This window comes from Kiloniella majae (genome assembly GCF_002118315.1).
In the GTDB taxonomy this organism is placed as follows: Bacteria; Pseudomonadota; Alphaproteobacteria; order Kiloniellales; family Kiloniellaceae; genus Kiloniella; species Kiloniella majae.
The window spans coordinates 518147-575226 of sequence record NZ_MTSZ01000001.1; the positions used below are offsets into that span (position 1 = coordinate 518147).

At 46.2% G+C, this 57080-nt stretch carries 59 protein-coding genes (2 of these 59 running past the window's edge); 23 read left to right on the forward strand and 36 right to left on the reverse strand.

Annotated elements, in window-relative coordinates; translation table 11 throughout:
* The 5 genes from BKB51_RS02450 to BKB51_RS02470 all read right to left on the reverse strand — a co-directional run.
* Window positions 1–362, reverse strand: partial view of a class I SAM-dependent DNA methyltransferase gene (locus BKB51_RS02450; protein WP_085899504.1) — the start only. Its footprint begins 1090 nt before the window's first position; 362 of the gene's 1452 nt are visible here — the first part of the coding sequence; it begins with the start codon at window positions 360–362; its stop codon lies off the left edge, out of view.
* Window positions 363–708: 346 nt separating this feature from the next.
* The gene (locus BKB51_RS02460) at window positions 709–3165 is read right to left on the reverse strand and encodes a zinc metalloprotease (protein ID WP_198946605.1); all 2457 of its coding nucleotides are present in this window, start codon (window positions 3163–3165) and stop codon (window positions 709–711) included.
* 92 nt (window positions 3166–3257) lie between these two features.
* Complete coding sequence (locus BKB51_RS20700; RefSeq protein ID WP_158090121.1) at window positions 3258–3401, reverse strand: hypothetical protein; 144 nt, start codon at window positions 3399–3401, stop codon at window positions 3258–3260.
* Window positions 3402–3988: 587 nt separating this feature from the next.
* Window positions 3989–5323 (reverse strand): MFS transporter, encoded by a 1335-nt coding sequence (locus BKB51_RS02465; RefSeq protein WP_085899506.1) that lies wholly within the window; start codon window positions 5321–5323, stop codon window positions 3989–3991.
* Between the two features lie 51 nt (window positions 5324–5374).
* A complete protein-coding gene (locus tag BKB51_RS02470) occupies window positions 5375–6139 on the reverse strand; it encodes a DeoR/GlpR family DNA-binding transcription regulator (protein WP_085899507.1) in 765 nt (254 codons plus the stop codon).
* Window positions 6140–6353: 214 nt separating this feature from the next.
* On the opposite strand from BKB51_RS02470, the gene BKB51_RS02475 reads away from it, so the two are divergent.
* Window positions 6354–8498, forward strand: coding sequence for a PAS-domain containing protein (locus BKB51_RS02475; RefSeq protein ID WP_085899508.1), 2145 nt, complete (start codon window positions 6354–6356; stop codon window positions 8496–8498).
* An 18-nt stretch (window positions 8499–8516) separates the two neighbouring features.
* On the opposite strand, the gene BKB51_RS02480 is transcribed toward BKB51_RS02475, so the two are convergent.
* Window positions 8517–9218 carry a class I SAM-dependent methyltransferase gene (locus tag BKB51_RS02480; protein ID WP_085899509.1) on the reverse strand — a complete coding sequence of 234 codons (702 nt, stop codon included), beginning with the start codon at window positions 9216–9218 and terminating at the stop codon, window positions 8517–8519.
* A 151-nt stretch (window positions 9219–9369) separates the two neighbouring features.
* Entirely contained in the window at window positions 9370–9822 is a 453-nt protein-coding gene (locus tag BKB51_RS02485) for a tellurite resistance TerB family protein (protein ID WP_085899510.1), read from the reverse strand.
* Between the two features lie 176 nt (window positions 9823–9998).
* On the opposite strand from BKB51_RS02485, the gene BKB51_RS02490 reads away from it, so the two are divergent.
* The 3 genes from BKB51_RS02490 (at window position 9999) to BKB51_RS02500 (ending at window position 12264) form a co-directional block, all read left to right on the forward strand.
* On the forward strand, window positions 9999–10466 hold the full coding sequence (locus BKB51_RS02490) for an arsenate reductase/protein-tyrosine-phosphatase family protein (RefSeq protein WP_158090122.1): 468 nt from the start codon (window positions 9999–10001) through the stop codon (window positions 10464–10466).
* A 293-nt stretch (window positions 10467–10759) separates the two neighbouring features.
* The gene (locus BKB51_RS02495) at window positions 10760–11692 is read left to right on the forward strand and encodes a TraB/GumN family protein (protein WP_085899512.1); all 933 of its coding nucleotides are present in this window, start codon (window positions 10760–10762) and stop codon (window positions 11690–11692) included.
* Between the two features lie 188 nt (window positions 11693–11880).
* Window positions 11881–12264, forward strand: coding sequence for a hypothetical protein (locus tag BKB51_RS02500; protein ID WP_085899513.1), 384 nt, complete (start codon window positions 11881–11883; stop codon window positions 12262–12264).
* Window positions 12265–12523: 259 nt separating this feature from the next.
* Here the strand turns inward: BKB51_RS02500 and BKB51_RS02505 are convergent, their stop codons facing one another.
* The 4 genes from BKB51_RS02505 to BKB51_RS02520 all read right to left on the reverse strand — a co-directional run bounded on the left by BKB51_RS02505 (window position 12524) and on the right by BKB51_RS02520 (window position 16232).
* Window positions 12524–13129, reverse strand: a complete 606-nt coding sequence (locus BKB51_RS02505; protein WP_085899514.1) for a M23 family metallopeptidase — start codon at window positions 13127–13129, stop codon at window positions 12524–12526.
* A gap of 65 nt (window positions 13130–13194) precedes the next feature.
* A complete protein-coding gene (locus tag BKB51_RS02510; RefSeq protein WP_085899515.1) occupies window positions 13195–14706 on the reverse strand; it encodes an SEL1-like repeat protein in 1512 nt (503 codons plus the stop codon).
* Between the two features lie 161 nt (window positions 14707–14867).
* Entirely contained in the window at window positions 14868–15278 is a 411-nt protein-coding gene (locus BKB51_RS02515) for a tetratricopeptide repeat protein (protein ID WP_085899516.1), read from the reverse strand.
* 66 nt (window positions 15279–15344) lie between these two features.
* Window positions 15345–16232, reverse strand: coding sequence for a LysR family transcriptional regulator (locus tag BKB51_RS02520; RefSeq protein ID WP_085899517.1), 888 nt, complete (start codon window positions 16230–16232; stop codon window positions 15345–15347).
* Window positions 16233–16419: 187 nt separating this feature from the next.
* On the opposite strand from BKB51_RS02520, the gene BKB51_RS02525 reads away from it, so the two are divergent.
* The gene (locus BKB51_RS02525; RefSeq protein ID WP_198946606.1) at window positions 16420–16848 is read left to right on the forward strand and encodes a carboxymuconolactone decarboxylase family protein; all 429 of its coding nucleotides are present in this window, start codon (window positions 16420–16422) and stop codon (window positions 16846–16848) included.
* Window positions 16849–16921: 73 nt separating this feature from the next.
* On the forward strand, window positions 16922–17392 hold the full coding sequence (locus BKB51_RS02530; RefSeq protein WP_085899519.1) for a cupin domain-containing protein: 471 nt from the start codon (window positions 16922–16924) through the stop codon (window positions 17390–17392).
* Between the two features lie 51 nt (window positions 17393–17443).
* Here BKB51_RS02530 and BKB51_RS02535 read toward each other — a convergent pair whose 3' ends face one another.
* The 3 genes from BKB51_RS02535 to BKB51_RS02545 all read right to left on the reverse strand — a co-directional run bounded on the left by BKB51_RS02535 (window position 17444) and on the right by BKB51_RS02545 (window position 21196).
* Entirely contained in the window at window positions 17444–17920 is a 477-nt protein-coding gene (locus BKB51_RS02535; RefSeq protein ID WP_158090123.1) for a tetratricopeptide repeat protein, read from the reverse strand.
* Window positions 17898–20138 (reverse strand): tetratricopeptide repeat protein, encoded by a 2241-nt coding sequence (locus tag BKB51_RS02540; protein WP_085899521.1) that lies wholly within the window; start codon window positions 20136–20138, stop codon window positions 17898–17900. Before BKB51_RS02540 ends, BKB51_RS02535 begins: the two co-directional genes overlap by 23 nt.
* A 104-nt stretch (window positions 20139–20242) precedes the next feature.
* Window positions 20243–21196 carry a tetratricopeptide repeat protein gene (locus BKB51_RS02545; protein WP_085899522.1) on the reverse strand — a complete coding sequence of 318 codons (954 nt, stop codon included), beginning with the start codon at window positions 21194–21196 and terminating at the stop codon, window positions 20243–20245.
* 292 nt (window positions 21197–21488) lie between these two features.
* Between BKB51_RS02545 and BKB51_RS02550 the strand changes: the two genes are divergently transcribed.
* Window positions 21489–22358, forward strand: a complete 870-nt coding sequence (locus BKB51_RS02550) for a hypothetical protein (RefSeq protein WP_085899523.1) — start codon at window positions 21489–21491, stop codon at window positions 22356–22358.
* A 72-nt stretch (window positions 22359–22430) separates the two neighbouring features.
* Here BKB51_RS02550 and BKB51_RS02555 read toward each other — a convergent pair whose 3' ends face one another.
* From BKB51_RS02555 to BKB51_RS02575, 5 genes are all read right to left on the reverse strand, one after another.
* Complete coding sequence (locus tag BKB51_RS02555) at window positions 22431–22982, reverse strand: hypothetical protein (protein WP_125911766.1); 552 nt, start codon at window positions 22980–22982, stop codon at window positions 22431–22433.
* Window positions 22983–23138: 156 nt separating this feature from the next.
* The gene (locus tag BKB51_RS02560) at window positions 23139–23549 is read right to left on the reverse strand and encodes a hypothetical protein (RefSeq protein ID WP_085899525.1); all 411 of its coding nucleotides are present in this window, start codon (window positions 23547–23549) and stop codon (window positions 23139–23141) included.
* Window positions 23533–24633 carry a hypothetical protein gene (locus tag BKB51_RS02565; protein WP_085899526.1) on the reverse strand — a complete coding sequence of 367 codons (1101 nt, stop codon included), beginning with the start codon at window positions 24631–24633 and terminating at the stop codon, window positions 23533–23535. The genes BKB51_RS02560 and BKB51_RS02565 overlap by 17 nt, the downstream gene beginning before the upstream one ends.
* Window positions 24634–24658: 25 nt before the next feature.
* A complete protein-coding gene (locus tag BKB51_RS02570) occupies window positions 24659–25270 on the reverse strand; it encodes a hypothetical protein (RefSeq protein WP_085899527.1) in 612 nt (203 codons plus the stop codon).
* Window positions 25271–25315: 45 nt separating this feature from the next.
* Window positions 25316–25789: a hypothetical protein gene (locus BKB51_RS02575; protein ID WP_085899528.1), complete on the reverse strand. Its 474-nt coding sequence runs from the start codon at window positions 25787–25789 to the stop codon at window positions 25316–25318.
* A gap of 327 nt (window positions 25790–26116) precedes the next feature.
* Between BKB51_RS02575 and BKB51_RS02580 the strand changes: the two genes are divergently transcribed.
* The 6 genes from BKB51_RS02580 (at window position 26117) to BKB51_RS02605 (ending at window position 31789) form a co-directional block, all read left to right on the forward strand.
* Window positions 26117–26920 (forward strand): XRE family transcriptional regulator, encoded by an 804-nt coding sequence (locus tag BKB51_RS02580; protein WP_085899529.1) that lies wholly within the window; start codon window positions 26117–26119, stop codon window positions 26918–26920.
* Window positions 26921–27156: 236 nt separating this feature from the next.
* On the forward strand, window positions 27157–27654 hold the full coding sequence (locus BKB51_RS02585; RefSeq protein ID WP_085899530.1) for a hypothetical protein: 498 nt from the start codon (window positions 27157–27159) through the stop codon (window positions 27652–27654).
* Window positions 27655–27684: 30 nt separating this feature from the next.
* On the forward strand, window positions 27685–28158 hold the full coding sequence (locus BKB51_RS02590; protein WP_085899531.1) for a hypothetical protein: 474 nt from the start codon (window positions 27685–27687) through the stop codon (window positions 28156–28158).
* 126 nt (window positions 28159–28284) lie between these two features.
* On the forward strand, window positions 28285–28713 hold the full coding sequence (locus tag BKB51_RS02595; RefSeq protein ID WP_085899532.1) for a hypothetical protein: 429 nt from the start codon (window positions 28285–28287) through the stop codon (window positions 28711–28713).
* A gap of 94 nt (window positions 28714–28807) precedes the next feature.
* Window positions 28808–29581, forward strand: a complete 774-nt coding sequence (locus BKB51_RS02600; protein WP_085899533.1) for a substrate-binding periplasmic protein — start codon at window positions 28808–28810, stop codon at window positions 29579–29581.
* Between the two features lie 237 nt (window positions 29582–29818).
* Entirely contained in the window at window positions 29819–31789 is a 1971-nt protein-coding gene (locus BKB51_RS02605; protein ID WP_085899534.1) for a methyl-accepting chemotaxis protein, read from the forward strand.
* Between the two features lie 113 nt (window positions 31790–31902).
* Here the strand turns inward: BKB51_RS02605 and BKB51_RS02610 are convergent, their stop codons facing one another.
* From BKB51_RS02610 to BKB51_RS02620, 3 genes are all read right to left on the reverse strand, one after another.
* A complete protein-coding gene (locus BKB51_RS02610) occupies window positions 31903–32997 on the reverse strand; it encodes a hypothetical protein (RefSeq protein ID WP_085899535.1) in 1095 nt (364 codons plus the stop codon).
* Entirely contained in the window at window positions 32982–34121 is a 1140-nt protein-coding gene (locus tag BKB51_RS02615) for an ABC transporter permease (protein WP_085899536.1), read from the reverse strand. The genes BKB51_RS02610 and BKB51_RS02615 overlap by 16 nt, the downstream gene beginning before the upstream one ends.
* A gap of 341 nt (window positions 34122–34462) precedes the next feature.
* The gene (locus tag BKB51_RS02620; protein ID WP_085899537.1) at window positions 34463–35050 is read right to left on the reverse strand and encodes a hypothetical protein; all 588 of its coding nucleotides are present in this window, start codon (window positions 35048–35050) and stop codon (window positions 34463–34465) included.
* 175 nt (window positions 35051–35225) lie between these two features.
* Between BKB51_RS02620 and BKB51_RS02625 the strand changes: the two genes are divergently transcribed.
* A complete protein-coding gene (locus BKB51_RS02625) occupies window positions 35226–35795 on the forward strand; it encodes a hypothetical protein (RefSeq protein WP_125911767.1) in 570 nt (189 codons plus the stop codon).
* 3 nt (window positions 35796–35798) lie between these two features.
* Here the strand turns inward: BKB51_RS02625 and BKB51_RS02630 are convergent, their stop codons facing one another.
* Entirely contained in the window at window positions 35799–36662 is an 864-nt protein-coding gene (locus BKB51_RS02630) for a LysR family transcriptional regulator (RefSeq protein ID WP_085899539.1), read from the reverse strand.
* A gap of 176 nt (window positions 36663–36838) precedes the next feature.
* Between BKB51_RS02630 and BKB51_RS02635 the strand changes: the two genes are divergently transcribed.
* Complete coding sequence (locus BKB51_RS02635) at window positions 36839–37606, forward strand: class II aldolase/adducin family protein (RefSeq protein ID WP_085899540.1); 768 nt, start codon at window positions 36839–36841, stop codon at window positions 37604–37606.
* Between the two features lie 70 nt (window positions 37607–37676).
* On the opposite strand, the gene BKB51_RS02640 is transcribed toward BKB51_RS02635, so the two are convergent.
* From BKB51_RS02640 to BKB51_RS02660, 5 genes are all read right to left on the reverse strand, one after another.
* Window positions 37677–38123: a methyltransferase family protein gene (locus BKB51_RS02640; RefSeq protein ID WP_085899541.1), complete on the reverse strand. Its 447-nt coding sequence runs from the start codon at window positions 38121–38123 to the stop codon at window positions 37677–37679.
* 130 nt (window positions 38124–38253) lie between these two features.
* Window positions 38254–38829 (reverse strand): Crp/Fnr family transcriptional regulator, encoded by a 576-nt coding sequence (locus tag BKB51_RS02645; RefSeq protein WP_085899542.1) that lies wholly within the window; start codon window positions 38827–38829, stop codon window positions 38254–38256.
* Between the two features lie 112 nt (window positions 38830–38941).
* Window positions 38942–39805 (reverse strand): substrate-binding periplasmic protein, encoded by an 864-nt coding sequence (locus tag BKB51_RS02650; protein WP_085899543.1) that lies wholly within the window; start codon window positions 39803–39805, stop codon window positions 38942–38944.
* A gap of 114 nt (window positions 39806–39919) precedes the next feature.
* Entirely contained in the window at window positions 39920–40801 is an 882-nt protein-coding gene (locus tag BKB51_RS02655; protein WP_125911768.1) for a hypothetical protein, read from the reverse strand.
* A 126-nt stretch (window positions 40802–40927) separates the two neighbouring features.
* A complete protein-coding gene (locus tag BKB51_RS02660; protein ID WP_085899545.1) occupies window positions 40928–41818 on the reverse strand; it encodes an AraC family transcriptional regulator in 891 nt (296 codons plus the stop codon).
* Between the two features lie 183 nt (window positions 41819–42001).
* On the opposite strand from BKB51_RS02660, the gene BKB51_RS02665 reads away from it, so the two are divergent.
* Window positions 42002–42454: a VOC family protein gene (locus tag BKB51_RS02665; protein WP_085899546.1), complete on the forward strand. Its 453-nt coding sequence runs from the start codon at window positions 42002–42004 to the stop codon at window positions 42452–42454.
* Window positions 42455–42524: 70 nt separating this feature from the next.
* Here BKB51_RS02665 and BKB51_RS02670 read toward each other — a convergent pair whose 3' ends face one another.
* Together BKB51_RS02670 and BKB51_RS02675 are read right to left on the reverse strand one after the other, a co-directional pair.
* A complete protein-coding gene (locus tag BKB51_RS02670) occupies window positions 42525–43553 on the reverse strand; it encodes an L-dopachrome tautomerase-related protein (RefSeq protein WP_085899547.1) in 1029 nt (342 codons plus the stop codon).
* A gap of 26 nt (window positions 43554–43579) precedes the next feature.
* A complete protein-coding gene (locus BKB51_RS02675; RefSeq protein ID WP_085899548.1) occupies window positions 43580–44128 on the reverse strand; it encodes a carboxymuconolactone decarboxylase family protein in 549 nt (182 codons plus the stop codon).
* A 118-nt stretch (window positions 44129–44246) separates the two neighbouring features.
* On the opposite strand from BKB51_RS02675, the gene BKB51_RS02680 reads away from it, so the two are divergent.
* A complete protein-coding gene (locus tag BKB51_RS02680) occupies window positions 44247–45143 on the forward strand; it encodes a LysR family transcriptional regulator (protein WP_085899549.1) in 897 nt (298 codons plus the stop codon).
* 76 nt (window positions 45144–45219) lie between these two features.
* On the opposite strand, the gene BKB51_RS02685 is transcribed toward BKB51_RS02680, so the two are convergent.
* The 3 genes from BKB51_RS02685 to BKB51_RS02695 all read right to left on the reverse strand — a co-directional run bounded on the left by BKB51_RS02685 (window position 45220) and on the right by BKB51_RS02695 (window position 48604).
* Entirely contained in the window at window positions 45220–46455 is a 1236-nt protein-coding gene (locus tag BKB51_RS02685; RefSeq protein ID WP_198946607.1) for a glycoside hydrolase family 5 protein, read from the reverse strand.
* A 239-nt stretch (window positions 46456–46694) separates the two neighbouring features.
* Window positions 46695–47771 carry an NADH:flavin oxidoreductase gene (locus tag BKB51_RS02690; RefSeq protein WP_085899550.1) on the reverse strand — a complete coding sequence of 359 codons (1077 nt, stop codon included), beginning with the start codon at window positions 47769–47771 and terminating at the stop codon, window positions 46695–46697.
* A gap of 152 nt (window positions 47772–47923) precedes the next feature.
* Window positions 47924–48604: a type 1 glutamine amidotransferase domain-containing protein gene (locus tag BKB51_RS02695; RefSeq protein ID WP_085899551.1), complete on the reverse strand. Its 681-nt coding sequence runs from the start codon at window positions 48602–48604 to the stop codon at window positions 47924–47926.
* A gap of 201 nt (window positions 48605–48805) precedes the next feature.
* Here BKB51_RS02695 and BKB51_RS02700 point away from each other — a divergent pair, with 201 nt between their 5' ends.
* A complete protein-coding gene (locus tag BKB51_RS02700; protein WP_085899552.1) occupies window positions 48806–49717 on the forward strand; it encodes a LysR family transcriptional regulator in 912 nt (303 codons plus the stop codon).
* A 10-nt stretch (window positions 49718–49727) separates the two neighbouring features.
* Here the strand turns inward: BKB51_RS02700 and BKB51_RS02705 are convergent, their stop codons facing one another.
* Entirely contained in the window at window positions 49728–50762 is a 1035-nt protein-coding gene (locus tag BKB51_RS02705) for a sterol desaturase family protein (RefSeq protein ID WP_085899553.1), read from the reverse strand.
* A gap of 360 nt (window positions 50763–51122) precedes the next feature.
* Window positions 51123–51530, reverse strand: a complete 408-nt coding sequence (locus BKB51_RS02710; RefSeq protein ID WP_085899554.1) for a hypothetical protein — start codon at window positions 51528–51530, stop codon at window positions 51123–51125.
* Between the two features lie 634 nt (window positions 51531–52164).
* Here BKB51_RS02710 and BKB51_RS02715 point away from each other — a divergent pair.
* The 5 genes from BKB51_RS02715 (at window position 52165) to BKB51_RS02735 (ending at window position 56795) form a co-directional block, all read left to right on the forward strand.
* Window positions 52165–53046 (forward strand): FAD binding domain-containing protein, encoded by an 882-nt coding sequence (locus BKB51_RS02715; RefSeq protein ID WP_085899555.1) that lies wholly within the window; start codon window positions 52165–52167, stop codon window positions 53044–53046.
* A gap of 2 nt (window positions 53047–53048) precedes the next feature.
* Window positions 53049–53525 carry a (2Fe-2S)-binding protein gene (locus BKB51_RS02720; protein ID WP_085899556.1) on the forward strand — a complete coding sequence of 159 codons (477 nt, stop codon included), beginning with the start codon at window positions 53049–53051 and terminating at the stop codon, window positions 53523–53525.
* A gap of 1 nt (window position 53526) precedes the next feature.
* Window positions 53527–55842, forward strand: coding sequence for a xanthine dehydrogenase family protein molybdopterin-binding subunit (locus BKB51_RS02725; protein ID WP_085899557.1), 2316 nt, complete (start codon window positions 53527–53529; stop codon window positions 55840–55842).
* A gap of 102 nt (window positions 55843–55944) precedes the next feature.
* Window positions 55945–56190: a MoaD/ThiS family protein gene (locus tag BKB51_RS02730; protein WP_085899558.1), complete on the forward strand. Its 246-nt coding sequence runs from the start codon at window positions 55945–55947 to the stop codon at window positions 56188–56190.
* 236 nt (window positions 56191–56426) lie between these two features.
* The gene (locus tag BKB51_RS02735) at window positions 56427–56795 is read left to right on the forward strand and encodes a hypothetical protein (protein WP_085899559.1); all 369 of its coding nucleotides are present in this window, start codon (window positions 56427–56429) and stop codon (window positions 56793–56795) included.
* A gap of 46 nt (window positions 56796–56841) precedes the next feature.
* Here BKB51_RS02735 and BKB51_RS02740 read toward each other — a convergent pair whose 3' ends face one another.
* Window positions 56842–57080: the 3' end of a cytochrome P450 gene (locus BKB51_RS02740; protein ID WP_085899560.1), read on the reverse strand. 1123 nt of this gene lie beyond the right edge of the window; only the last 239 of its 1362 coding nucleotides appear in the window; the start codon falls outside the window, past its right edge; its stop codon occupies window positions 56842–56844.

Consider the following 57080-nt stretch of genomic DNA (forward strand, 5'->3'; position numbering starts at 1 on the left):
TCGCCAATTTTATATTCGATGGTATCTGCGTCTGTGGTGCGCTGTTTAAAGCCTTTGAGATAGGGAAAAAGATCACCATCCACATAGTCGATCAGATCATCCCCCGTCAGGGCATTATCCAGATCAATGCTGCCGTCGGCCTTTTTCGGCGCGGCCCAAACACCCCAGCTATGTTTATGGTCGATAATACGGGTATAGTCTTCGCCCATGAGTTCGGCCTGCATGGCGCGGTCAACTTCCAGCGCATCCAGATACTTTAAAAACAACAGCCACGATGTCTGTTCGGTATAGTCCAGTTCCGACGCGCAGCCCGCTTCTTTGCGCAGAATATCGTCAATGTTTTTAAAGCGTTGTTCGAACATGTAATTTTTACCAGACTTCACTAATACTTAAATTGTTTCAGGGGTATATGGAACACAACACTGCCTCGGCAGATAAGAAGCCGCCGAGCATTGTACCCAATCCGGGTCACTTATATCGTAAAGAGATTGAACCCCAAAGACTTATTCCCCCAAACAGTTCAAGAACTGTAATCATATTTTGCAACCACATCAATAAGGTTGTAAAAGTAAAGACAAAATCCCCCAATAAGAAAGAGGCCCTGTCCTTCTCACCACGAGATACACAGGGCCTCTTTTCTATGCACCCGATCAAACCGGGTTCAGTAAACCGTCACAAAACAGTCCCAATAAAACAACCTCGCTGAGGTTATTTTAGTTTCTTTTCGGTTTCTTTGATCACGCTGTCGAGAACCTGACGTTTTTTCATGGTGCTGACGGCTGATTTAAGGACGTTGATCGCGCCTTTGTCATCGCCCTTGTCTTCCAGTGCGGTGGCAAGTTGGTTCAGCATACCGAAATAGCGGATATGGCCCAGAGTATCTGCGGCGCTATCGGGATCATCAATCAAGGCAGCGGTTTGTGCCTTTGCGCCCTGATCGATTTTGGCGTTGATGGATTTGATTTCCAGCTCTGCCTTGTCATCAGTACCGCTCAGCACCTTAAAGTCCCGAAGCATCGGGGCGCTCAGGGCCAGATTTGCGTGACGAGCCGCAGGGTTCTTGGCACAACGGGCCGCAACATCGCGCAGCACATCATTGGCACCATCCAGCGACGGCGCACCCGCGAAGGAAATGGTGCGGGCAACGTCTTCGGTGAAGTAATCCGGTGCCAGTTTGCTTTCCTCTATGGATGACGGTGGGTTCACATAAACCCGAAGCACGTTGGAACTGATGATTTCATCATTCACATCAATCACGGCCTGAATGTTATAGAAGCCGGGTTCATCAATGGTCCAGCCATCGGTAGAGGCACTCACCATGTGCGATCCGTAAATGGCCTGTCCCGGTTTCAGGTTGGTGGTGTGCTCATGATGGCAATGGGTGGAAAGTGACCGCCACTTGCGGGTTTTCCCCTCACTGCGCTGAACAAAGAGCGTGATGTGACGTCCGTCTTCCAACAGGTCTTCTTCGATCTCGACAGCCTGATCCGATACATTCTTGAGCTTGAGTTCAAGGGTTACCGGCTCCAGGAACTGATAGCTGTTTTCAGATTTGTTCGGTCTGATTTCCAGATCAAAGTTACCGCTTTGCAGGCTGCCGTCCTGTTCCAGATTGTGGTTAGAGAACCAGTCTTCATTGCCCATCTGCACAAAACGGCGGGGGGCATGGCGCATATACACCAGCTCTTCATCCATAAAGCGGAAACGGAAGTCAGAGAAGAAAGCATTTTCACCACCGGAGACCCGGAAAGGGTAGCTCATAAAGGTACGCGCTTCGTTGTTATTGGTCAGCGGTATCCACGGATCACCGCCGTTGTAGCTGAGCGATTTCTGCCATGAATGCGCCAGATTAAAGGCATGGCCCATTTCATGAATTGCGGTCCAGAACACCATGCGTCGACGCCATGCTGCCGCGTTGGGGTCACCCGCCGGGGCATCCTGAATAAAGCTGTCGGTGAAGATCGCTGTACCCTGACGATGGTTTGGCCCGATATCATCGAACATGATACCGCCAAGGCCACGCCCGCGATCATGCCGACGGGCAAAGAGCACCCACATGGCCCATTTGGGTCGACTTTGGAACCGTGACCAATAGGTCACCATGGCATTGTGCATTTCAGCATCGCTCCACGTGCCATTGGCCCCGGCTCCACTTGTGGGGATCACCGATCTGTTCGGCGACATGGAAACATCAAAACCCGCACGACGATAGACCGTATCCATCGAAATATTTTCCGCGGGCAAATTTGCCGGACGGTTCGGGTGAGAGCCAATATCATAAGTGGTTGTTGGCGCATTTGCATTAGATACGCGATCAACCTCGAACTCAACCTCGTCAAACTGCTGACTTTCGAAATTCAGGCGATAGACACGACGCGTTCTGCCCGGACCAATCAGCGTTAGTTTGTATGACCCGTAGCTAAAGCCACGACCTCTGGATGCTTCAAAGATCACTCTGTTTCCCGGGATCAGGCTGTTGAGGCCATCACGATAGGTGATGTTCGCTTCAACCCGGCGTCGGTTCCACCCCAGACAGCGGTCTGATGTGACTTCGGCAATGGCGTGCGCCCGAGAGAATGGGAAACGTCGATTGACCTCAATAGAAATGCGGTTTTGTGGAAAGAAACGATCCACATCCACACGCACCTTAATGCTGATCAGAGATAGCGGAATAAAGGGACCGACAGGGCGCGCTGGCCGTGCCGGCACAGACGGAGCGGGCAGAGGAAACGGACCACGCGGTATCGGAAACGGGCGCGGGGTTGGTCTGAACGGTGATGAATAGCTGTAGGTGCCACTCAGCGCCGAGCAGAAATTAAGGGGGACACTTGGTCCCGGAATACGGCCCGGTATTCTGCCGGGTATTCGGCCCGGAATACGTCCAGGAATACCGGGAATACCCGGGATAGGACCACCTGGCACAGGCGTAAAATTCTCCAAGTCGCCATCTTCACCCTCATCATCGAAAGCTTGGAGATCATCAAGATCTCCTTCGTCGATGTCAGACGGATCACTATAGATACCGGGCAGATAATCAGGATGTTCCTCGTCCTGAATAAGAACTTCTTCGTTGGTAAAGTCGTCTGTGTCCAGCTTGGACTTTCCCGAAGACTTGACCTCACCAGATTTTGTTTTACCGGAACTCTCTTTTGTTTTTACAGCCATTGTAAACTCCTTCCAAATTCTTCAATTCAAAAAGGAGGACCTGAAATCAACGACACCCTGAAACAACTTCCAATCACTATAACTTTGGATCATCATAACTCTGGATCACCAAATTTTGGACCATCCGGGAAAGCGTCCTGCTCCGGCTTCCGAATGACTGTATCGGGGGTGGTACAATTCTGAATATTGAGTGTGTTATTTTCTCCAGATTTTATCTTCTTGATTTGATCTGGCACATCTCTTTCCCACCGAGATGTCTTTTAATGTCAGTATGTTAATGCAGTTCCTACAAAGCTTTTATCTGATACCCTTATTTTTTCATCAGTATCCAACGATACAGAAAAACCGGAGATCAAAATGGATGCACAGTTTCCATTATCAAAGCCTTGTTAAAATGCAATTCTAGCACCCTTTTTTGGCTGGTATTCCTTCGCCAGTTATCCTTCTGATAAAGGTTTTACCAAAAACACAATTCAATCAGGGGTGCGAGATATTTCTCTGATCCGATAGTTGGTTGTGTGATCTATTCAAAAGAGAACAATTCCACCATTTTTGCCGAACGATCAACGACCGAATAACAAGCCCAACTACGGAATAGCAAGCAAAGAGAAAGAATAAACAAGTTACAAACTGACGCTTTACACTTCTTGTCAGAAACCTATCTCTATTCAGATACCTCTTGCTAAGTTGATGGCTTCCCAAGTCCATCGAAGATAAGTAAACCATAGCTTGCGTTTCGTATGTTGTGAATAAAAAGTGAATAAAGCGTCCTTTTGTTACTCTCTATTAATTATCAAATACTTATATTAATTCTCCGCGTGATTTAACTTGCTTCTTGAACCTCTTCATTCTGCCTGAACGCCACAGATCCGATGACGACAACGAAGGCGAGCAGGACAAAAAGGCCAAAGGCAAAGCGCAGAGATGAGATTTCGGCAATAAAGCCTATCAGGGGTGGCCCCAATAACAGACCGCCGTAGCTGAAGGTTGCGACAGAGGCAATTGCCACACCGGGGCTGAGTTGCTTGCTGTTTGCCGCACGGGAAAAGACCAACGGGAAAACAATGGAATAGCCCACACCCATCAGGGCAAGCCCCAGATAGGTCATCAACAAACTGGAAGATGTCGCAGTGATCGAGCTGCCGATTAGCGCAGCAACCCCGCAAAAGCGCAGGATATTTACCGGACCAAACCGGATAATCAGACGATCCCCGATAAAGCGCATGGCAACCATGGTAATAGAGAAAACCGTATAGCCCAGCGCGGCCTGTCCCTCACCAACAAGAATAACAGAAGTCAGAAAGACCGCCGACCAGTCGGCCATGGCCCCCTCGCCCACTGCGCAGGAAAAAGCCACCAAAGCAACCACCAACAGCGCCCCCCGAGGAAGAGCAAGCCGTGGGCCTTTGGATTTCTTAGCCTCGTGTTCCTGCCCGGTCGTTTCTTTATGGGATGCCTTGTCTTGTTGAGATACATTGTCTTTCTGGGTAGTCCTGTCGTTGTCGAGTGCCCCTGACTTCAGGGTTTGCGGTAACGCAGAAAACCAGATCAGAGGCGACAGCATCAAAGCAAAGATAACGAACTGATGATCATACCTTATTTCTTCCCAGGCAGCTATTGCGCCAAGCCCAGCGCCAACGCCGGCTCCTACAGAAAAAAAAGCATGAAAACTGGACATAATTGATCGACCATAATCGCGTTCAACCTCAGCCGCCCATGCATTCATGGCAACATCCATGGCCCCCAGTCCTGCCCCGAACAGGACAACAGCAATGCACAGCATGACAATAACCGGGCTATAACCAACAAGCACCACAGACATGCAACAAACCAACGCACATATCAGGGTCACCTTTGCCGCCCCAAAACGATCAGACAGCCCCCCGGCAACAGGAAAGGCCGAAATAGCCCCACCCGACATGAGCAAAAGCAACAAACCAAGGTCCCCCGGAGACAGCTCAAAGCTTTGCTGGATAGAGGGGATACGTGCCGCCCATGTACCATAAAGGGCGCCGTTGAGGATAAACATCGCTGTGACAGCCCACCGCGGAGAACGTAATTCCAGATGTTGGTACTGTGTTTTCTTCTCTGACGGACGTCCAGAATAATCCCGAGACTGATCCTGCACCTGTTCTTGTGTTTCTTTTTCCACGGTCATTACGCTACCACTAAGCCCATCAAGCTCTCCCAAAACCCCATTAGACCTTGCCTAAACATGGAGAACCTCTATTTCAAAAGCCTTATAAACGGCTGTCATTTCTTTAATGCCCGACGTAACCAGGGTATCAATATCCGTGCAAGGAACAACCTGATGTGCCGATCTGATATTGAGTTTTTCTGCGGACGCCAAAACCACAACGCGGCCCGCATTCTCTGCCATGATCTGCTTAACTGCGGCTTCCTCAGTATCATCTGCAGACAAACCAAAATCAGGGTCCAGCCCACATGTTCCCAACACCGCAATATCGGTTAAAGACTTTGAAAGACTTCTGATTGCCTCTGCTCCCGTGGCAATTCCCCCCAAAGGACGTAATGTGCCCCCGATCAAAATCACCTCTATTCGTTTTTCCAGCAAAGCTGTCGCGATCAGAGGTGACGGTGTGATGATCTGCCCCTTGTAACCCATTGGAATTTGGCGTGCAAAAAAAAGGACCGACGTGCCACCATCCAGAAACATACTTGGGGAGTTCGCCAAAAGTTCGGTAAAAACACCCTCGGATTTAGCCAACCAGTCCGGCATTTCTTTCAGGCGTTCAACCATTGGCAAAAGTTTTTTATCTGCTCGGATCGCACCGCCCTTAACCCGCTTGAGAGCTCCTTGTTTTTCCAACGCGATAAGGTCTCTACGAATAGTATCAATGGAGACCTGCAATTCATCGCTGATTTCACATGCAACGAGATTCTTTCCGGCTTCAATCCTTTCGAGTAAAAGGGCCTGCCGGGTATCAGGGTTGTTTAAATCAAGCTTTTGCATAGAGGACACAAACTCTCAGAAGGATATAACAGAGAAACATCATGCATGATAGTGCATAATAATGCAAAAAATTGCAACAATATGTTTTAAAGTAAGTATATCTACGGATGTTTCTGTTGATTCAAAAAGCCGAAACTTATTATTAATTTTATTTTTTGATAATGGGGAAGCCGGGTTTTGAAGGACCATATCAATTAATGCGTTTACTAGCGGCATGACACGTCAAGAACCCGTTCGGGACATCATAAATATTCTCTACGCGGAAGAAAGCGTAGCCAGTTGTGATGTCTTTAAGAATTTTATCGAGAATACTGAAGCCGCCAGAAAAGAGCTCGGCCCCTGTAGCGTTATAACAATTTCATCTGGGCAGGATATCCTGAATGCAGTCGATCAAAACGATTTTGATATAGTTCTGATTGATTGTCATCGGACGGATGTATCGGGCCTTGAGATAGCACAGAAACTCTTATCGAAACGACCGGAATGCCCTCTGTTGTTTATGGCACAAAAGGGATCAGAACACCGTGCATTAGAGGCTATTTCTCTGGAAGTCACAGATTACCTTATACGTGACGAAGACCAGGCATATCTGCAATTTGCACCAATCCTGATTAGAAAACTTCTGGCCCGGGCAAAGGCAAAGCAGAACCAAATCAAAGCCGAACAACAAATAATACAGGCAAAAGAAGAACTTGAACAACGGGTCGAAAGACGCACTTGGGAACTGGAGGCACAGTCCCGGCTTCTGGAAAGATCGCTAAACTCACTGCATCACGGTTTTGTTGTTTGGGATCCAAATGACCACATGGTGATTTGCAACAACAGATTTCATACACTTTTCGGTATTCCCGAAGGCACTTTTAAACCCGGAATCTCTCTATTTGATCTATTACATTATCTGGCCAAAAACGGATATTACGGCAAGGGGGATCCGGAAAAGCTGGCTCGACAAAGATATGAAGAAGTTTTGGTCGAACGCGAGCAATCGAAAAAAATCCGTATAACTGAAAGCGGGCGTATTCTGGAGGTTCTGGAATATAAAGATGATGACCTTGGGCGTATCGCAACCTTTACGGACATTACAGAAATACACACCAGAGAACGCGAAGCCGCGATGCTGCAAGAGGCACTGGATAACTTTACCGACAGCGTTATCCTTTATGATCATGAAGAACGGGTTGTCTTTACCAACAAGCGTTATCATGAAATATACCCCAACTCTCCAGCACAGGACAAAATTGTCGGTTACACGATGACTGAGCTTCTGCAAAGAAGCCTCAGAGCAGGGCAGATAAATCACCCCTTGGCAAAATCAGATCCTGATACATGGTTGGCCATGCGTTTAAAAGAACGCCGGGAAAATATGCACACGGAAGGTGAGACCGTTCATGCCAACGGCCGGACTTACTTCTACAAAGTGAGTAAATCATCCAAAGGAGGTCATATTCACATTCAAACAGAAATTACAGAACGGAAAGAAGCCGAAGAAGCACTGCGTATCAGCGAAGAACGCCTGCAGGCACAAGTGAACGAGTTCCGGGAGAACGAAGTGCGTATGGAAGCACAGGCGGCTGACCTGGTCCTATTGGCAGAAAATTTGTCGGAAGCTCATGACAAGCTCGCTCGATTAAACGAACAAAAGGACAAATTCTTTTCCATTATCGCCCATGACCTCAAAGGTCCCTTTAATGCACTACTTGGCTTTTCAAGCCTGCTTTCGGATCAAAGCGAAACACTAACACCAGAAAAAACCAAAGAATACGGCATCTTGGTTCATCAATCAGCCGAACAGGTCTTCAAACTGCTGGAAAACCTTCTGGAATGGTCACTGCTGCAAATGGGACGTATGAAATATGAACCTGGTCCTGTTGATTTAAACGAAGCCATCAAGATCAACAAAATTCTTTTTACTCCCGCTGCTCAAAAGAAAAAAATCACACTGCATTGCAAGTCAACGGAATACATCGTTCTTGCGGACTTTAACATGATCGACACGATTATCCGCAACCTCTTGAATAATGCGATCAAGTTTACACCCGAAGGCGGATCAGTGACAATTGATACCCGCTGCAACGGGGACTTTGTCGAGCTTGAAGTCACAGATACCGGTGTTGGCATCTCCCCCGATCAGGCGTCACGACTTTTCCGGCTGGATGAAAACATGACAACAACAGGCACTGATGGCGAGGTTGGAACCGGACTTGGTCTGCACCTTTGTAAAGATCTTATTGAACATCAGGGTGGAAAAATTCACGTCCTGAGCGATAGAAACAAAGGGACAACCTTTCGCATCACCATCCCAGTCTATCCGGCAGAATTACTTTCCGATCAACTTATAAAAAGATCTCCCAAAATATAATCATCATTGGTTAAGCTATTAGTTCTTTCGGGCAACCACCCATAACCAGACTGTTGGCTTTCCATCACTGCCCTGACCTTCGCCTTTTTCTATCGACACAAGCTCAAGGCCACTATTTATGACTAACTCATCCAGATGACTTTCCGTCATGGCACAGAAGTATCGCCCAAGATCATCAACCCAGTCATGATCGCTTTCTTTAAAACTTGCGACAAAAACACCATTGCGTTGCAAGCCCCGTTCAACGGATTGAAGTACGCCCGGCAGCTGGTCAGAAGGGACATGAAGCAATGAAGCTGCCGCCCAGATCCCCTCAAATTCTCCTGAAAATTCGGCCTCGAAATCCAGATCAGCAAAATCCATCACCAGAACGTTCTGTCCCGTTCTTTCCTTTGCAATTTTGGCGAGCTCTGCAGAGCCATCAACAAGGGTTACGTCAAACCCATGCGTCAAAAAAACCTGGGCATCTCGCCCACTACCAGATCCTAATTCCAGAATTTTAGGCTTAGCCAATACTTGATTTTTAGGAGGCACCTGATGCTCAGGAGGTATCGGGTTTTCTGATTTTAAGTTTTCAGGTGTACGCTTTTTAGAGAATTCCTCTTTAACCCTCGCAATAAAAAGCTCTCGGTACTCCCCAAAAGTTCCCAAAAAATCCCGGGCTGCATAAGCAGTCGCATGTTTTTCATAATACGCCAGGGTAGAATTTAGCTTCTTCATAAAATTTATAATCCAGAAAAAGGCCCCGTTAATTAGGTAAACCCGTTAATTGGATAAAACTGTGTGGCCGCAGCGTTGACCAAACCCTCAATACAAATGCATTTTACGCTAAAGTGCTTTCTGAGTTACGCTAAAGTGCTTTCTGGTTACGCTAAAGTGCTTTCTGGTTTTCGATCTGCCGCCACAGTTTATTTGCTTCCAGCCCCAAAAGGTTACAAAGCATTGTAAACTCTTTTTGTTCACGAGGATCAACGTCACGATCGGCACAAATAATCAAGTGTGCGACACGTAACAGCGTTCGCGATCTTTTGTAGTTTCCCTCAAAAACTTTGATTTTTTTATAGAGCTCAGCCTTCGCGCCCTCGGCACCACTTTTGAGCAGATAGATATAATCATCCAGAATCTCGATCGCCCGAGCAGGATCAAAAGTTTGCAAAGCTTCTATATTATCAATGGCATAGTCGATGGAATAACGTTCTTCTATCGAAACTTCCCCATCAGAATAAGCCGTAATGGCACAGACCGCCATGGCAGCATGCAGGAAGTCTTTATTTTGATACCGACGCACCTCGGTGACGAGCTTTTCCAATAACAAACTGGACATTGTGCCTGAGCTCCCTCTTATTTAATTTTCCCCATTACCCTGCTTTTATAGGTAGAACCTTTCGTTACTAACTTCCAGTAAAGAAATGAAAAAACTCACAATAACCAGTTTGTATCGCTGCTTAATAGTCGTTTATGATGGGCCGTTCCTTTTCAAAAGAGGATGATCTTTTACCAATGACCAATATTATTTTTATATGTACAGGTAATATATTCAGAAGTTTGACGGCAGAGTTTTCTCTGAGGCGATATTTGGGCCCCAATTCTGATGTTCACATATCATCCGCCGGTACAGCGGATCTCCCTGATTTATCCGTTAGAGATGATGTGTCAGAATATCTGTTATCTAAAGGCCTTAATGTTAGCCAGCACCAACGAAGAACATTAACAGACAAGATGATTGCACAAGCAAATATCATTATCCCCATGAATAATGATCACCAAGCTTATCTGAACAAAAAATATGCTTCTTATTTTCCTCTTTTTACGCAAAGATCCGGCCAAAATCCAAAAGCATTGCCCGATGTCGATGATCTATTTGCGCCGGAAGATTATTACTCATCAGAAGCACAAAATCATATTTATAAAACAATCGACACTATTATCGGATTGACGCCCGATCTCGCGAAAAACCTAGATCTTTGATAGCCGAAAAGACAATCTTGTCTCCTTTTCACATCCCTGCCCATATAGGTAATCATTAAATGCTACAGGCTTGTTTGAACTTCCAAACGGAAAACAAGCTCAATCAAATTCAGAAATCGTGCGCACAGCAAAAGCGCTCCAGAGCAGATAGATCAATACCGAACATATTTTCGCCAAATAATCAGGATACAAATTTCTGATAATAAATTGTTTTCAATATTGCAATTAGCTTTTTGAAAACAAATACTGGCAATCATTTCTTAGAAAATATTGCGTATATTCAGGAAGGTTTCATGCGTCTATTCTTTCGAACAAAAAAAGCCACAACAAGCTTCTTTCGCAGCACTTTCCTCATTGCAGGTTTCATCACGGGTGTTGGATTTGGTGTACAGAGCGTCTTTGCTGATAGCAGTATCAACCCAGCGCTATGGAAGTTAAGCGACGAAGACAGCGAGGTCTGGATATTCGGAACGGTACATGCCCTTAACCAAAACCTGCAATGGCGCACTGAGAAAATAAAGCAGGCCTTTGCAAGTGCCGATAGCTTTTACATGGAAGCTCCTGTCGGTGACGCAACACCGGAAACAATGGTTCCCTTGCTTCAGAAATATGCTTTTAACAAATCAGACACTCCCTTTTACGATCAACTTGCCCCCGCTGATCGGGAAAACTTTGTACGTGCCTTAAGCTCGTTGGGCATTCCCGAAGAAGCCATGCAAAATTTTGCGAACCTGCGCCCCTGGTTCACCGCTGTTACGCTGGCCGGAATTCAAATGCAAGCCAAGGGCCTGAACCCCGAGGCTGGTGTTGACAAAGCCCTGTGGGAAGATGCCAAAGCAGCCGGAAAAGAACTGGGATATCTGGAAACACTGGAACAACAACTGCGTATTTTCGGAAATATGACGCCTGAAGAAGATCTCGCCATGTTCAACAGCTCTATGGTTCAGATGGTCGAAGACACCGATATGCTGGATCAACTGTTTATCTATTGGAAAACTGGTCAAATCGAAAAGCTTGCGGCCCTTATGAACGCCTCTTTCGACGGACAAAACCGTATGAAAGCCGCGCTATTGGATGACCGCAACGCCAACTGGGCTGAAAAAATAGAAGACATCATGCGCGGATCAGGCACCGTCTTCATCGCCGTCGGCGCCGGACACCTCGGCGGAGATCAGTCCCTGCAATGGTATCTCGAGCGCTTGGGCTATGAAGTCGTACGGCAGTGATTGATAGCGCTTTCCGAGCCAACGTTTTAAACAGAACCATCACGCATTGGTTGCTTTTTAGTCAAAGATTTACTACACAACATTTCCCGCCGAACAAATCTTCAACTTAGAATCTGGCCTTCGCAAATCTGCTCATACTTAACTATTTCCAGTCAATTTTCAAAAGATTTTCATTCAGGACTATTATTATGAAGCTGTTAAAAATACTCTCCTTGGGCGCAACTCTGCTTGCTGTCGCGGCCTGCCAAACGACCCGTCCAGTTCCTCCGGGGATGTACCATGATCAACAAAAATACCTTACGTACGACGATCACAAGGCAATGGTCGGAGCTATTGGTACTAACGGGGCCTATACTTATGGTTGGGCCTGGGGATATTCGAATATAGATAACGCGCTTGTATCGGCAAGAAAAGGCTGTGAAAAGAATCTCAGCAGCACCGAAGTTCGTTCGGAATGCAGGGTTCATTTTATCGGCAATCAAAATGTGATGAGCCTGTCACCAGATGAACTTAAAGTTGCCATTAAAAATTACAAAGCTGGTCTGACCGTAGACAACGCCACGGCCAATTGACAGTTAGATGTAGCCCGCGTGTATCAAGGAAAATCACTCAACAACGATATACCGAGTTCGTTTACAACGACATTGCCCCTTACCGCTGAGAATAAGATAATTAGTACTTACACTTATTGGTACGGCGAAAAAAAATATCGTCAATCATCTAGCTTACTAATAAAAGAACGAATGAAGGTATTTCATACGAAGTACCTTCATTTTTTTATACGTTACCCAAACCGCACTTTTTATTGCTCGCAACAGGAACAGGTCTATTTTAAACAGCTTGAACCGGGGAGATATTTCCCCGATTTTTTATATCTTCGATTGTTTTTAATGAAGGCGTTGGCCATATACTTTTTTTATCGCGCATTTCTTTATATTCCACATGAAGATGAGGAAAAATAGTTCCCTTTTTGCCAGTCAAACCTATGATACATCCGGCTTTAATTATGTCCCCAACTTTCACGAAGCTCTTGCTCATATGAAGAAATAAGAAATACATCGGCTTTTCTTCGCCAGTCACCTCCACGATGATTGATCCGGCTCGATCTTTCAATGGCTCATATTCCTTACTTCCAGATTTCTTTTTAACAACAGTGCCCGATACTGGTGACCTTACTTCGGTAGGTACCCTGGCCCTATAATCAATTCCCGCGTGAAGTAATTTAAAAACACGTCCACATTCACGTTTACTGTCGCAACTATCAAGAAACGGATTAGTTACCGTAATTTTGCCCGGTAACAATAACTTGCCAAACTCTTCTTCGCTCATAGCCCAAGCAGATGTAATACCAAACACGAAGAAAAATGCAGTGCTGTAATAGACAAGCCTTGCTCGTCGTTTTTGCCAGAATAACTTGCGTCGAAAATAATGTAACATACTGAAAATCAACCTATCATTGCTTCAAACGACTTCTAAATATGTAATGAGAACAGCAAAAAACATTAACAACCCTGATAACTTTTCCCGATACAATCTTTAATCATCTTTTTAGCAGCTTCTTTCTGATAAGCAGACAATTCTTCGTCCAGGTTCTTGACGTCCTGCGCGGCTCTGGGATGACCGTTTTCAGCAGCAAAGGCAAACCACATCTTCGCGCGCAACCGATCCTTTGTTACGCCGTCTCCTTTGTAGTACATCACCGCTAGATTTCGTTGTGAATAGGAATTTCCCTGTGCCGCGGATTGCTTGAACCAGTCCAAAGCCTTGGTATAGCTTTGGGGCATTCCCCGGCCTTGCAGGGCAAGACGCCCCAAATTCGCTTGTGCCAAGGCAGATCCTTGCCTAGCCGCAAGGCTAAACCATTGAATAGCCTCATCAACTTTAAAAAGATCCCGAGAATTTTCAATGAAAAAGATCCCCAGATTCTCTTGAGCTTTTACATTACCTTGTTTGGCAGAACGGGTTAGCCAAATGATTGCCTCTTTGAAATCCTGATCAACCCCTTTGCCTTGTATATAAAGCAGGCCAAGGGCGGCTTGAGAATAGTGATCGCCTTTATTTGCTCCTGCGCGGTATAATTCAGCTGCAGCAACGTAATCCTGCCCGATACCTTCCCCACTCTCATACATTTTCCCAAGGTTTAATTGGGCATCCGTATAGCCCTGTTCAGCCGCTTTGCTGTACCATTCAAAAGCTTTTTTGTAATCCCTTGGCTTGCCCTGCCCCAGATAAGATAAAACCCCAAGATTAAACTGCGCGACTTCATCACCTTTTTCTGCCAAATCTGTCAGTACTTCTACAGCTTGGGCATATTCCCCTTTCTGCAAAAGTGTCATCCACAGCTGGTCGTTGCGCGAAGGTTCGCTATTGTTTGAATTAGATAATGTCGGGGATTTTTCTACCTCGGCCATTCCTTTAAGGTCCCAGAGCGCTTCTTCTATCCCCTGATCTGCCGCACGTTGATACCATTTTTGCGCCAGCGTCAAATTCTGTTTCGTTTGATATCCAATGTAATAGAGCTCGGCCAAACTGTACTGGGCCGCCGCGAAGTTTTTCTCAGCAGCCAGTGTCATATAGTCAATGGCCTTAGCCACATCCTTTTGTACACCGTCCCCCTTCAGGTAAAGAGTGCCAAGAAGAAATTGTGCAATATCATCCCCCTGATTTGCAGATGGCAAAAACCATTCCGCAGCCTTTGTAGAATCAACGTTAACAACCTCGCCCTTCAGATAAAAAATCCCCATCTGACGTTGGGATGCCATATGCCCCTGATCCGCCGCACGCTTGAACCATTTGAATGCTTTCTCATCATCCCCCGGTTCTGCTCGCCAGTTGAGATACAAGACAGCAAGATAATATTGCACCTTGGCGTCACCAGCCTCTGCCAAGGGAGTCCACTCTTCAATCGCTGTTGCAAAGTCTTGACGTTTTGCCGCTTCCCCGCCTTTGTTAAAATCAGCCGCCCAAAGAGGAGACATATAGAAAAAGCATAAAAACGACAGAAGATATTTCATGAAAATCTACGCCCCCAAAGCGTTAGAAAAATTGCAAGAAACAAAGCAGGTTAAGACGTTGAAAAAAAACTACGGGAATAACAGGACAGGCAAGCCATGCTCAAAGAATAATGTATTCGATCATGGTTATGCAACTATAGATAAGACATTTCTGCCCCTTCTCACTCCGCAATAATCACCAGAACGGTCTGGGCTTCTTCCAGTCCCTGATCTGCGGCAAGCTGGTACCATTTACGGGCGGTGTCCATGTTTTCTTCGACGCCCGAGCCAAAATGATACATCATCCCCAGCATCATCTGCGCCTGTGCATCACCATTCTCCGCAGATTTTGTCAGCCATTCATGAGATAATTCCTCATCCATGGCAACGCCCTGCCCTTCCTTGTAAATGACGCCAAGATAATACTGCGCAGTGCTATCCCCTTGCTCAGCAAGTGGTCTTATTTCGGTCAGGGCGGTAGCATAATCACCTTTTACAAGGGCCGCCTTGCCTTTACCCAAATCAGCAGCTTGAACCAAGCTTCCCAAAAGAAAACTGCAGAGGAAAATGGCAGGAAGAAGAAGTTGTTTCATAATAATTCCAATAACGAATAAATTAGGTATTTTACAGATTAATGATTACGCCTTTTAAAAGCATACTTAAAATACTGCATGTTCAGCCAGAAAATCGAGAAAAACACGGATGTGCCTGACAACTTTGTGTTCAGAGTAGTAAACCGCTGATACGGGGATCGTGTGGGGAATAACTTTGTCCCCGAGGATGGGAACAAGCTCACCACTTTGCAGTTCTTTACGGACCGTAAAATCTGACAGGCACAGGATACCATGACCATATATCGCCAATTGTTTGAGGGTTTCCCCGCTATTGGCCGTCAGGTGAGGTGTAATTTCAAACCATTCCCCCCTTTCGGTCAGGATCGGCCAGCGATTGAGAGAAGGCGTTTGTTGTGAGAACCCCAAGCAATTGTGATTTTGTAAATCTTCCACGGCGACAGGCACCCCCTGTTGCTCAAGGTAGTCCGGTGATGCATAAAATGCCCGCTGGATTGAGCCAATTCTTTTCGCCTTCAGACCAGAGCTTTTTAACTCGCCAAGGCGAATAGCAACATCAACCTTCTTTTCAATCAAATCAGCAATGTTCTCGTTACTTTCCAGCGACAGTTTAATTTTTGGATACTGACGGGTAAACCTTGATAGAATAGGCGCAAGCATGTGCAGAGTAAAAGGTGTCGGCGCATCAATGGTAAGACGCCCCTGTAGCTCAGCATTTTTATCGGCAAAGTGGGTGCGGATTTCGTTCAGATTGTCCAGAGTTTTCGCCGCATGATCCAACAACCACTGTCCCTCACCCGTTAAGGTGATCTTGCGGGTTGTCCGATTAAACAAGGTGGTATTCAGCTGGATTTCCAGGTTCTTGATACTGCGACTGACAACTGATGGCGCAATATTCAAATGATGTGCCGCGCCAACAAAGCTGCCCGCCTCTGCCGTTGCGATAAAGATCTTCAGGTCATCAAATTTAAACATAAAGAGTTTATGGATCAATTAGTGCTGATTTAGCAATTATTAAATAACCAAATCAACATTTTAAACATCAATTAAGTGTCATATAAAACCTTTGTCTATCCAGACAGACATCCGGTTACAAGCCACTAAATTGATCAGATACAAAGGCTTAGAACCTTAGATTTATTAAAACAAAGAGAATATGAACATGACCCGCGTAAACATTCACAAAATCCAGCCCGCCGCCTATGACGCGATGTTCGGGTTAGAGAAATATCTTGGTACCACAGACATTGGCCCCCAGCTGGCAGAGTTGATCAAAACCCGCGCCTCACAGATTAATGGCTGCGCCTATTGCATCCAGATGCACACGAAAACCGCACTGGATAATGGTGAAACAGCCGAACGGCTGTTCGCCCTCTCCGCTTGGAAAGAGTCCCCGCTTTTTTCTGAAAAAGAACGCGCAGTTCTCGCCCTTACAGAAGAAGTCACCCTGATTTCCGAACATGGGGTAAGTGACCGGGTTTACAACCGGGTTGGGGAACACTTCAGCGACGAACAGATCGCCCAAATCATCATGGCCATTACAACAATAAACGCCTGGAACCGCATCGCGATTGCGATACAGATGCAATAGTCGCTTTTGCGTCAAAACGCTTCATAACACTTCAGAACATAGGGCATAACAGGCCATAACAAGGGAAATAAGAATGCTGAAGATTACCAAATATCCAACACGAGTTTTATCACGGCTTCTTGTTTCACTTGTTATTTCACTTGTTATTTCTGCGTCCCATTACGGCACGGCATACACACATGAAGTTTCGCCCCAAAGCAGCCTTACAAAAAATCAACGTACGATGCTTTTGCAAGAAGCAATCGGAAATATACCCGGGCATGAATTGACCGCCATAACAGTAGAACTGGTGCCGGGGAACAAATCCCCGGCGCACAGTCACGAAACATTTGTTTTTGTCTATGTATTAGAGGGAAATGTTCGGAGCCAACTGGGTGATGAAAAAGCTGTCGACTATACTGCTGGAGATAGCTGGATTGAACCGCCAGGGGCTATCCACACACTCACGGAAAACCTGAGCGATACAAAACCTGCCAAGCTACTTGCCATCTTTGTCGGCAAGAAAGATGCCCGACTAACCACCTCGGGAACGATACGTCAGTAATGTTCTAATACAAAAATCAGCACCCTTTAAATTTGCGCTTCCGGCACTCTGCTACCCTTCATCCCCCTGAACCGCTGATTTGAGTGCCCAGTTATGGGCTTTATCAAGATTTTTATTGGTACCAGTCCCCGCCAAATAATGATAGGCAACCTTGGCCTGTGCTTTCGAGTAATCTAACAGTGCTGAACGTTCGAAAAGAAGGAATGCCTGTTTAGTGTCTCGTTTAACTCCTAACCCTCTGAAATACATATCAGCCATAAGATATAACGCACAAGGGTTATCCTTTTTGATCAATGACTTAAGTAACTCAATCGCCTTATCATATTCACCTGCGCGATATAATTTACTGTAAGTTCTGATGGCCGAGGCCGAAGAAGTCCCTTTACCTTGTTGTTGTATTTGCGAGGCAGATTTGGCAACCTTTTGTGAGACCTGACGCGCAGAGATACTCTCGGTTTTGGATACTGTTTTTTGGGCCTCAAGCAAATCATTCCGGGTTTCTTCTTCAGTCTGTACCGGATCTCCCATCGGGTACCAACTGCTCGTTCCCGGATTGGGCCTGAGTTCCTTGTGAAGAAGGTGAAGCATCGATACCGTCTATTTTCTTTTGAATTCTCGACAGATCTTTAACTGCACTCTCACTACCAAGATCAGCAGCACGTTGGTATAGATCTGCCGCACGCGACAGATCTTTAGAAGTTACGTAACCATGCTCATAATGGTTACCTAAAACAAGATGTGCCAAAAGTACCTCTTGCGTAACATAATGCTCCAGAACATCAATATACTTCTTCTCATCCTTTGGAACGCCGCGTCCTTCCAGATAATGCTTGGCATAAAAAATAGCGCTGGGGCCATGACCTTGGTCTGCTGACTTCCGATACCATTCCAAAGATTTACTTATATCCAGAGGGAAACCATGGTACCCATCACCATAAAAATTTCCCAGTTTATACTGGGCCAGAGCATACCCTTGTTCTGCTGCCAGTTTTACCCACGTTGCACCATCTTCATCACGCTTGAGAATTGGTAAATAGGTTATTCCCAAACGATATTGGGAACGTGCATGGCCGGACTTGGCCAGATTTAGCCAAATATCTTGCGCGCCATATGGCATCCCCTGTTCAAAAGCATTAACACCGCGATAAAATTCTCTGTAAAAATCTTCCTGATTGATCTTTATCTGCTCAGGATACTTGTCATTCAATTCCGCCAATCTATTTATCGCGAGGGGCAAATCTTGGTTTGCCGCATGTCGATACCACCGCCTAGCCTGAACGACATCCTTGGGAATGCCTACTCCCTCTTCATAATTCAAACCCAGATTATATTGAGCGTCGCGATCTCCTTGTTCTGCGGCCAACTTCAACCATTTGACAGCAACTTCTGGATCAGGTTTCACGCCGATACCTTTACTGTATATTTCGGCCAATTTCCGCTGGCTTTCGCGGTCGCCCTCTTCTTTTGCACTCAACTCAAACCAGTGCAGAGCCGCTTTCTGGTTATCCGATGTATCACCCATCGCGCTATACAAATCCCCCAAGTAATAAAGAGATTTTGTATCTCCATTACTGTAGGATCTTTTAAACCAGAACGCTGATTTTTCTTGGTCTCTGGGAACTTTCACCCCAAGGTAATACAAAAAACCCAACGAGAATTGCGCCTGTAAATTTTCCTTGTTACCAGCAATCTCCAAAAAGCGCAGGCCTTCTGCTTTATCTATTCCCACACCAGCGCCATGAACATAAGCCCAACCCAGTTCAAATTGGGCCTGCGTATAGTCCTGTCGCGCCAACGACTTTAAAAGAGCAATTCCTTTATCAAACTCCTTTTCTTCAAAAGCAGTCTTGGCTCTCTCAAACTCTGCATCCAGCCCAGTCAACGACGTCTTTGGGACTTTGTTGTCCAAGTTAATCAACCAGTCCAAATCCTCCAGCGCTTCAAGCGCTCTCAAATGCCCCTGATCCGCAGCTAGTTGAAGCCAGCTTATTGCCTTACGGCTATTATCTTCTTTCCCTATGACGTGTTTATAACTAAAGCCAAGGACGAACTGCGCCTGTGCATGTCCTTGTTCTGCTGCTTTTTCAATCCACGCCAATCCCTTTTTCTCGTCACCTTCGACGCCTAAACCTTTGCGATAGATTTCACCGACCTGGTACTGCGCTTCGGCATTTCCTTTGATTGCGTGGGGAAGAAGCGTTTTCAAGGCTTTTTCATAAAGCTCATCTTTCAAAGCCTGCTTGCCATCCGCCAAAGATCTAACTATTTCGGCTGTTTCTACTTCAGTTGATGTCTCAGTTTTGGAGCCTGCATCTCGTTCGTTACTTTTTCTATTTAGCGTCTCAAGATCTGTCTCGGAAGATTTATCTATACCCCCTGCAACAGCTGACGAGGTATCATCTATATCACTGCTGACAGTATTATCAGAACCTTGGCGAAGCTTTTCATCAATTATCGTAGACAGCTTGCCCAAGGCCCCTTCGTGACCTTGATCTGCCGCCAGCCGATACCATTTTTGGGCCGCGTCGATATCTTTGGCACCGCCCAGTCCCTCTTCATAGATTTGCCCCAGAATAAACTGGGCTTCGTCGTATCCATCTTCGGCAACGGGTGTCAGCCCTTCTCGCGCAGTACCATAGTTTCCCTGCTCAAAAGCTTCAAAGCCATCAGGATTTTGCGAGAACAGCGCAAAGAAACCAAGCCCGACGAGCGCAACAAACAGAGGCAAAAGTAAAAAACGGATCATGGAAAACCTATGGAATGAAATATGAAAAACAACAAAATCAATTTACAAGTTTAAGCAAAGAACATCCGGCAAGAGCAGTAACCCAGCTGGATGAAGCAACACAATCAACATCGCATCAGGGTTTTCTTCAAACACTTTTCGACAAGGGCATCCCCCTTTGCGATCTGTTCAGATGACATTCTTTGCATGACATTCATCAGGGGTGCTTTCGCAGATTTATTCTTTAAACCATCCGCAACAGATAACCACATATAGGCTTTCACCAGATCCCGAGGCATTCCTTCCCCTCGTGCGTACATGCTCGCAAGACTTATCTGGGCAGCGGTTTCCTTTTGCTCGGCAGCAAAAGTAAAGTATCTGTAAGCGAGTTTATAATCCTTCGGCACCAGAACCCCGGCACGATAGATATTAGCAAGCTTGTTCTGAGCAAAGGGAATACTCTGTTTCGCAGCGCGAGTATAGAGTGTAAAAGCTCTTTCTTGGTCGTGGGGCACACCGTTCCCTGTTTCGTAAAGGTAAGCCAGAGCAGCTTCACTGAATGCATCGCGGCCATCGACAGCCTTTTGTAGCCACCTCACTGCCTTGGACAAAGTGTCGCCCTTTGTGCTGTTCAAATACATACGGGCCAGACTACCCTGTGCTGAAACATCTCCCTGATCCGCTGCCATGCCATACCACAACAGCGCCCGATCAAAATTTTCTGTCCCCCAGTCACCATATTCATAGGCATGCCCAAGCCTGTTTTGACTTTCGACATTGCCCAGTTCAGCAGCACGGGTGAACCACATTTCTGCCTCATCATAATTCTGTGTCACTCCCTGCCCCTTTTCGTACATCAGGGCGACATTGAACATGGCAACAAGGTTCTTTTTCTCTGTTCCGCCTTCGGCAAATGGTAAATAATTATCCATCGCAGTTTCATAATCACCGATGTCATATGCCAGCGCAGCCTCGTTTATATCCGGTCCCCAATGGCGGGACCAATAGGTATGAAGGGCTGGACCAAGCCCTGCAGCAAGAACAGTAAGCCCACCGACAATAATAAGAAAACGTTTCATTTTGGTCCCTGAAAAAAATACACCGGTTCATATATGTGCCAGTATGTGAACAACCTTACGAATGTAAGAACAACAGAAGAACTAAACAGATAAAATAGAGATGAAATAAGGGATTAGATTCCCCACCCAAGTCACAAACAATAACGTAATGGCTGTTAGTTTTGCAACCGAGGATACAGATAAATTATTTTCTTGCCTCTGCTATCTCTTTGCGGTCTCAATAGGGGTTTCGGTACATAACAAAATAAAAAACACCTGATAGCTATAGAAAGAAGAAGGACCACAGGTATCTATGCAGGGGGAAATTGATCAGCTTTTAGTGTTGTCATCTGCAGTCAATGCCATAGCCCAGAAAGAACCACTTCGACTGCCCGCGGCACAGGCCAAAAGGCTTCGGCATACAGAAGATCTGACCTTCGTGGATCTTTGCAAAAAAAACGATGGTACAGTCAAAGAACAGATCCGCTTTACAAAGCTATCCCACTGGCTTGAAGATCTGTGCAACCGGAAGGTTTCAGCCGCATGGCTGGTCTGGCAACCTCAGCATGAAACAACACCATCCGAGCAAACAACAGAAACCTATATCCAGCCCGAACATATGAAGGTCGCTTTTGCCGGGGCAACAAAGTCCTGGTCACTTATCGCAACCGGCCCGGATTTTACCGAGCACTGGCAGTCTAGTTGGGGACAGGCAAGTTGGGGACTTCAGGACGACAGGGAAAAACAACAGAATATATGGCAAGTTCGATACGATTGCATACAAAAAACGGATCAGGAAACACCCCGACCCACTATCGATCTGGCACAGGAAATCGCTCGATTAGATAAAGTGTTACGTGCAATGACAACACTGGCTGGCCAGTTGGATCATGGCAACTGGCCAGCAGTTTTTAACAAGACAATTGACGCGTTGGAAGGCAAAAAAGGCACCGCTCTGCCCCCGGCCATAAGACCACCTTACTACGCAGCTTACTCCAAAGACGCCCACCGTTTACTGGCTGCCATTTATAGCGGTTGGGTCTTTGGTGGCATGGGATCATGGAATGATGTCTTCTTCCCCAACCCCGAAGATCAGGCCAATTATGACCGCCTGACACCGGAACTCTATCAATCCCTGTGCCGGGCGATCATGGCGATTAGTTGCAGTTTTCAGAGACCATAACGTCTAACATCAATCGCAATTGGAAGATGCCTGTCTCGCAGCTGCCTTGCCTTCACCCCTCTTCCTTGATCGTTATTCTCTTTCTTGTCTTTCTCTTTGCTCTCTGGCTTTGTATTCCTTGGCGCGCCATTGATCCAGTTGGTCCAGACATTCGGCAAGCGTGACGGTTTGGACCCTTGGCATCTGTTGATCTTTGCACAAGAAGCGGAGTGATTGCGTGACCACAGCGGGCAAGCCGCGCAGGTATCGGTGGTAAAGCGACCGCAGTTCTGCTTCTTCGTCACTCATTTCTGCACCGTAGCCTTTGGTCCCACCAGAAAAAGGCTCATAGCGGGCCACCCCTTCAGAATGGTAGAGAAACTCATAAAGCTCCATAAGCCAAAACCCATTGTCCCGACGACGTTCTGCCCGCCGATCCCGGCTGTTCTTGGGGCCAAGAACACCGCGGTCATACAACTGTTCCAGCAAATTCACAGCATCCCTTCCGTGAGCTTGCAGGGTTTTAGTTTTTTTATCCTGACCTACATTTTTTGGAACTGTCTTTTTTGGAGGCATGCTTTCAGTTAGGGTATTCATATTTCCAGTGTTATTTTTTGTTGATCGTACCGATTTTACAATTCCCATAGCTTTTCCCATATCCAAAATTATCCCTTCCGCTATCGTTGACTTGATGCTTCATCGGAAGCCTTTTTCTTTACTCCTCCCGATAATTTTCTAAGTGCAGGTCATCTCCCTATTGATCATCTGGCCTATTGATCATCTGGCCTATTGATCATCTGCCTATTGATCATCTGGATGCAACTTGTTCAAAAAGTCACCTAATGCTTTGGGACCATTGTTATACCGCCGCTCTTTTTCACTCCGCACCGGAATCATGTTATCGTGAGCTTTCAAGTCACGAAGCAGACGCTGACGCAGGTCCTGTATGGGGGTAACAAGCCCCTCCAGCGTTCCCCAGTCCGGCCACCATTTTTGCCGTCCGGCGTCCTGCAAAGCCTGTAACACGCAATCAGCAGGAAACCGGGTCAGCTCATCCGCATAGACTTCCAGCTGTAATTCCAGTGAAGCTGCATCCATATTGCGGCTGTTGGTTTTGACCTTGAGCTTGAGCAGCTCGCGCATGATCTCTACCCGTGACAAAGGCGCCAGAGACAAGGACAGAATACGCTCAACTTCATTCTGCTGTTCCATCGTCATAGACTTGGGAAAGATCACGTCCACCAACCTGTCCAGACTGCCCCCGCCCCTGGGAAATATCGTCCTGTATTTCAGCACGACCGAGGACCCGAGCACCGATTTCACCGAGGTTAAAACCCCCTGATCGTTGTCCGCCACCCGTTGCCCCCGACGAATAGCTTCTGCCAGTCGACTGGCGGCCAAACGTATTGTTGCTGGATTTACCAACCGCTGATCTGTTTCCGCTCTGGAAACGCAAGATCCAGTTTTGCCAGGTTCGATGCCAGTCGATCTTGCAGGCCCTGCGTCCGCCAAGACTGGTCCAGTAGTTTCTGAATTTAAGGGCTTCTGTGGCAATGTCTTCTTCCTCTAGTCCACGGTTGCGGGCAAAGTCCTGATCCCGTTGATTGGGCACCCAGTCTGTCTCAAGGCGACAGGCTCTCCTGGTTTGCCCAGATTGCTCTTTCCGGGATTGCTTTTCCCGATCCAAACCCCGATCATGAGGGGACTTAACTCCCTTGGGAGTTAAGGGGAGAGTCTGGTCTCTGGCTTCTGGACTCTGGGGTTTATCGCTCCCCTTATCGCCTACATTATCGTTTCGCTTATGCTCTCTAATATCCTCTATAATATCTGTGGCCTTATGCTCTTGCCTTGTCCGACGCTTAACCCGTGGCGTCTTTTCCCTTTTAGACGAAGGGCTTGACCCAGAAGTAAAAACGGCGTTTTCACCAACCGAGGCTTTACCAGACACAAGAGATGGGTTCCCCCCTTTACGCCCGTTGCTACGGGCAACAGAAGATTTCTTCAAATCGCGCAGCATCCGACGCGAATACAATCGGCCTTTGCGATCCCGGCTGAAAACCCCCGCCTCTTCCAGTTCACCAAGCAAAGCGGTGATTTCCTGAGGCGTTGATCCAGACAGGGACGCAAGAGCCGACGTTGTGACGATGCTGCCATTGATCTCTAAATATCCCCCGGCCTCGTGCATGATACAAATCATCTCAAGCCACAGCCCTCGCGCCGCCAGGGAACAGAGCTTCAAGCCCACATCCGCCCGCCAGTCCGTCGGAAAAAACTTGAACCAAGGAAGTTTGCTCATAGATAAACCCTCTGCTTCGTCATCATCAATAGAGCCCCATTGTCAGATCTGAAAGACCAGAGCCATCTGTGTCGCCTTCGGGGGTGTAGGGGTTATCCGGGTCCTGCCAGGCCGGGGTCAGCTTGCAATCGCCGCATATACGCATGCCGATCCATTCGCTTTTAAAGCTCTGCTGGCAAGAAAGGCATTTGCGTTCTTTACTGGTGCTTTGGTGACCACTTTGACTGTCGGGGCGGGAATGCTGGCTGGTTTTGCGGGCATAGCGTTTGACCTTTTCAATACGCGCAGGATCAACCCGCAAAATCACATAACGATCACGGTGCGGACCAAGGCACTGGATCACACCCTTTGCCACCAGTTCCTGTATATGCTTGGGAAAGGAGTTCACCTTTGCCATACCGCTATTTATTTTCAACACCCCATAGGACAGTTCCTGCCCCGGTGCATCGGCCAGTGCTTTAAAAACAGCATAAGGAGTTGGTGTTAATTGAATTTTTTCATCAATGCTATTGTCTTTGGCCGTTTTATATTTCGGAGTTTGCTGTTTAAGATCTCGCGTTTCGGATCCCTTGGGTTGGGTGAGTGAAAATCCGATAGAAAGATCCGGTTGCAGGTCTTCGGCAGGTGTATATTTCATATGACGATCTATCCCTTATCTATATTTCCCTGTTGGGAGTTTTGCTCAGTTCTTTGCATGTCTTGATGATGATTGATTGGGCTGGTGATGATTGGTGATGACGAAATCCTTTTTCCCTGAGATTTGGCTTTCTCTGGGCTTGATTTCTGTGGAACTTTGTTTCTGTGGGGCTTTGTTTCTGTGGGGCTTTGTTTCTGTGGGGCTTGGCTCCGCTAAATCAATCTCCTCACCTTTTGCTTCTTGCCTCAGGCGTGGGGGAAGTACCTCTGGCAGATGGATCAAGTCCCCCATCTTTTTGACTTGCTGGCGGTAAAAAACCTGCCAATCATTCCGGTTAGTCATCCATCCCCCTCTTTGAGCCTCAACGACCATCTCTGATCGCTTTTTATTGCAAAGTACGAAAAACAATATAAATTGTTCATGATTTGTTCTTTGTTTAGCGCGAAAAGTTTCCTTTTTGGAAACCTCCGCGGCAACAATTTTAACGATATTCAAGCGAGGCAAAAAATCAGCGAACAAAAAAATTCAGCATCGACAAAGACGATTACCACTTGATAATGTACTCTGAAACAATGAGGTAGATAGCAACTAATTCAGTTTCTGCTTGACTTGATGAAGCAAATGTATCCATAGTGGAAACTGAAGTCAAGAAAAATGTATCCATTTTGTAAACTTATTTTTATCTCTTTTGGATACTTATGAATTGACATCAAATGAAGAGAACAATCGAAAAGCGCTTTAAATAGCCGAACCTAACGTCGGGTATAACCCAAGTACAAATAAGTGCTTTTTTGAACAATTAAGTGCGGTAGATAAACAAACAGGATAAATCGTCAGGCTGATGATATGGAAAACAGAATCAAGGAAATACGCACTGAAAAGGGCATGACCCTGCAACAGGTTGCGGACAAAGCCGGAACGACCAAGGCACAGGTGATGAAGCTGGAAAAAGGCGACCGGCGTTTAACCGATGTCTGGATGGTACGACTTTCCATCGCCATGTCCTGTGACCCGAAAGAGCTGCTCAGCACCAATCGCACGGCCCGCCAATCACTTGATGTCGATAGCCCGAAAGCTTCGGATAGATCAGATGACTTCACGATCAAACCTGATAGTTTTGATAGCGAAGATACGCCTTCGGAAATACGGAAATCATCAAAAAGAGCAATATCTTCCCCCCTCCCCCCTGCCCCCGGTTGTGAAGCTGTTGCTGAAATTGCCGTGCGTGGAGGTATGGGTGGCGGAGGTGAAGCCGGTGTTTCCTACAGCGATGATGGACAGGGTGGCGTTGCCATTGCCGATGATGTCAAAGGCAACTGGTTCCTGCCCACAGATTACCTGCGCTCAGAATTGAGCGTCAGCCCCGTAGCTGCACGTATTATCGAAGTTCAGGGTGATTCTATGACCCCGACACTTGTGTCCGGTGACCGCGTTATGATTGATACCAATGACCAGCGCCCGACCCCACCAGGTATCTTTGCCCTCTGGGACGGTTTTGGTGTCGTGGTTAAACGACTGGAGCTCATCCCCAATTCGGACCCGCCCCTCCTGCGTATCAGTTCCGATAACACCAACCACAACGAGTATCAGCGCACCATCGAAGAAGTAAATATCATTGGTCGCGTTGTCTGGTATGGCCGCCGGATGTAAATATATCAGATAAGATTTACCGGGAACAATCCGATTAAAAGGAGAGGTCGCATTTTTCCCTAGACGACAACTATGACGTTTAATAAGGTCGTTTAATTATTATAATCAAAACAATTCCCCATCACGCTCCCCAAATGGGGGATGTCTCTTTGCAGCCTAAGTATACACTTGAACAATAGAATACTCTTTTTAGCAAAAATAACCGCTTACCATCCTGACGATTAGAAAAATCGCATATGAGTTACAAAACATTTCGCCTGATTATTGGCCTCTATTGGGGCCTTGTGAGCTATCTCTTCACCCTCTTGGTCATGGGCTTAGGGGCAGATCGGCTATATCCGCAACCTTCATTTCAGGAACTCTTGAGCTTTAAGCAACTCATCGTATTCCTGATCGCCTTTCCGGTGGGGTATCTTGCCCTCCCCCGTTTTCTGAATAATTTTCAAGGTGCCAACCGTCGGGCGTTCATCGGTGGTATGCTTTGCTTTTCCTTGGCGATGCTTATTGCTAATTCCGTCTTTGTGCTCACAGACGGTTATTCAGAATTATATTTCCTTGGGCCGGAACTTTCAGGTTTATCAAAGGTGCTTTTCCATCTTTCCGGCACTTTGATTTCATCCGCCATCATCTCGCCACTCGGTGGCCTCTTTGCCCTTGTAGCTTTGTGGATACTCCCAATACCTGCCCAGAAACCGTTCCTGTCACACAGGCCGGAACGTGTCTCAGCAAAATAACTCAGGTCATCAGAACAAAAAGCTATCACCATGAACCCTAAATTCACTTTACCAGAGCGTATTTACAGCAGCCTTTATTTTGGTGTTATTGCAACTTTGTCATTGGCTATAATTATTAGAGAACCTGGTTTTCTAAGCGCGGTTTTTATCGGGGGTCTTTGTGGCGGATTTATTATCCCCGCCTATATTATAAACCCCACAAAATTCACCATAAAACGCGCACTTGGTGCCGGAGCACTGACAACGCTGAGCTCGGCCCTCATCACCGCGCTGCTGGTTGGTATTTTTTATGATAACGACCTCGAATTCCCGGATGCAAAAAATTACGATCTCATTGGCATTCTAGAACGCCTTCGGCGCTCTCTCGTTTTCATGGCATTTGCCGCCGCCTTTGCCATCCCCTACAGCCTGATCGGTGCCCCCGCTGCCCTTCTTCTCTCTCACCTGATCGCCAAACACAGAAAAAAGATCGCCCCGGAAATAGAACCGGATGTCTTTGAATGAGCACAAGACCTAAAATAGAAGCCCGGTCACCAATAAAACGATAATTATAATCCCTTTGATACTTTGTATGCCTTCTGATTCTGCGGATAGAATTATTGCCCGTTAACCAGTAGAAGGATCAGGATAGTGGTGCAATCTCTCTCTCAAGGTATTTCTTCTGCTCGCTCTTTATCTACACACTCCATCATTCCTTCCGCAAAGCTTGAGCTCACCTACCCCTATTTTTGTGGCACGCGGGTCGCAGCCGAATTTGATGCGCGCGTGACCATTGGCCTGGAAGACAATGTACTTGTGTTGGGGGAAGTCGATCTCTTTGGCTATGACGACAAACATCAAGGGGCCTACGAAAGTTGTGCCGATATATCCCTTTGCGAGCAGATCCGAAATTACGTGGAAAACTCAATCATAGAAAGGACGCGGGCACTTGAACACCTGCAACAGCAAAAGGATTTTGAACACAATGCATCACAACCCCCTTCTATTCATAGCAATCAACAAGGTTTCGCAAGCTTTGTAAAATCCTATACAGAATGTCTGGCTCCATCCCCGGATTAAGAGCATATAAGGCCCTAAAGAAACCTTGCCACTCATCGATCGAATGGATCTTTCCATAAGACAAAATTAAGAAACCCGTACCTATAATCAGGCTATGTTAAAGCTTGGCAACACCGCTTTCATTTTCGTCTTACTTTGCAGTCTGGCAGCAAGCCCTTCGCTGATTTCTATTTCTAAAGCGCAGGAAGACAACGCTGCGCCACAGAGATCATTAAAGCTGGTCACCGAAGAGTATCCTCCGCTCAATACGATGGATAAAGAAGGCAAGATAACCGGGTCTGCAACGGAACTATTGCGACTTGCAGCCAAAAGCAAAAAAATAGATCTGGATATTGAAATGTTGCCTTGGAAACGGGCCTATCAAATTGCTTTGAGCTACCACTCTACTTGCATCTACTCAACCTGGCGAACATCAGAGCGGGAAAAAAAATTTCAATGGATTGGACCTTTAGGCAATGACGCTTGGTCCTTTTTTGCGCCCAAGAACAAAAATATAAAGATAGTCACGCTCAAAGATACCTATCAATATCGCGTTGGTGGCATAGATGGCTGGGCCTTTACGCAGTATCTCCAACACAACAACCACCCTTACCTTGATCTAATTCCTGTAGAAGACGAGACAAATGCCCTAAAATTACAAAGGGGCCGTATTGATCTTTGGGCAACAGGTCGCATTTCCGGTCATCAAATCATGAAGCAAACAAAGATCGCAGACATTGAAGAAGTTTATGCCGTGCGCGAAATAGGTTTATGGCTTGCGTGCAACACAGATACTGACCCGAAAATAATTGAAGATCTGCAAAATGCACTGGATCAATTCGAACGCGACGGAACAGCAAAAAAGATCCGAGCAACATTCAAATTTTAACCCGCGCCCAAGCTCAGGAAACAAGCCAGAGCAACAAGCCATCAAAACAAATTTTGCAACCTCTGTTTGTTAATATTTTTTTCACGCAAAAATCATACAATCGTATGTGAATGAGACACCGTGGTGTTTATGTAACGTACCCGGCTCATATTATTTATCACCATAAACATATGAAATACATCCGGACTATTTTTGCCGAAAAATCTTTCGGGATTAAATCCGGGTGAAGGAGACACCATGAAGCTAAGTTTTTTTACAAACCTTGGCATACGATTTCAGATTTTGGCGATTTGCCTTTTCTCTCTGTTGGGTTTTATCGCAGTTGGCGGTGTTTATCTGATCAGTAACCAGGTTCAAAAAGGCTATCTGCACACACAGGACGAGGCACGTCACGTCCTTGAACTGGAAGAACGAATTGACAAAAATCTTCTTAATGCTCGTCGCCGGGAAAAGGATTTCTTGTTGCGACAGGATGAAAAATATGTCGGGCAACACGCGGAAACTATGGCGAAAATTAACCAGTCCCTCAGCGAACTGGAAGAACATGCCCAAACCCCTGAAGTTGCAGGCTATGCCAAAGAACTTAAAGGACTGTCCGCCACTTATGAAAAACAGTTTGCGACTGTCGTTCGCGATACAAAAATCATTGGTCTGAATGAAAAAGAAGGCCTGCAAGGTAAACTCCGTGGTGCGGTTCACAATGTTGAAGAACGCTTAAAATCCATAGAAAACGATAAGCTTACTGTTTTAATGCTGATGATGCGTCGTCATGAGAAGGATTTTCTCTTACGTCTTGACCCCAAATACATCGGCAGGATCGGGGACCGTATTGGCGAATTTAAAACCGCTATGAAAACAGAAGGTCTGGCAGCTGGTGATGAGAAAGAAATTACAGATCTTCTCGGCACTTATCAGGCTGCATTTAATGAACTGGCTGCCTTGAAACTGTCTCTTGAAGAGGATCAAAAAAAGCTCAGCACCGTCTATGCCGAGGGTGTACCCGCCCTACACGCCCTGGAGAAAGTATCAACTAGCGATTATGAAAATGCCAAACAACAGACCTTATCCAATGGTGAGAAAACAACCATCGTCATGGCTGCGGTTATTTTGATCACTGCGATAATAGTGTTTGTGATTGGCTGGTGGATCAGCAATCTTCTATCCCGCCCGATCCAGGGTTTGACATCGGTTATGGAAGACCTGACAAACGGGAACCGAGATGTTCACGTCCCCAATACCGAAGCAACAAACGAATTGGGGCAAATGGCAAACTCCGTCCTCTTTTTCAAAGATCAGCTTGTTGAAAATGAGCGTCTTAATCGCGAACAACAAACCGCACAGCAAGAGCAGCTGGAAAAAGCCAAGACAATGCGCGAACTGATTGCCAGCTTTGACACCGAGGTAACAAACGTCATCGCCCATGTGGATAAAGCCATTGACACCATGGCACAAACAGCACCATCCATGCGTCAAGCCGCGAGTGAGGTGAAAGGCAAATGTGACGTGTCTGCCCAGTCTGCAACGCGAGCAACCGAGAACGTGCAAACTGTCGCAACAGCTTCGGAAGAACTGTCAGCATCCATCAAGGAAATTGGCCGACAGGTTGAACAGTCCACAGCAGTCACACAGGAAGCTGTACAACAGGCTGACAGCACCCGCGGGATCATGTCGGAACTGGCAGAATCAACCACAAAAATTGGTGAGGTCGTTGGCCTGATTACTGATATCGCAGAACAAACCAATCTGCTTGCACTAAACGCAACTATTGAAGCGGCCCGTGCAGGTGAAGCGGGCAAAGGTTTTGCCGTGGTTGCCAGCGAAGTGAAAAACCTGTCCAACCAGACATCAAAAGCCACCGACGAGATCGCGCTTCAGATCAATGGTGTTCAAGCCGCTTCCATGCAAGCAGCAGAGGCCATCACCAACATCACCACGACGATCCAGCGTGTTCATGAAATTGCTTCGGCCATCGCCGCTGCTGTTCAGGAACAGGCCGCTGCAACGTCGGAAATTGCGCGTTCTGTGGAAGAAACCGCAGGCATTGCCCAATCCATGCGTCAGGATCTGACAGAGACATCAGACACGGCACAAAGCACGGAGCAGGCTGCAGGTAATCTTTTGACGACTGCAGATGATTTGACCAGTCAGTCCAATGTTCTCAGCAGTTCAATTCAGACGTTCCTGGGAAGCATTCGTTCCGCCGGATAACTTGTTTTATCAAAACAGGTGATGTAACGACAAACAGGTCAGTTCAAATAGAGCTGACCTGTTTTTCTATTCTACCTTCACTGCTCTACCTTCACTGGCAGATACTCAATACTTTACTGCAGCCCAATCGCCTGAACTTTGGCATCAAACCAGGTGGGATAGTCATCAATCAACTGGCCCGGTTTTAGCTTTTCCTGTTGAGCCAAAGCCTCTTCATAAATACGCGTACGTTCAGCATGATAATAGGCACGCCGCACCGGACTAATATAACGATCCGGCACGCCCTTGTTCAGCTTGTCATAAAGCTTTTGCACACCCGCGGGAATTGCCGTGATATTCCGGTTGATATCAACCCGTGTCACAGCCAGCGCCTGACGAATTTTCTCCCCCGGTAGCCCCGTTATACGCTCCAGAGAGTCCAGCTGTGCCTGAATGGTTCGCACCATCAACTCCCCCCGCCAATCCACACGCTTTTGCAACAGATCATCAAAATAGGCAACAGTGCTCATGCGCGCAGATACAAGCCACGAATTCTCGAGCACAAGTTCGTTTTCCTCCCCTGCCTTACCAACAACAGCACGGGCTTCTTCCGATGACAGGTAAGTCCTGTTATTAAGGCCCGGCCCTTCATAGCGGGTTAACAGCTTGTCCCAGCTAACTTGTTCAGGAACAGTAATGCTCCAGCTTTTTTCACCCGGTTTATTCGGGATACCAAGATCCATTACCAAGCCGTAATGTCGCCCCGACGTATCACCTTTCTCACGCAAGATCAGTTTTAGCTTCACATCATAGAGTGCCAGTTGCGACCAGCTTTCTTCGGAAAGTTCGCTCAAACGTGCCCGTCCACCCGGGGCTGGCGGCAAAGGCAAATAGGCGTTTGAATGAATGTTCCAAACAATTTGGCCTTCTGTAATAGCGTGGGGGCCACCATTCTCTATCTGCCAGCGAAAGCTATAATCAATGCCGGGTAAAAAGATCTTTGGCTTTTGATCACTTGGACTCTTGGCAGTGTTTTCACCCATCATCTGCTTATTAAAAGACAGGAACTGATGATCCCCCTCACCGCGCCCGGAAACATCCGCATAAGCGGCAATATTCCCCTGCCCACTGGCATAGATCATGCTGATCACAAAGGCAGAGATCACGATCTTTTTGATAAAGGCCCATTTTGAGGGTTTCGCTTTTCCAAGCTTTAATTTTCCAACCATGCATCAACCTCCTTCACAAAAAGGTTCACGCGCTGTAATCGACTGTAATTCAATTCATTCGGCTGTAGCTGAACCGCTCCGGTCTTAAGCGGGAGCTGACTTTCCTCCGCCAGCAGAAAATACCCTTCGATCAGGTAATTCGCCGCAATTGGCACGACCGTTTTTTCATTTTCAACAAAGTCACGAACCTGCGGAATGTGATGGGCACCATAACTCAATAAGGCAAAGGCCACTCCGCCATAAAGCGCATAGCGGAAACGATACCGACTAAAAATAGAGACGATAAAAACAGCCAGCAAAACGATGCCAGAGAGAATAGCGAGATTGATCCATTCTCCCCACGCCATCGCCGGAGTTAACAAAGGCGAGACCAGCGCCAGCGCAGGCAGAGTAATATAGACAGCCAGCACAATCAGGCCACTGACAAAGCCTAAGAAACCGCCTCTGGATCTTTTATCAACATCACTATCCCAAACATAGGGTGATGGATCTCTATCTTCCCTGTCCAAGCGACTATCCTGATCATAATCGTCCCTTGTCTTTTCTCGATTGACCTTGCGATCAAGGGGAGAGAAATCATCCAAATCAATCCCTCCGCGTTCCATACCAATATCGGCACTGTTGGCCCGACCTGTATCTGTTTTTCCAGCTTGCGCTTCCGAAGAACGCGGGCGGGTCAGTTTTTCTAACAAAGGCTGCTCAGCAAAAAGGGGTTTCTCCTCTAGCAAAAAGACATCTTCATCCTGATCCTCATTGTCTGACAGATAGCTGTCCAGTGAAGCTTCGGCAACCTCCTCCTCCTGTACGTTTTCTTCCTTATCAAGGGCAACATCTTCTTTTTGCTCATCCTTCTCTGATCTATCTTCTTCAGACAGGTCATTAGAAATATCATCTTTACCAACAGAAGAAGGGGATGATTTTTCGGAAAGAATACGCCGAACAGCTTCATCAAAATTTGCTGTTTCAATCAAAAGGGATCGCTCGTCCAGGGCGGGATCTTTTTTAGTAAGGCTGGTCACAAAGCTTTGCCGTGCCTGAAGCAGATAATCAACCAGATCATCTGTTTCCATGTCATGTAATGACGGCAGCCCCTCTTTTAAAACTCTGACTTTTTCTTCTGGCAACCTCAACTCCGGCCTGATTTGCACACTTTTTCACAAACACGACAACGCCCCGTTTTCAAATATCTCAACCAGCCCCCTAGCCTTTATCTCCGGCACCTATCCCCATAAGTTCCGATTGCTAGCGATCAGTTACAGAGATATTCACCCCACCTGTCATCTGCTGTTTGTACCATCTGGGTCGTATCTTACCCCTGTTCTTGCAAAAAGGGAGATCTTTTTCGTGATTAATTCTCTCAATTTCTGATTTCTTCTTTTTACGTCAGTATCTTGGCTTGGCGTTCTATCAGACCAGTACCTAATCTGTAGGTAAATTATCACACAGTTACTTATTCGGCGGTTATTTATTTAAGCGGCACGTCACGCGTGCTATCCAGACAGCGCTTTTCAAAACTGTCTGCTTTATAGGGCATAACCAACTCAGGCTTATCTTCGGCATAAATTACCTCCAGATGATCATGGGGAAAGGCTTCCCAATAGCTCTTTTGACCAATCTGCTTGGCAAAGCTTGTCTCTATCGCCTCTCCCTGATGCTCATAGCGCAGCAACACATAAAACCCGCGACCCATGCGAGATTTTGTGCCCATAACCTTGGCCTTTGCCACCTGTCCACGGCTATAGACATGGGCCATGCTTCCAATCATTTCAATCAGGGTCCACCAGATATAAAGCGCAATCAACGACCCAAAAAAGACAGGAACAGTCAGATCAGGATTAAAAGAAATCCCGTCCGCAGGATTAAAGATAACAGCCCCCATGACCCATAAAATTACCAGCGCAATCACAAGCGCCAACAGGCTGTAAAACAGATAGCGCGCGAGATAATAAGAAACGGCCCCCGATCTAATATGCCCGGCGGCTTTCAAGTCACGATAAAAGGGCCAAAAATCCCGCGCCCCGATTTTCAGGAAAAATTCAAATAAAGCTGTCATGAAGAATCTTAGTTGGTGAGAATACAAAACTGCCCACAGTGTGCCTGTCTCCAGCCTCTAAAGCAAAACTTTAAAGCATTGCAAAAATTACGCAATCATAGATTGAATTTTATTTTGGAAAAATGTTTATATAAAAATATTGACCTTCCTAGAACCAAAGAATCGAATTAACGACATGTATAAAAATTCAAAGTATGAGCTAGAAAAATCTCCACTAACTATGACAATTGCATTGATAGGATTAATCATTGCGGTGACAGGGTTAATTATTGCCCTCGTCGGAAGCCCTTTTGCAAAAGGAGGCTATTTTAACCCAATCCTACCTAGCATTGATATAACAGAAGAATATATCCAACCAAACGACACAGAGATTAAAGGTAAATATAAAAGTATTGTAACACTAGAAAACATTGGAGATACGGCAGCAATTATAGAATCTGAAGTTATCCTTTTAAATCGCCATCAAAATAAGATTTTAAATTTATCAGAAGATAATATCTCTGAAAAAAAAGTCGAGTTCCAAAAAAAGTCAAAAAAAAGCTTCATTTTAACATCAAATGAAATACCTGTTTATTTGATCTTTTGTTATCAAGCCACAGCCGTAAATAGTGGTGCTAAAATCAAAGCAAGTAGTGCTTACTACCTAAAAAGCTCCCCCACAACAATAGATAGTATTGAAACTTATTACATAGCAGGCCGTGCTAAGTTTAAAGCACTACGCGAAGAGTGTATAAGCACAATTTAATTTTTATTCGAACTCTTCTTCCAGCCATTCGATAAAGGCACGGCTGGAGGGTGTCTGGCTATGGCGAGCCGGTTGCATCAGGTAGTAGGCTTCCTGCATCGGGGCTTCATGGGCAAAGGGTTTAACCAGTCGCCCCTGCGCGATCAGATCCTGAACCAGTACATCATGCCCCATGGCAAGGCCCGCTCCATGTACGGCGGCATTGATGGAGATACTGTAGGTTGAGGCAAGGTTGACTGATTGGCTTTCGGGCAAAGCCTTTCCCTGATCACCAAGCCAGCCATTCCAGGAACAGGTAATACCGCTACAATCAAACAGCCGATCTTTGTGCCAATCAGCATTTTCAGCAACTCCCGGAGAACAGACGGGATAATAATTGCCTTGGGATAACAACTTTGCATCTGTATCCCGCGCTACATCCCGCCCAAAACGAATAAGAAGCGACGCAGAGGGTTCTGTTGAATTGGTCCAGAGTTCCGGCACCACGTTTAACGTCAACCAGGGATAGCGATTAAAAAGGCTATTCATCCTTGGGGTCAGCCAAAAGACCGAAAAAGACATGTTGCACTGTAGGGTCAACCGCCGCCCCCTGTCTCCGCCCGTTAAGGAAAGTGTTCCGCTTTGCAGACGTTCAAAAGCATCCTGAATAATCGGTAGATAGCTCTCTCCGGCTTCGGTGAGTAACAGAACCCTTGGTTGGCGCACAAAAAGCGGCAACCCCAACGACTGTTCCAAGCTCTTGATCTGTTGAGAGACCGCAGATTGCGTCATGTTCAATTCACGCGCCGCCCCGGTAAAAGATAGATGCCGGGCCGAGGCTTCAAAAGCGCGTAACCAGTTCAAAGGGGGAAGATTTTGACCGTTCATGTCTTTACCGTCAGCTATGTTACAAATCCAGATTTAGAGAAATATCTTTAACCATAAGAAATCCATAAGTTTGACTAATGACAGTACTCTCTTTTTCTCGTTTGTAAATATTCAGGGCTGCAAGCAAGCTGTTCGTCAAGATGAAGGGTTATTATAAAGCGTCAGGAAACGAGAACATGCAGAATATTCATAGCAACGGGCCGTCCAACATAACTGACGCCAAAGAATGGGCACTTCGTGTCGATCTCGCGGCGGCTTTTCGCTTGGCAGTTCATTTTGACTGGCATGAGTCCGTGGGAAATCATTTCTCGGCGGCGGTGTCTGCTGACGGTAAAAAGTTTCTCTTAAATCCCAAGTGGAAGCACTTTTCAGATATCAGGGCCAGTGATCTCTTGCTTCTAGATGCCGATGATCCCGAAGTTATGAACGGGCCTGATGCGCCCGATCCGACAGCATGGTGTATTCATGGTGCCGTGCATGCCGCAGTTCCCAATGCCCGCGTTCTGCTGCACTGTCACCCAACCTATGCCACGGTACTGGCAACGCTTAAAGACCCGACCATTAAACCTATCGATCAGAATACTGCCCGCTTTTTCAATCGCATTGCCATCGATCTCAATTTTGAGGGCCTTGCAGATGAAGCCAAAGAAGGCCAGCGTATCGCCCGTGCCTTTGGCAACCAGTCCGTCATGATGATGGGTAATCACGGTGTATCTGTCGCTGCAGATACTGTTGCCGAAGCTTTCGAAGATCTCTACTTCCTTGAACGCGCGGCGAAAACATTGGTCCTAGCCTATTCTACTGGACAGGATCTAAACATCATGAGCGACGACATCGCAGAAAAAACCGCCCGCAGCTGGGAAGATTTCAGCGACGCCTCCTTTGCCCACTTTGACCACTTGAAGTCCATGCTGGATAAAACAGATCCGTCTTATCGGGAATAAGGAATATCGCTGGAACTTCATTTCTAGCTAAACTGGATAGGTTCTCAGTTAGATCCCGTAGATTCTAGAGCTAAATCCAGCGGCGCACTTTTTGGCAATAGGCATCGTACTCAGCCCCGAATTTTTGCCGCATGGCCTTTTCCTCGAAGGCAATATACCAACGATCTGTGATCAACAGAAACACAACCGCCAAAGCCAATGAACTATAGGCACCGCCCATAAGAAACGCGAGCGCAAACAAAGATGTAACGAACCCCAGATACATCGGATTTCGCGACCATTTAAAAACCCCTTCGGTAACCAGTAAATCCGGTTCGCCAAAAGTCATGATGTTTGTTCCCTTTTTCCGAAACAGCCGACTGCCGGAAAAGGCCAATATCAAGCCCGCAATAACAACAGGAAGTGTCAGCAGATGATAATTCTCTGGTACGTGATGCGGAGATCCTTGCAACCAACAGCTCACAGCCATAAGGATGACAAATAATAAAAACAGGATAGGTGGCAGAAGTTTTTTCATTTCATCACTCCGGTCAGAGAAATTTACTCAGCGAGACTTTTACGAGTAGCTCTAGGAGTGATCTATGTAGATGATATGTCTGCATCGCGCCTTAACATATGTTAAGAGCCTCAATACAAAATGAAAATTGCTATATAAGTCCCATCTCTTTGCGAATGCGGGACAGACTGACATCTGTAATCCCCAAATACATCGCAACATGTCGCAAGGGAACAAGGCTGCTCTCTGTCCCAAATTCAGCAAGAAACGCCTCATACCTCTCTCGTGCAGAAAGCATTAAAAACGCAGCTTCCCGACGCTCTTTTTTCAACGCAAGATTTTCATAGACCCGACGTAGAAACAAAGCCCAGTTGTTGTTGGTTTCCGAAAGTTCAATTAAGTCGCCATATTTTATCGCTGCTGTTTCACAGGATGTTATGGTCTGGGTATAAAAAGGACTGGTGTCACCACTCACCACTGTAGAAATACTTGCAAAAGCCCCACCCGCTTTGACCAGAGATTTGTTTCTCTCGCGGCCTTCTCTATCAACATAAAAATAGCGGCCAATTCCCCGGGTCAGGAAATGAATTTCCTCTGGCTTGTCATCTGCAGAAAAAATAATCTCGCCTGCCTTATAGGATCGAAACTGAAACAGGGGTTTTGCGCTTTCCCATTCACCGGAAGTTACTGGCGCGAGTTTCTGAATGATCTGTAATAGCTTGCACATAAATATTGTATAGAACTGACCTGTGTCAGATACAATTTTAATCTTTGATAATTCTAGTGTTTGATAATCTCAGCAGCAGACAATCTGAATTTTTGCCGCCTTAAGTAGCACCTCAAGACGTCTCATCATCGGTCAGGCGCTTCATGTAGCGATCATAGGCACCGCTTTCACGGAATTCTTTCAGGCCTTTGTTAAAGCGGGCCATGAGTTCTGCGCTGTTTTCCAGTGCTTTTGGAAAGAGAACATAACTCAAGTTATTGAGAATTGCTTTGGGATGATGTGTTATCCGGGCACGCTCCTCGGCAGAGAAGTGGTTCATAAGGGCAAAATACCCGACTGACTTTTCCTGGGGATAGATCTGGATACGGTCCGTCAGCAGTTTATGAAAATTTACTTCATCGCTTGGCCCACGATCCATAACCAACATGCCGTCTGCGACAGCTGCATCCAGTTCCGGACCATAGCTGTATTTAATCCCTCCCCCAAGGCGATACACCTTGAGGTCATTTATATTTTCCCAATCAAAATCCAGATCTTTGCGATGAAAAAAGACGAACTGTTCTTTGAGGATGGGATCACTGAAAAGGAACTCTTGCTCACGTTCTTGTTTATGCATCCAGACGCCCATGGCCTGAAATCCGCCTAAAGAAGTTTCGTGGTAACCTCGCCCCCATGGTAAAAAGGTAAGCTCTGCTTCGATACCTTGCGAGGCAAAGATCTCAACGATCATTTCCGCAACAACGCCCTTACCTTCCAGTTCCTGTGTCAGGAAAGGCGGCCATTCACCTATGGTAACGGTAACTTTCTCTGAAACCTTTTCCGAATTTGTATTGAGAACCTTGTTTTCAGTAGCCAATGTCGCACTTGGCAGAAACAGGTTAAGAGCCAGACAGGAAAAGAAAACAAGCAAAGTTACCTGAGCGAAAATCCGGCCCAAACAATCAGAGCGTAAAGTTTTTAACGCACTTTCTGTCATACCCACCAACCCCTTTCACATGCCTGCCCATCACAACAAGATAGGGCAAGTGTCAAAAGATTTTTTCCTCATACTACCAGATTATGCCAATCAGTGTTATCAATTTTTCCGGAGCTAATGCGTGCCATTTTGCGACGCGAAGTAAAAATACTTCTTATAGTCCGGCACAATGTGCGCCAGATTGGGGTTGGGAATTGACAAGATTTTCCGATGAAGCAGACCAACCTGGTCAATACTGCTTTTATATTCTGCTTCCCAAAGCTTTACTAAAGAACCGTCATCATAAGCCCGAACCAATCCGGTCATGATGCGTCCTGCCTGTGCTTCATTGCCCCGTGTCGTATAGAAAAACTTTGGAAAGGGGTAATAGAGAATAAGCCCTTCATCGTAGGACAGGTTTTCAATGTGCTTGTTGGTTCTCCATTCATTGAGAAATTCGTTAATTCCCCGGGGAAAGAGATCTACCCGATTATTCGCAACCATCTGGAACATCCCGTGATAATCACTGGCTTCTGCAACCTGAAATCCCGCGTTCTTGAGAATTTCACTGTCGCTCCAGCCAAGCCCCTGAACCATCCGGAATTTTTTCAAATCCTCAAGCGACGATACGGACCGAAGCCTCTTTTTGGTTTCTTCTGATGTAAAAAACACCCGATAGCCCAGAATACCCAAATCAATCGGAAAAGGCACAGGGACCAAGTTTTCCAGACGTTTTGGTGTGACCGCATTGGCCACAAAATAGTTTTCGTAGAGACCTGTTTCCACTTCCCACATCGCACGTTTGGTGTTCGATCCCATACGTGATTTCACGAGGGTAAAATCCCCGTAGTCTTCACGGGTTTTTTCCAACGCCAGTTCCAAAAGTTTTTGTTGATAGTCATAGCGGTGGTCATTGGGGGTTTCCGGTCCCCGTGCCGTAAAAACTGTCTGCGCAGAAACACTGCTCACCCATCCTATAAAGAACGTATAGACAAGAATTGTAATAAAAGACCGCATATAAACTCTTCTAAAGCCAACAGGCCTCAAATCCGGACCAATACAGATCAGTACACCTGTGCCAAACAGATCAATTGAATAAACAAAACACACAAAAACCTTAGGGTTGATAGTGTAAATAAAGACTTAAACTATTTCGCTCGGAGACTGATTAAATAATCGCTTGAATTCACGGCTAAACTGGCTTGGGCTATTATATCCCACTGCATAAGAAGCATCCCCTATCGAAGTTCCAGACAATATCAATCTACGCGCTTTATGCAGTCGAAAATTCTGAATAAATTGTAATGGGGTCATTGTCGTCGCTTCTTTGAATTTCGTATAAAGCGACGAGGCCGACATCCCGGCAAGTGCGGATAATGTTTCTATCGTGATAGTCTTGTTATAATTGTTTTCAATATAATGCACCAAGGGCGCTATCTTATGGGCATAAATATCCTGTGCAACACAGTTACGTAACAACTGCCCTCGTGGTCCGCGCAGGATCTCGTAATAGAGTTCATATATAATCACTGGTGACAAGATTTTGGCTGCAACGGGATCATCCAATGTTTCCAGTAATCGTAAGACAACAGCGTTTAACCCCGGCGTCATCGGGGACGACAGCGAGATATCCAGATTATTGGCAGTATCCCTAGAACATTTTCTTTCTGCTCCATCTCCATCCATTTCGGCAACAAGCTTGCTCGCCAGGCTCTGATCAATATCTATTTGGATCGCCAAAAACGGTTCTTCAACACTAAGATCATAGGCATCGGATTCAATTGGAAGTGAGACTGAATTAATCAAATAATTTTCAGGATTATAGTCATTGAATTTATCCTGATTGCCAATTCCCCCATAGTACATCCGTTTTCGCCCCTGTACCACGATACAAATACAAGGCCCGTACATATAAGGTCGTCTGCGAAAGCTCTCTTCATGGCGATAAAGTTTTATCAACGGAACTAACGTAAGGTTTTCACCTTCCATTGGCGCTAATCTATTCACAATATCAAGCAAAATGTCGTGGCTCAAACTACATCACCTACCGTAAGAAACATCATCATAGGATTATGACTGGATACACTCAAAAAATATATACGCTTGCTATTATTTTGGAGAATTAGGCAAGTAATACACGAGATCGATATAACGGCGCCTCATCATTACTGATTATAGTTTCTTCACAATATTTACAAACTATAGCAGGAACATGAAATGCCTTTTAAATCGACAACTCTCCCCAATAAGTCCAGTCCCTTTTCCTCTCTCAAGGCAGATCATTTAGCACTTCGCGTTCCGGATTTTGATGCTGCACAAACATGGTTGTGTGAAAAGCTGGACTTTAGAGTTCTTCATCAATGGCCCTTAGGAGATCTGAAACTTGCTTATTTGGCCCCAGCAGTTGACGATCATTTTCTCATCGAACTCATTGGCGGTGATTTGAGCTTTCCAAAACAAAAACATAATGATCTTGGGGCAAGTCTTAACGAAGGCGGAAGCCATCACATCTGCTTTGCGGTGAAAAACCTGAAAGAAACACTGCAAGAGTTAAAATCACGTGGTGTTACGATTATTGCAGAGCCGTTCTTCGTCGAAGATATAAAGAGACAACTCGCCTTTTTCACAGATCCCTGGAACAATCTCTACGAACTATCGCAAGAAATTTAAGATCAAAATAATTCGTGAATATAAGTAAGGCTTTGTTACGCAACAAAGCCTTACAGTTAAACAGTTATGTCTAACGACCGGTTGTACCTTTAGCCAAAGCCTTCACCCTGACCAATTTGTATTCACCACTTCCGGCTTCGATACCGTTGTTCAATGCTGCGGTTCTATCCAACTGGTTTACCGTTGCATAAACATATTCATCAGGACCAAAAGCCATCCCGTCAGGCCAACTTTGATTTTCCGGCAAATGGGACAATACTTTGTAACTGCTGTTATTCGTCACACCGATCGCACTCTCTTCAATATCGGTGATATAAACATTGCCCGCAGTGTCCACAGTAATGCCATCTGAAAACGGTTTGGGGCCATAAAATTCTATACTATTCCCAACATTTTCTGCGTTTCCGTCAAAGCTCTCAGCCGGTACTCGGTATAGCTTTCGACCATGCATCGCCCCGAAATAAACCCATTGATAATCAGGGTCAATTGTTATTGGATTTAAAGCAAATCCCCCTTCTTTTTCGGGCATAAGTGCCTGATGGCTCTCTGCAACGCGACGGGCTTTTCCTGTTTCAAGATCAACCGAAACAAATGCGGGGATCGCTGCACTTTTAAGATCACCCTGCGTCATATCAGCGATAATGATGCGGTTCCTTTTCTGATCCAGCGCAAAGTCCTGTAAGAAGCTTGTTGGCTGTAAAACTCCATCAGGGATTTGGATTTCTTTGACCAAACTATTGCTCTTTGTATCCCACCCAAGAATGTTTTTACTCCCCAAGTCAAGTATCCAGGCAACACCTGTATCATCGGTCCGAACCGACAAAGGCGCCTTGAGCTTTGAAGTGTCACCAACGGCAATTTCTTCGGTGGGAAAAGCTTTTTTCTTCCCTGATTTTGTCACCTCGACCAACTTTGTTGATGGATGGATCAATGGGTGAATGGTCACAAGAATACGACCATCTGGTGTGATAGATGGATTGCCTGGACGAATATCAAAACTGGCAACGGTTTCCGTCACCTCCTCGGCAAGGGATGATGTGATGTTCAAGGCTGAAATAGCTGTCGAGCAGGCGAGCATTGCAATTAAAATAGATTTCATCTTTTTACTCCGGATATATAGGGGAACTAAGCTTTTGGTTCTGAAATTTTCACGGGCGGAAAATCAACATCAGTTTGAGCGACCAGATTGACGTAGTTTGTAAAGGTGTTAGCTGTGATGACGGCAATCACATCAACAATATGTGCATCCTCAAAACCTGCATTTTTAAAAGCTTTTACTGCAAAATCAGTAACGGCCCCACGGTCATTCAATACAGCCATTGTAAAATCAATTACAGCCTGTGTTCTTGGTGTACTGGAACGCTGAATCCTGTTCAAAATAACTTCGGTTTCATCAACGCCCGATGCTTGTGCAATTGCGGTATGAGCAGCAGAGCAGTACGGGCATCCGTGGAAAGATGCCTGACACAAAGCAATTGCCTCACGCTCTTCAACAGTCAGGTTGGATTCCGCTAGTGCACTATTGAATTGACTAAAAGCCGAGGCCGTTTTGGGGGAATTTGCGATGGTTGCAAAAAAATTGGGAATCTTCCCTATTTTCCCCATAATTGCATCCAGAAAGAACTTAGCCTCCTCAGATGCATTCACATTTTCAAGCACTTGAACTCTTGGCATAACTTACTCCAGTATATTTAAAACGCATTGGTCATTTTTTACTGGCTGTTATGTATATTTTTTTGCTTTAATTTATAATATTGATAATTCTGTAAAGACTATTTGGATTAAAAGAATAATGAGTTTTGACATAAAATCACTGGAGCTGTTTGTTCGAATAGCCGCTTTAAATGCGATTGGTCGCGCAGGTGAAGAGTTTGATTTATCAGCAACGGCAACGACGCAAAGAATTCAGATGTTGGAATCAAATATCGGGAGCAAGCTATTAAACAGAACGACCCGTGCTGTTTCTTTAACAAGCGATGGTGAAATTTTTCTGGCCCATGCCAAACAAATACTAGAAGCCGTTGAGGCTGCACATTCAGCTATGTCCTCTTCAACAGAAAATGTATCCGGTGAATTACGGGTAACAACGTCAGCTTCTTTTGGGCGAAACCAAATTATCCCCTACGTTGCCGAGTTCCTGGAACAACACCCGAAACTGTCTCTCAAGCTTAGCCTAAGCGATACAACAGAAGATATTATTGAAAGGGGTTTTGATTTGGCAATCAGAGTTGGGTCGCTAAAATCTTCCAGTCTGATTGCCCGCAAATTAGCCAATAATCCACGTGTTCTTGTTGCGTCACCCACATACTTACAAAAGCATGGCATCCCCGAAACGCCACAGGATTTAACAGGTCACAACTGTATCGTTCTTGGCGAAACCCACAACTGGACATTAATCGACAAGAATAAAACCGCTCATGAAATCCAGGTCAGCGGTAATTTTTCAACAAATCTCGGCGATTCCATTACAGATGTCATTTCTGACGGCGTCGGAATTGGTTTAAAATCTCTCTGGGATGTTTCAACGCAAATTAAAACGGGAATTCTTCTTCCTATTCTGGATGAATATACAATTGGCCCGGACTGGCAGATTTGGGCAGTTCGCCCACCAAGTCGCCTCATGCCAGCCCGCGTCCAAGCATTTCTGGATTTTTTCGAGAAAAAATTCCAAACCCAATGCTATCTCTAAACTGTTATTTCAAAACTGGCACTTATAGAACCCGGTGCAAAAAAGCCGCCAACACAGGCTGTTTTCTTGGCCGAATTTATTTCAGTTTCGATTTAATCGTCAGGAAAATATCGGTATCAGAACGCGGAACTTCTGGTTTTTCACCGCGATCCACAGCCTTCCAATAATCCCATGGCAACCCACCGGTTCCAACTTCGTAATCATAACCGTCCCATTCGTCTTCGCGGAATGAATAAAAGGCCCAGTGTGTATCGTTCTCATCAAAGACATCAATGACATCACCTAGATATTGCGCACAGCCCTTGTTACGGCGCATGCATCCAAACTCTGCTGCCACCAGTCTGTTTGGGGCAATCTTGTGCTGTTCGGTCCATTTATAGAACGGCGCAAGATAAGCCCTTATTTTATCCCTGTTCCAATTCACATCCTTTCCGGCAAACGGCACAATACCCGGATATACAAAATTCTTTTTGTTTTTAAAATTACCGTTCGATGTGAAATCAAACGGTTCATACATGTGAAATGCATAGAGAATATTGTGATCAGGCAAAGGCCCGGGCCAATAGGTAAAAGCCGTGGGTTGTGCATACCAGCCAGCATCAACCATGATCATTGTTTTCGGGTCAACGCTTCTGATTGTTTTGATAATCCCGCTATAAAACGCATACAGATCTGCGGGAGTGTTTTTATGTGTTTCATACCATGGCATAAAACGCTCTACATTACCGGGAACATCGTGTTCAGCAAGTCCGGTCCCAAGCTCTGGCGCGGGTTCATTTATAATGTTGTAAGCAGCAACAGCGGGATGATTTTTCAACTGTGTTACCAAATCAAACCAATAGCGGTTCGCTTGATCCGCAAATGCAGGATCGCGCCACAGTCTGCTATCATATTTAAAACCGTTATTCTGTCTGTAACGTGCGCCGGGAAGTGTGAGAGGTGATAGCACGACTTTGAGATTATGCTCATCCGCCCAATCCAGAACCTTTTCCAACTTGGCAAAGTCTTCTTCAACAAGCCCTTGATAATTATCAGCATCTCCCACAAGAAAATCCCGGTGTTTGCTTTCCCATTTATCAAAAGCCAGCCTGACCCATGACACCCCCAAATCGCTGGCATCTTCAAACCAGGCTTCTGTCTGTTGTTTGTTGAATGCATTTGCGCCTGTCCGTGTCTGATCCCAAAAGGAAGCATCATTTTGGTCACTATCATTCTGGCCAAGAGCACTCAAAGGCATAAAATTTATACACACACTCAAAATCACCGCCAAAATCGCCACCAAAACTGGCGCACGGGTCAACACGTACTTCATTAATTAAACCTATCAAATTATAATTTTATGTGGATTCAGGTGTAATTTATTACACTTAATCAGGGATTAAGCATATTAGAGAATACCAGCATAAATAAATCAAGCCGTGTTATATTTTATACAAAATCACTGCTTGAACGACGCTCCTCCCAAACAGTTACTTGAGATTATCCAGAATCAAAAAAAGAGAGTTGGCCACCCCCAACTCTCTTTCAGATCAAACAAATAATTTTATGATTTTAGGCCTGAACAAATCCATCCCAACCAGACATATAGGTGATGAATTTTTCACCCAAACCTTCTTGTTTAAGATGATCGGCCTTCACTGGAAGCGATATCGGAACGAAATTGGCATCCTTTGCCAACTGCTCGGGGAAATCATGATGTAAAATAGCACCCCGGCCAATCAGAACAAAATCAGCACCGGCATCCAGACAATATTCTACATCCGCCTGTCTCATGATTTTACCAGCAACGCCCAGCTTTACAGTCCCCCGGTCAAGTTCGGTGAAGTACGAGATCAGTGAACGTCCTTTATAGGCTTCATCCTCGGGTTCCTTGCGCACATCCCACAATGACATATCAAGGAAATCAATATCACCCGCAGCAAAGACACCTTTGGCAACTTGAATAACATCGCCAAGATCCATATCAAAGCGTTCTGGTGACAGGCGCAGACTAACATTGAAATCGTCACCACATCGCTGTCGGATGCCCTTGATGATTTCCCGAATAGGCCGCATCCGGTTTTCCAGACAGCCCCCAAACTGATCATCGCGTTGATTGATTTTCGGGCTTAGGAATTGAGCCAGAATATACCCGTGTGCGCCATGGATTTCGACCCCGTCAAAGCCTGCTTTTTCAGACCGTTCAGCGGCGGCGATAAAATCTTCGATCAACTGTTCAACTTCGGCAGTACTTAGTGCTCGTGCACCATATTCCTCATTATTCGAAGGACAAACAGGATCTGCACCGATCAAATTGGACGGCGATCTCATGCCAGCGTGATGCAGCTGAACAATGGCAAGACTGCCCTCAGCTTTGATTGTCTTAGCCAGACGGGTCAAGCCCGGAAGATGATCATCGGAAAAAACACCCAACTGCCCCGGAAATCCCTGTCCAATAGCCTGAACATGGGCTGCACAGGTCATAGTCAGACCAAAGCCGCCTTTGGCACGCATCGTCAACCAGTGGAACTCGTCATCAGAAAGCGTCCCATCCTCGTGGCTTTGCATATTGGTCAGCGGTGCCAGCATAAATCTGTTTTTCATCGCCGGGCCGCGGGTAAAAGAAAGAGGCTCAAAAAGCTTTTGCATGATCAAATTCTTACTAATGTTAAAGAAATACTGGCTGGATGTTAAAAAAAGTACTGGTCACATATAGTGCCGATACAGAATTCTTGAAGGGGCAGGTGGACATCTGTTTCTGTCACCTCCTACCCCTTCAGATATTCTAGCGCTTTAAAGTCCTATGCCTTTAGCACGTCAAGCAGCAGGCGTGCGGCGGAATCAGACGATCCCGGGTTTTGTCCAGTGATAATGTGACCGTCACGAATAGAAAAATCAGCCCAATCATCCGCAGAACGGAACACTGCCCCCACTTTTGCCAGCTCTTGCTCGACCGAAAACGGAACAATCTCTGTCGCGCCAACGGCTGCTTCCTCGCTATCTGTAAAACCGGTGATTTCCCGTCCGTCCACAAGCGATTTATTTTCTGCAGTCGTTGCTTTAATCAACGCTGTCACACCATGACAGACGGTACCAATAGGCTTTTGATCCGCATCGAAAGCCCGTAATAAAGCCAGGGAGTGCTCGTCGTCTGTCAAGTCATAGAGCGGTCCGTGCCCACCCGGATAAAACACGGCATCAAATCCATCAGCCTTGATAGAACTCAAAAGCTTAGTATTTGCCAATAAATCCTGTGCTTCGCTGTCATCATTGAAGCGGCGGGTATCATCACTTTGGAAATCATCACCCAGACTTGCTGGGTCAACAGGCGGTTGACCACCCGCAGGTGAAGCCAAGGTGATATCAGCCCCTGCTTCTTTGAAACGGTAATAGGGGGCCGCAAATTCTTCTAACCAAAGTCCGGTTTTTCTGCCGCTTGTCCCAAAATCTTCGTGAGAAGTAACAATCATCAATATATTCATGTCCAAGTCCTTATGTTGTCTTACATAAACACAATTATCGCTGCGTCTGAACAAAAGATAATTCGTTACCAATAAAAAGATAATAGACTAAGAAGAATACATATTGTCTAATTTAATTAGACAATAAAATCATAAAAGAACGCGAACTGAAACCATATCACTTGTTTCAGTAACCACTGGTCAGGATAAAGGATCAAATTAATGGACGATCTACGCGGCATGATAACCTTTGCACGTGTCGTCGAAAGCGGCAGCTTTGCCGCTGCCGCACGTAAACTCGACATAGGACGCGCCGCCGTTAGCCACCAGATTAAACTGCTAGAAGAACGTCTTGGCGCCAGATTGTTACACCGGAGCACCCGAAGCCTTAGCCTGACCAGCGCCGGACAGGACTATTATCAAAGCTGTAAAGTAATCAGCGAAGAAGCCGAAGCCGCAACACGCAGGATCCAAAGCCTGAGTGACCAGCCAGTCGGCCGTATCTCCCTGACCTGCTCAACCAACTTTGGCCTCAAGCGTATTGTTCCTTTGCTCAGCCAGTTTCGTTTGACCTATCCGGGTATTGAGCTGGACGTAGAACTGACAGACGATATTACCAATCTAATCGAAGGGGGCTATGACATTGCCATCAGATCTGGCCCTTTGGATGATTCAGATATGATGTCGAAAAAAATATGCAGTACTGTCCGCCGTATCTGTGCGGCACCAGCTTACTTTGCAACCAGGTCAAAACCATCCGTTCCCGAAGATTTGGCTTTGCATGATTGGGTGACCTACAGCAGGCATTCGGGCCTTTTATCTCTGACAAAAGATGGTCAACACAGCAAAGTCCGCATTCAAGGCCCGGTACACACAAACAATGCCGGTGCGCGTCTCGAATTTATATTGGGCGGCCACGGTCTGGGGGTATTGCCCGAACACGACATCAATGACCAATCCAAAGGTAGCCTTGAAATACTCTTACCGGATTACAGCATCCCCACGCTTGACCTCTTCGCCGTTTACCCACGCGGGGCCGCATCCAGCCTCAAAGTTCGCATGCTGATCGACTATCTGGCAGAACAACTTTCTATAAAGAGGAAGAACTCAATGGTAGGCAATAGTGATAAATAAAAGTTCCTGACTATGATGAGGTTTTCTTTGAAGTCTTTACCGCTTTTTTGTGGAGATTTGCCACTTTGATAAATGGTAAAAAATAAAGAGCCAGGATGCTTTTGTATTCACTCACATATGTTTTAGAGATACCAAAATGCACGTCTTTATTTGTTTCCGGTAGATGGTAGGTTTTGAAAACAACATCCCAGATCGGAAAAATAAAGGCAAAATTTTTGTCAATATGGTCAGGGTGACAGCTATGATGAATATGATGGTGGGCCGGGGATGCAAAAGCCATTGACCAATTGCCTGGCCACCTCAGCCAGATATGAGAGTGACGAAGGTTATAGCCCAGCATATTAAAAGCAAATGACAACAAGGGAACCCCGAGGATTTGTGGCATTGTTGGCAAATATCCGAATAAAAGATATACACCCCCCAGAAAAAGTCCGTAGGCCGTTCCAGTTCCAGCCATGTAGAAGATATTATCAACGGGATGTTCACGGTAATTAGAAATAGGATGCATCACTTCCAGACTGTGATGGACTTTGTGAAATTCCCATAAAAAGGGTATTTTATGCTGTAGATAGTGCATGCCAAATGATATAAAATCAATAAAGGCAATGAGCAAAAACATATATACTGTTGAAAACAGAATATGTCCCAGGTCGCTCTCCAGAAATGTAATACTTTCAGGTATTGCCCCAGTTTCACCTGTCAGTAAGTTGAACATAAAAGCCATAACTTCGGCAAGAAACACACCATAAATCATTAACCTGACGACCTGATGAAAGAAAAAATATCTGATATCAAGCCAAGCCGAAGGATTTTCCCAAATTTCTCTCGGAAACAGAAAATTTAAAAAGGATTTTGTAAAAAGTGTGTTTTTAGCGTCAGCCTGATTACTGCTTCGGTATACGAAATACGCTAAAAATAACGACGACACCAAATACAACCAAAAAATACGCTGTCCGGGAGCAAAGGGATATTGTAAGACCCCAACTAAAAGCCCCAGTAGTGTTAAAACAATTTCATTTAAAATATTTAATATCGAATCAAACACTTAAATACCCTGGATAAATGCCGCTATTCCACAAAACAATAGATTTAACTTTTACCTAGATCCTGTTTGCAAGTTTGTTGTTGCGGCAAAATACCATCTGATGACTGAATGATCAGTTAAAGCGTATCATCTTTCTCGTGTTATCAGCTTTCATTAGAAAACAATAAACAATTGGGTGAAAATATCTATTAATTTTATTTCGTTAATAAAAACAAGACGGAACTGTCCCCCCACAGCCGATAATGGTTCAGCTGATGACAGTTCCGCCTTCCCCCCTCAATAATCCGGTTATTTAACCTTATCAAAAGAGGATAATATCCGTGCAATACAGTTTTCTCACCTATGCCCCGTATAAAGCGATCAAGACTTACAGGTATCTGCGTCAATGGTGATTTCAGTCAGCTCCTCGCCCACAGCATCTGCATAGATATACACATAAGAAGCGCCCCCCTTATAGAGCGTGGTAAAAGGCTCCTTGTCACACATCGTCGCCTTCAAAGTCTTTTTGATTTCTGAGTTAAAGACGTCCAGATCAGTATCATCTTTATTGACATTAACCTTGTAATTATAAACCAGCGCTGATCCCTCGTTAGTTACGGCTTCCAGAGTTGTCAGTTCATCAACTTGCAGCGGCAAGTTCTTGTTCATCTCCGCGGCCATCGCTTTTTGTGCTTTTTCAGCTTTACCAGTTTCAAACATTGCATTCATTGCAAAATATCCGAAAACGCCACCGACACAAATTACGGCAAAAATCATGATTTTTTTCATAATATTTCTCTTTAATTATCTCTTATGATAACCAAAACTCTCACATCACAGGTGCAAAAAACGGTATTAACGCTTCAACGACATACTCAATAAACAAATGCCTGCGTAATAATTAAGGTTATTTCCGAGCGAATAATGAAATCTATTAACGGTGATGCCATCCCCCATTTAGGGTATCTCAAGAAAGATACTTGACTTTAACAATATTCAAGAAAGGAAAATACCATCTTGAAGAGCCAAAAAACGGTTCCTATATCCCCCCTAGATATCCTAAGATACTTTCAGCAAGTATAAATCTATTACAGGCCTTAGATATAAACCTAATTAAAGGTGTAACCAGCGAGACAGAAGCCTAACCCCACCCGGTGAACAGAGTGTAAAGCACCGTAATTGATGCTTTTATTGAACACCTCAATTATTAAAACCTGTGAAAATCATAAAGAAATATTGATTTTCAGAATTAAACAGAGCAATCTGACAAAGAAACCGTAAAAAATAAAGAACAGAGCGTTTTTGACAGCTCGTGTTTTCTTTGCAAACTGTGACATGACCACCTAGAAACAAATAAACATAATAAAAAACACATCAGCCAAAGCTGACACACCAGAGATGATACAGATGGATCTAAATACACATGCGTTATGAATCCCCTCAAACCGTAGAAGCCGCCGCTGCCCTGTTGGCAGGTGAAGAAGGGCTGGCCCGCGTCTTGGCGGGTGGCACCGACCTTTTGGTACAAATGCGTTCAGGCATGGTAGAGCCTGATCTGATTGTTGACGTAAAAAATATCCCGAGCATGACATCAATTGTCGAAGAAAATGGTGGCTATCGTATCGGTGCAGCCGTTCCCTCAGCAGAAATGAATGAGCACAAAGGCCTCTGCGCTCTCTGGCCCGGCGTTATGGAAGGTGCAGATCTGATCGGATCGACACAAGTCCAAGGCCGCGCCACCATGATCGGAAATCTGTGTAACTGTGGTCCCGCTGCGGATAGTGTTCCAGGAATGGTTGCCGCCAATGCAATTGCAACTATTGTCGGCCCCAATGGTCGCCGCGATGTTCCCGTAATTGATATTCCTGTCGCACCGGGGAAATCCACCCTCACCAAGGGCGAACTGGTCGAAAGCGTTTTCCTGCCTGCCCGTCCAAAACGTGCTGGCGATGCCTATCTGCGCTTTATTCCGCGCACGGAAATGGACATCGCGGTTGTCGGTGTCGGGGTCAGTCTGGAACTGGATGGCGACGGTGTTTGCACCCATGCCCGTGTTGGCCTCGGTGCGGTTGCCATCAAGGTTCTGTTGGTCGAAGACGCAGCCAAAGCCCTGATCGGAACAAAAGTTGATGACGCCGCGCTGGAAAAAGTGGCTGCGGCCACATCTGCCGCCTGTAAGCCGATCGACGACAAGCGCGGTACCATTGAATTTCGCACCAAGGTCGCCGGCGTTCTGGCAACCCGCGCCGCAAAGATTGCTCTTGAGAGAGCCAATGCAAGAGCCTCTAACGGGGGAGAGAAATAATCATGTCCGGTATTCATGTTTCCACCAAAATCAATGGCGATGCCGTTGAATATGTCTGTGACGTCGAAGAAACCCTTCTCGATGTTCTCCGTGACAAGCTCGGCATGACCGGCTCCAAAGAAGGCTGTGCCTCTGGCGATTGTGGTGCCTGCTCTGTTACTGTTGATGGTCGTCTGACCTGTTCCTGCCTGATGCTGGGCGCAGAGGCACAGGGCCGTGAAATCGGTACTATCGAAGGTATCGCCAAGGGTACAGAGCTACACCCCGTACAGCAAAAAATTCTCGACAATGCCGCCTTGCAATGCGGCGTTTGCACACCAGGTTTTGTTGTTGCGGCCAAGGCCCTTTTGGAAAAGAAACCCGATCCGACCGAGACCGAAGTTCGCTACTGGCTCGCCGGGAACCTGTGCCGCTGCACAGGTTATGACAAGATCATTCGCGCGGTCATGGACGCCGCCGCAGAAATGAGAGGGAATTGATATGGCTCGCAATCCTGATGCAGATAACGCACCTGTAAAAAAAGAGATCGAAAGCCCGACATCAAAATATGATGCTGAAAAAGCATCTTCCTTTAAGGTTGTCGGCTCTCGCCCTGCGCGCCCCGACGGGATGGACAAGGTAACGGGCCGTGCACGCTTTGGCGCCGATATGGTTATGCCCGGTCAATTGGTTGGCCTGATCCTGCGCAGTCCGCACCCGCATGCTGTCATCAAAAGTATCGACAGTTCAGAAGCAGAAGCACTTTCCGGCGTCAAAGCCGTTGTCACCCGCGATGACTTTGCCCCGAACGACGACCATGCCGATGTTCTCTACAACATTATGGCGCGCGAAAAGGCCCTTTACGAAGGCCATGCCGTCGCGGCGGTAGCGGCAACCAGCCGTCCCGTTGCCCGCAAGGCGCTCAAGCTCATCAAAATCGACTATGACATCCTGCCCCACGTCACAGATGTGGACGAGGCAATGTCGCCGAATGCGCCCGTGCTTCACGACGACATCATCACGAAAGGTGTTAACCCGGCCCCCACAAAACCATCAAACGTCGTAGCCCGGAGCGAATTCGGTCACGGCGATATCGACGCTGGTTTTGCCCAGGCCGACGAAATCATCGAACGCAGCTTTAAAACTGCGGCTACTCATCAGGGGTACATTGAACCACATGCTTGTGTCGCCAACGTTGGCGCAGATGGCATGAGCGAGCTGTGGTGCTGTACCCAGGGTCACTTCCACGTTCGTCAGGTCTGTGCATCGTTGCTGGGTATTGATGTATCCCGTCTGCGGGTCACGGCTTCTGAAATCGGCGGTGGCTTTGGGGGTAAGACAACGGTCTTTATTGAACCCGTCGCCCTTGCCCTTTCCCGCAAGGCTGGTCGCCCTGTGAAAATCGCCATGACGCGGGACGAGGTGTTCAAAGCTTCGGGCCCAACCGCAAGTTCCAGTATGAACGTGAAAATCGGCGTCACCAAAGACGGTCGGATTACAGCCGGATATGGTGAATTCCGCTATCAGGGCGGTGCCTTTGCCGGTGCCCCGGCTGATTTCGGGGCAATGTCGGCTTTTGCCTGTTATGCGCTGGATAACGTTAAGACCGAAGCTTACGACGTGGTTACCAATCGCCCTAAAGGCGCGGCCTATCGTGCCCCCGGTGCCCCCATGTCCGTCTATGCAGTCGAAAGTGTGGTCGATGAACTGGCCGCGCGTATCGGCATGGACCCCATTGATCTTCGCCTGAAGAACGCTGCCAAGGAAGGCGCTAGGAGCTCTTACGGGCCAAAATTCGGATCTTGCGGTCTTGTTGAAACGCTCGAAGCAGCCAAGGCCCATCCACACTATAGCGCCTCTCTTGGTCCCAATCAGGGTCGCGGTATAGCCAGTGGTTTCTGGTTCAACTTCGGCGGTGAAACCTGTTCCAATCTGAACATCAATGCCGACGGTACCGTGACTATTGCAGTAGGCACCCCCGATATCGGGGGATCTCGTGCTTCCATGTGTATCATGGCCGCCGAAGAACTTGGCATTCCTTACGATAAGGTACGTGCCATCGTGGCTGACACCTCTGCCCTTGGGTACAATGACACAACCGAAGGCAGTCGCGTGACTTTCTCTAGCGGTATGGCAGTGATCAAGGCATCACAACAAGCCGTTACCGAAATGTGCAAACGTGCCGCCATGATGTGGGATATCCCCGCTGAAGCCGTCACATGGGAAGATGGTTGCGCCAAACCATCCGGCCCCAATGCTGGGGACTTTGAACCGCTTTCCCTCGCTGAAATCGCAGCAACCGCTGGCAAAACGGGTGGCCCCATTGCCGGGCATCACGAATACAATGCTGATGGTGCTGGCGTCAGCTTTGGTACCCACATTGTGGATACAGAGGTTGATCCCGAAACCGGCAAGGTGGATATCATCCGCTATACCGTAATTCAGGATGCGGGCAAAGCAATTCATCCGGACTATGTCGAGGGACAGTTCCAGGGCGGTGCCGCACAGGGTATTGGCTGGGCACTCAACGAAGAATATATCTATGGCGATGATGGCAAGCTGCAAAACGCTGGATTCCTTGATTATCGTATGCCCGTCGCATCCGATCTGCCTATGATCGACACAGTAATTGTCGAAGTTCCCAACCCCGGTCACCCCTATGGCGTGCGCGGTGTTGGTGAAACCGGGATCGTGCCGCCACTGGCCGCCATTGCCAATGGTGTCTCTGCCGCCGCTGGTGTGCGTATGACAGAACTACCGATGTCACCCCCACGGGTGCTCAAGGCAATTGACGACGCAAAAGTGGCTGCAGAATAGGGTCCATTGGCCTTCAAGTCAGTTGACGTAAAAGACCAAGCGGCCCTTTATCTGCAAAAGGGTTGCTTGGTACTCTAAAGGCTTAAAATTTAGGTTTATACTATGGTTCAAGTCACCCTTTCTGGCACAATCCAACAGGCTGCTGGCGGTATTTCTTCGCTTGAAATAGAAGCAAAAAATATCCGACAGTTGCTGAACGGTGTGGAAAAGCAGTGCCCTGACCTAAAACCCGAACTGGAAAAAGGCATCGCCGTAGCCATCAACGGCACCATCTACCGCGACGACTGGTTCCAACCCATCCCTGAAGACAGCGAAGTTTTTCTTATTCCAAGGCTGGCGGGTGGATGATTAATCCGGAAACTTTCTTGTAAACTAAACCACCTTGCAAAGGCTTTTATCGTATATTCTAGTTCGGGGCGTTATTATTAACTTCACTTATTCTCCACCTCCTCATACAAGTATCAGGCCTCATCAAAATCACCCGAAATAATTAAGCAATAAAAGACTTTTAATTATGAGAAGATCAACGTAAAAAAAATTGAATTTCCCCTTTGCGTTACAACCACTTTTTTTACAGGAACATCATGAAAAAATATCTATTACTGTCCTTTACCTTGCTAATGATGGGGTGCAAAAGCGCTTCTTTACAACCTCATATTGGATCAGGACCAATTGTTTTAGGAAATGAAGTACAAGAAGCTTTTGATAAGTATTTAAAAACAAATTCAGCTGTGTTCGCGGTTTCTGAAGATGGACGTAGCAGTTACGGATATTATTATTGCCCGGCAAATTATCGTTGTCTTGGCAACAACCTAAAATCCGTTAGGCCCGCGATTGAAAGCTGTGAAAAAAATTCTTACGGGCAGCCCTGTAAAGTCTATGCCATTGGACGCAGCATTGTCTGGAAGGCCACCAAGAACACAGAAGACAAACTCACAGAAGAAGCGAAATAACCCTTTAGCAACTTCCGCGAAAATTTTCTATCAGAAAAACTTTATTCTAAGACCAACTGACATGGTAATCTTCCGGAAATGGTCCTTCGCGGTCGGGGAAAAGCGGGTTGATGTAGCTGATTTTACTCTCGCTGGTCAGGTCGCTTTGCAGGACAACTTCGCGGACCATCGCCGGGATCATTTCCATGCCAACGTATTTACCCAAACATTGGTGCGGGCCAAAGCCCAGCGCAAAGTTATGGTAAAAATTTCGATCGGGATTAAAGCTATCCGGATCCTCATAGG

Excerpts from the sequence above, each read along its gene's own strand:
- BKB51_RS02735 (WP_085899559.1), top strand. The coding sequence starts at position 56,427 with ATGAAAAAATATCTATTACTGTCCTTTACCTTGCTAATGATGGGGTGC.
- BKB51_RS02590 (WP_085899531.1), top strand. The coding sequence starts at position 27,685 with ATGAACCCTAAATTCACTTTACCAGAGCGTATTTACAGCAGCCTTTAT.
- BKB51_RS02475 (WP_085899508.1), top strand. The coding sequence starts at position 6,354 with ATGACACGTCAAGAACCCGTTCGGGACATCATAAATATTCTCTACGCG.
- BKB51_RS02725 (WP_085899557.1), top strand. The coding sequence starts at position 53,527 with ATGGCTCGCAATCCTGATGCAGATAACGCACCTGTAAAAAAAGAGATC.
- BKB51_RS02495 (WP_085899512.1), top strand. The coding sequence starts at position 10,760 with ATGCGTCTATTCTTTCGAACAAAAAAAGCCACAACAAGCTTCTTTCGC.
- BKB51_RS02550 (WP_085899523.1), top strand. The coding sequence starts at position 21,489 with ATGCAGGGGGAAATTGATCAGCTTTTAGTGTTGTCATCTGCAGTCAAT.
- BKB51_RS02710 (WP_085899554.1), bottom strand. The coding sequence starts at position 51,530 with ATGAAAAAAATCATGATTTTTGCCGTAATTTGTGTCGGTGGCGTTTTC.
- BKB51_RS02500 (WP_085899513.1), top strand. The coding sequence starts at position 11,881 with ATGAAGCTGTTAAAAATACTCTCCTTGGGCGCAACTCTGCTTGCTGTC.
- BKB51_RS02525 (WP_198946606.1), top strand. The coding sequence starts at position 16,420 with ATGACCCGCGTAAACATTCACAAAATCCAGCCCGCCGCCTATGACGCG.
- BKB51_RS02675 (WP_085899548.1), bottom strand. The coding sequence starts at position 44,128 with ATGCCAAGAGTTCAAGTGCTTGAAAATGTGAATGCATCTGAGGAGGCT.
- BKB51_RS02650 (WP_085899543.1), bottom strand. The coding sequence starts at position 39,805 with ATGACAGAAAGTGCGTTAAAAACTTTACGCTCTGATTGTTTGGGCCGG.
- BKB51_RS02665 (WP_085899546.1), top strand. The coding sequence starts at position 42,002 with ATGCCTTTTAAATCGACAACTCTCCCCAATAAGTCCAGTCCCTTTTCC.
- BKB51_RS02680 (WP_085899549.1), top strand. The coding sequence starts at position 44,247 with ATGAGTTTTGACATAAAATCACTGGAGCTGTTTGTTCGAATAGCCGCT.
- BKB51_RS02655 (WP_125911768.1), bottom strand. The coding sequence starts at position 40,801 with ATGCGGTCTTTTATTACAATTCTTGTCTATACGTTCTTTATAGGATGG.
- BKB51_RS02605 (WP_085899534.1), top strand. The coding sequence starts at position 29,819 with ATGAAGCTAAGTTTTTTTACAAACCTTGGCATACGATTTCAGATTTTG.
- BKB51_RS02530 (WP_085899519.1), top strand. The coding sequence starts at position 16,922 with ATGCTGAAGATTACCAAATATCCAACACGAGTTTTATCACGGCTTCTT.
- BKB51_RS02515 (WP_085899516.1), bottom strand. The coding sequence starts at position 15,278 with ATGAAACAACTTCTTCTTCCTGCCATTTTCCTCTGCAGTTTTCTTTTG.
- BKB51_RS02695 (WP_085899551.1), bottom strand. The coding sequence starts at position 48,604 with ATGAATATATTGATGATTGTTACTTCTCACGAAGATTTTGGGACAAGC.
- BKB51_RS02510 (WP_085899515.1), bottom strand. The coding sequence starts at position 14,706 with ATGAAATATCTTCTGTCGTTTTTATGCTTTTTCTATATGTCTCCTCTT.
- BKB51_RS02585 (WP_085899530.1), top strand. The coding sequence starts at position 27,157 with ATGAGTTACAAAACATTTCGCCTGATTATTGGCCTCTATTGGGGCCTT.
- BKB51_RS02600 (WP_085899533.1), top strand. The coding sequence starts at position 28,808 with ATGTTAAAGCTTGGCAACACCGCTTTCATTTTCGTCTTACTTTGCAGT.
- BKB51_RS02565 (WP_085899526.1), bottom strand. The coding sequence starts at position 24,633 with ATGAGCAAACTTCCTTGGTTCAAGTTTTTTCCGACGGACTGGCGGGCG.
- BKB51_RS02685 (WP_198946607.1), bottom strand. The coding sequence starts at position 46,455 with ATGAAGTACGTGTTGACCCGTGCGCCAGTTTTGGTGGCGATTTTGGCG.
- BKB51_RS02620 (WP_085899537.1), bottom strand. The coding sequence starts at position 35,050 with ATGACAGCTTTATTTGAATTTTTCCTGAAAATCGGGGCGCGGGATTTT.
- BKB51_RS02560 (WP_085899525.1), bottom strand. The coding sequence starts at position 23,549 with ATGGAACAGCAGAATGAAGTTGAGCGTATTCTGTCCTTGTCTCTGGCG.
- BKB51_RS02625 (WP_125911767.1), top strand. The coding sequence starts at position 35,226 with ATGTATAAAAATTCAAAGTATGAGCTAGAAAAATCTCCACTAACTATG.
- BKB51_RS02540 (WP_085899521.1), bottom strand. The coding sequence starts at position 20,138 with ATGATCCGTTTTTTACTTTTGCCTCTGTTTGTTGCGCTCGTCGGGCTT.
- BKB51_RS02645 (WP_085899542.1), bottom strand. The coding sequence starts at position 38,829 with ATGTGCAAGCTATTACAGATCATTCAGAAACTCGCGCCAGTAACTTCC.
- BKB51_RS02460 (WP_198946605.1), bottom strand. The coding sequence starts at position 3,165 with ATGGCTGTAAAAACAAAAGAGAGTTCCGGTAAAACAAAATCTGGTGAG.
- BKB51_RS02490 (WP_158090122.1), top strand. The coding sequence starts at position 9,999 with ATGACCAATATTATTTTTATATGTACAGGTAATATATTCAGAAGTTTG.
- BKB51_RS02570 (WP_085899527.1), bottom strand. The coding sequence starts at position 25,270 with ATGAAATATACACCTGCCGAAGACCTGCAACCGGATCTTTCTATCGGA.
- BKB51_RS02730 (WP_085899558.1), top strand. The coding sequence starts at position 55,945 with ATGGTTCAAGTCACCCTTTCTGGCACAATCCAACAGGCTGCTGGCGGT.
- BKB51_RS02520 (WP_085899517.1), bottom strand. The coding sequence starts at position 16,232 with ATGTTTAAATTTGATGACCTGAAGATCTTTATCGCAACGGCAGAGGCG.
- BKB51_RS02720 (WP_085899556.1), top strand. The coding sequence starts at position 53,049 with ATGTCCGGTATTCATGTTTCCACCAAAATCAATGGCGATGCCGTTGAA.
- BKB51_RS02700 (WP_085899552.1), top strand. The coding sequence starts at position 48,806 with ATGGACGATCTACGCGGCATGATAACCTTTGCACGTGTCGTCGAAAGC.
- BKB51_RS02690 (WP_085899550.1), bottom strand. The coding sequence starts at position 47,771 with ATGCAAAAGCTTTTTGAGCCTCTTTCTTTTACCCGCGGCCCGGCGATG.
- BKB51_RS02670 (WP_085899547.1), bottom strand. The coding sequence starts at position 43,553 with ATGAAATCTATTTTAATTGCAATGCTCGCCTGCTCGACAGCTATTTCA.
- BKB51_RS02505 (WP_085899514.1), bottom strand. The coding sequence starts at position 13,129 with ATGTTACATTATTTTCGACGCAAGTTATTCTGGCAAAAACGACGAGCA.
- BKB51_RS02485 (WP_085899510.1), bottom strand. The coding sequence starts at position 9,822 with ATGTCCAGTTTGTTATTGGAAAAGCTCGTCACCGAGGTGCGTCGGTAT.
- BKB51_RS02545 (WP_085899522.1), bottom strand. The coding sequence starts at position 21,196 with ATGAAACGTTTTCTTATTATTGTCGGTGGGCTTACTGTTCTTGCTGCA.
- BKB51_RS02635 (WP_085899540.1), top strand. The coding sequence starts at position 36,839 with ATGCAGAATATTCATAGCAACGGGCCGTCCAACATAACTGACGCCAAA.
- BKB51_RS02555 (WP_125911766.1), bottom strand. The coding sequence starts at position 22,982 with ATGGGAATTGTAAAATCGGTACGATCAACAAAAAATAACACTGGAAAT.
- BKB51_RS02640 (WP_085899541.1), bottom strand. The coding sequence starts at position 38,123 with ATGAAAAAACTTCTGCCACCTATCCTGTTTTTATTATTTGTCATCCTT.
- BKB51_RS02610 (WP_085899535.1), bottom strand. The coding sequence starts at position 32,997 with ATGGTTGGAAAATTAAAGCTTGGAAAAGCGAAACCCTCAAAATGGGCC.
- BKB51_RS02630 (WP_085899539.1), bottom strand. The coding sequence starts at position 36,662 with ATGAACGGTCAAAATCTTCCCCCTTTGAACTGGTTACGCGCTTTTGAA.
- BKB51_RS02535 (WP_158090123.1), bottom strand. The coding sequence starts at position 17,920 with ATGGGAGATCCGGTACAGACTGAAGAAGAAACCCGGAATGATTTGCTT.
- BKB51_RS02470 (WP_085899507.1), bottom strand. The coding sequence starts at position 6,139 with ATGCAAAAGCTTGATTTAAACAACCCTGATACCCGGCAGGCCCTTTTA.
- BKB51_RS02715 (WP_085899555.1), top strand. The coding sequence starts at position 52,165 with ATGCGTTATGAATCCCCTCAAACCGTAGAAGCCGCCGCTGCCCTGTTG.
- BKB51_RS02480 (WP_085899509.1), bottom strand. The coding sequence starts at position 9,218 with ATGAAGAAGCTAAATTCTACCCTGGCGTATTATGAAAAACATGCGACT.
- BKB51_RS02580 (WP_085899529.1), top strand. The coding sequence starts at position 26,117 with ATGGAAAACAGAATCAAGGAAATACGCACTGAAAAGGGCATGACCCTG.
- BKB51_RS02465 (WP_085899506.1), bottom strand. The coding sequence starts at position 5,323 with ATGACCGTGGAAAAAGAAACACAAGAACAGGTGCAGGATCAGTCTCGG.